This window comes from Paenibacillus sp. S29 (assembly GCF_049319765.1).
GTDB classification, from domain to species: domain Bacteria; phylum Bacillota; class Bacilli; order Paenibacillales; family Paenibacillaceae; genus Paenibacillus; species Paenibacillus polymyxa_B.
Window position 1 is genome coordinate 115,343 of sequence record NZ_JBMOUI010000012.1, and the last position, 57,671, is coordinate 173,013.

Here is a 57,671-nt window from a genome sequence, read left to right on the forward strand (position 1 = left end):
GAAAGTTGCCTTTTCGTCAATCACACCTTTAAGACGTGCGCGACCTTCAGCGGCCTTTTTATCAAATGCAGCAATAAATTGCTCGGCCTTCTCCTTTTCCCCAGTGATATCACCGAACAGCTTGACCGTATCATAGATATTAGTCGTCGTACCATACGGAATGTACAGGGTAGGTGCGATTTTAGAAAGAGCCTCATAATTCGTATCCTTCATAACCACGATCAGATCGGGTTTGAGTTCCAGCGTCTTTTCCAAATTGGTCGGATCACCCACCTCTTTGGTTCCTTTTTCCTTCAGCAAATCGGTCAGAAAAGGATTTTGAAATGCAGTCGGCTCCACACCCACCACGTTAGCACCCACGGACAGCAATTCCCCGCCGTAAAAATCCGTTACAATGCGCTGTGGCTTAGCAGGAATTTGAATATCCCCTTTAACCGTTTTAAAGCTTCTAATCTCTCCAGTAGTAGCCGACTCTTGCTTATCTTCGGAAGATGAAGCCGAATTACTTCCATTATTATTTCCGCCGCAAGCGCTGATGAATACAGACAATACAAGTAACATAGCTGTCATCATAAAATACGATTTTCTTTTCAACTGATTAGCCCCCTATATATTGTGGAGATGATCTCCAATACAGATGATAATGATTATCAATATCGTAAGAAATATATCAAGCGTTGTCCTTGCTGTCAACTAAAAAACGAACTTTGCATCATTTCACTTTAAAAAAAACAAAAGACCTGCCAAAAAATGATGGCCAGGTCTTGTTTCGTGGAGCCGTCTCAAAAACCTACACATTGGGGCTAGGCTGCTGAAGACTGCTTTCTAATGATCGCTGTTTTGTTTTATATTCTTCTCCCCAATCCTTCATCAGGTTAATAATCGGGATCAGCGTTTTTCCAAATTCAGTTAGAGAGTATTCGACCTTAGGAGGAACCTGTTGGTAGACTTCACGGTGAACGACTCCGTCCTCTTCCAGCTCGCGCAATTGGAGTGTCAGCATACGCTGAGTAATTCCCGGACAGATCCGCCGAAAATCACTAAATCGCTTAGTCCCATACATGAGATGATATAGAATAATCCCTTTCCATTTGCCCCCAATCACGTCCAGCGTGAACTCAACTGGACAGGCCTGATCATTTCCAGCGGTACATTCCCCAAAGCCGCCTTTCCGAGTGCGCATAGGCTTTTCTCCTCCTTGGTATCATTTTATATACTACAGCACATTAATGTGCGTACTTCAAAAACGATCATGTATATTCTAATATTAAGCATGTCACTTGGTAAGCGTCAATTTTAATCACATCCATAAGGAGTGGAATAACGATGGAAACCTTAACTACTACTAAAGATCAAATCTTATCTGCATACGAGTTCAGACATGCAACGAAGGAATTTGATAGTCATAAGAAAATTAGCGATTCCGATTTTGATTTTATTCTTGAAACCGGTCGTTTATCTCCAAGCTCATTTGGCTTTGAACCTTGGAAATTTGTTGTCGTTCAGAGTAAAGCTATGCGTGAGAAGCTGCTGCCTTACTCTTGGGGGGCGCAAAAACAACTGCCAACAGCCAGCCATTTTGTACTCATCCTCTCTAGACTTCCTGAAGATATGGTAGCCTCCTCCGATTATATCAAGAGTATGATGGAGAACGTACAACAATTACCCGCTGAAGTGATTCAAGGCAGAGAAAAAGTGTATGATGCCTTTCTAAAATCTGATTTTGGGCTGGAGGAAAATAAAAGAGCCTTGTTCGAGTGGGGCTGCCGCCAAACCTACATCGCACTGGGCAACATGATGACTGCCGCAGCTCAAATCGGCATTGATTCCTGTCCTATCGAAGGTTTTAATAAACAGGAAATCGAACGCATCCTCTCCGAAGAAGGCATTATGGATGCCGAGCATTTCGGTATTTCCTGTATGGTGGCATTTGGATACCGTCTGAACGAGCCGCGCGGCAAAACCCGGCGATCTGTAGATCAGGTTATTGAATGGGTGTAAAACGCGGAATATCCTTCTTTAAAGCAAAGGGCGCTCCAAGCCATTTCCATGGCTAGGGGCGCCCTCTTTACATAAAACTCAGTTCCTAAAAGTGTTGTCACTTCATAACGCCTACTGATAATTTACTTCTTCTGCAAAGTAAATATCCTTCAAACGATCCTTTACGCGTTGAATTTCATCTGCTGTTAAAGGAGCCGTTGGACATAGCTTGAAGTTCCTTCCGCTGACATAGCTTACGTCCGTGTGACCATCCAAGTTGTAGGCCATCTTCGGAACCGGTTTTCGGGTATAATCGGTAAAGTCAATAATGGACCATGCCGCATCTCCATCCTCTTTGGATAAAATAATCCGCTGTGAGGCATTTTCGGTCCACAAATAGCGTAGATTCGCTGGTGAATTATTGGAATCCATAGCCGTCTTAATACCTGAGCCTCTAAACATGAGCGTAAACTCCGTATGATCATTACTCAATCCAGCTACCGATTCATAAATCTGTTTCAGCCCGTCCACGCCTACAATCTCAACCTTGCGATCAACAGGGAAGTGGTTCACAAAATTCTCCCATATTGGAGCCATGTTATGGGTGTTGGCAAGTGCGTTGATGTCCAAAATAATGGACAAGTAGTTTACCGTATTTATACGTTGATAAGGGTTATCCAAATATTGCTGTACTATATACAGTTGTGGTGCTGCATCCGTCTCAGTCACATATGGGTCAAGCGGATGAAGAGTCCAGCGTGAGGAATCTTTCGTATAGCGTGATCCAATCGGATCAATCGTAACCGAGTTCATGAATACGGTACCGCTATTATCTGCAAGTCCCTGTGCGGGAACAATCGGATTGTCCTTATGGGACCAGTAAGGCATCAATGGAGAGCCCTCACCATACATACCGTTGACATTATATTGTGTAGCCGACCATCCCATCGCGGATGTAATCCGATAGTGATCTTTAAGCCATTGAGTCTGTTCGGGATTCACCGTAAAGCTGGTCAATGATTTCGGCAGATACTTCCGATATTGGTCTGTATCCATGCTTTCAAACACGGATGGTAATCCCATCGAACCAGATTGGTGTAGCTCATTGAATGCATTGTAACGATACATATACAACCACTCATCCATCTTTGCTTCCCAAATAGGAAACTTCAACTGGTTCGGATACCCATCCAACATTCCGACTTCGTCGTCATATTGATCAACGTATGCCAAAACCTGTCTAAGCTGCGGGCGATTTGCTTCTACAAAAACAAATCCGTTTTCCATCGCCCACGTCACTTTGATATTAGGACCAAAGTGGTCCATCAGCAATTGACGCGCTTGCTTGATTTGATCTACCGTCGTCGCGCTTCCCTGCAGCATGATGGAGACAGCAAAGTATTGCTTTTTGCGTTCCCCGGGTTCTACTGTTAATTCCGCATCGGATGTGAAGAGAACCCCTTGAGATGGCGACTCAACCGTGATTTTTAATGGAATGACCGAATTTACTACCGGAATCAAATGCAGGTTAGCAATTTTTCCATCCTCATCAAATATCCCTCTGGAATCCTCTACCCGAAGTATCAAGTCTGAGGGCAGCAATCCAGGAGCTATAACCTCTCCATTAGCATTATGAAATACGTAGGACATATTCCAAGCAGCAGGATCTAAAGTAGCAGCCTCTGAAATGGTATACGTAGCCAAGTATACGGACCTGATTACGTTCGGTGGCTCTGCCGGCGGAGTCTTCCCTTTCACGATCAGCTTGGCCTGAGCTGTAAGGACCTGATAAGGTTTGGCAACGGTGACCTTCATTTCTACAGGAATGAAGCTGTCCGCAACCGGAATATTTTCGGGATGCGCAATTTTCCCTTGTTCATCAAAAATACCTAACCCATCACTAAATGTGTACGTAACACTTGTGACGCTGGCAGCAGGAATGCTTACGGGTCGCCCTTTATTGTAGAGCTGAAAAGATAGCTGATATGAAGGGTATGTTTCCGGTTGATTTACCAGCTCCTGCGCCTTGATTACGACCTCATCTACCAGAAAATCCGAAGAATGATCCGGTGGATCTACCGGAATTACTGGTGGTTTGGGTTTAGGTCCCGGCGGTGTCACCGACGGTTCCGGCTTCGGTTCTGGTGGTGTCACCGACGGTTCCGGCTTCGGTTCTGGTGGTGTCACCGGAGATACTGGTGAATCAGGGCTTGGGCGATGCCTTTTAGGCTCCTCGACTTCCGAATTCACAGGTTGTTGACTAATTTCCGGTGTCACATCGACCTCGATCTTCTTCGATTCTTGTTGGCTGGTCGTCTGAGGCATCGTTGCAGTTCCATCTCCTAATGACCCTAGCAAACGCTTGGCACGTTCTCTCAGACCGTCACGGCCTAACCATGTTCGATAAGCAACCAGCGTGGCATCCTGCCGTCTCACAGACTCTTTAGGATGGAAATAGTGATTCGTATCTCCCTCGATCAGTTCCAGCCGTTCCATCAGCCATACGCTCGTTTGTGCATAATCTGATATATCAGATTGATCCACAAAACTGGATATACCAGCCGATCGGGTATTTTCAGTAACACCAAAATAGCGGGCATACCAAACGGCCATATCCTGACGAGTCATATTGTGCTTGGCACCGAATAATTGATCACTAATTCCTTTCGTAATGCTCTCTTCCTGTAAGGCCTGTACATAAGGTAGAGCCCATGGTGACACATCACGAAAAGAAGTTATGCCTCTGTTATTCGATGTTCGCTTTAAGGTTTTAGCGAAAATGCTTGCCCATTCCTGTCGCGAGATAAAATGTAAAGGTCGAAAGCTCCCATCCTGATAACCCGTAACATAACCTTGAGCAGCCATGGCCTCAATCGCATCAGCTGCATAGGAATGTCCGATATCGTTAAAGGCTCTGTCCGCAAAAACAGGCGCACTATGTATACAGAACAACCAGACAGCCAGTAAACCAGCCATGTAATGCCTAATTTGTTTTAACTTTTTTTCATAATTCATTATTCGGAATCATTACACCTCCTTTACTAGATAGCACTGAGCCACTTTCGCCTGTACTTTCATATCAACTTTGAAAATTAATCTCTCTTGTTTTCAATCGGTTTTTCATTACTGTTAACACCAAACTGTATATACTTGAATTATCGGAATAATCTCCCTAGGATTGAATAAAGCCAGTAAAAAAAGTGGTTTTGGCAATCTACTATCCTGTCTATTCACCATCTTTTTTTAAGCCGTAATTCCCTATCACTAAACAATGGTTTTCATTGGTAATTAAATATTTATCATCTTTTTGAGTTACTATGTTGATCCCGTATACAAATAAAAAAAGAGATAACATCTGTATCCGCATTCGCTTGGAGAATACAAAATGTTATCTCGTTCTCGTGTACATATATACTTATAAAATCCTGTCTGCTGTTTTAATTCTCTTTAAACTCTGAACCCTTATAAACATAAAAGTAGCCGTTTAAAGTTCCGTTTTGCGGATAAGCAGCAGGATCTCTGTCTTTTATTTGGCCTACCAACTCTCGATTTATAAGCGTAGGGGGGCCTTCCTCAACTAGTGCTTCAGCAGACATTTCAGTGATTGGTTTTACTGTGCTGGACCAGAATGTAACTAAGTAGACATCGTCAGCATTAAAATGATAGCGTCCTTCACTTGGAGTTCCCTCATAAAACAGCTCTGCCAAAGAAGCTGCCTCAGACCCTCTCATAAAAATTCGAATCTCATCGGTTCCGTTCCATGTATGAGGAACTCCACCTTTTGGATTAACGTATTCTACAGTTTCTGGCTCCTTGTCGCTAATAAAATCAACAACTGCATATTTATAAACCTCATCTGTTACACTCTTGGTTGCAATTTCAGTTGTTTTCTCTGTTCTATAGCCACTGAACTTTCCATACACATTCGGGGTTTTGCCAATAGCAGCTAAGGCCTTTTCCTGATCCATGAATCCGGCTCTTCCAGCTACTGGTGTCAGCCTGTACGTCTTGATTTCAGTCCCCTTGTACTGATCCCAAGTGTATTCGTAATAATATTTCGCATAAGATACTCCACTGTTCCAGCCTACGGATAACAGCATGAGAATACCTATCATGAATACTAACGGCCATTTTTTCAACTTCATACCCTCAACCTCTTTTCTCCAAGTACACTCAAATCATCATTAGCATTATAGCTTTTCAATAAATCTATCGACAGTTAAATATTAGAAGAAAGTGTGGATAAATTATGTCCTTGATAATTTACTATTTGCTTGTGTTTTACTGATCGGTTGCAGCTTTGAGACGTTTTTCCATTTCTGTAGACACCATAATGTTTAATAGCCCCATAAGATTATTGGTCTCATCTCTTGCTTTTTGATAGGCCGCAGCGAAGGCTTTTTCATTCGCGGCAGGGTTTTTAATGTCACTTAGTTTCTTCCACTCGGGCTTAACGCGTTGATCGTACATATCGTACAAGCTGATGTCTGTAGGTGTCTGGGCAACAGGCATCATAGACTCAAATTTCGAGGCAACCTTAAAAAATCCCAGCGTATTTTGGACCGATGGACTAGAATAATCATGCGTCTTCATCGCTTCTTCTAAAATATGAAGTCCCTCCCGTGACAAATAGAGCATTTTGACGAGTCCTCTTTCTGTATTAGAGGTTTCCTCCCACTTCTTGTAGGACTCACCTGGAGCAACTCCCTCTGTAAAAAAATTATAAGCTTCATGAATAAATTCATCTGTATTCAGGTGGATGGGTTCTTCTGTGTATAAATTCACGACAGAATCACTGTAATTTGCAATGTTTACATGTTTCCCGGTTGGATCGGAAACCCGCCGAATCGGATGATCCTGTACTCGTACCAGTCCATAACGATCGGCAAAGGTAAGAAGCTGCTCCTGCGTCGTATTTAACCCTAATTGTCCTGCTGGCTGATCGGGTTTCGTTGCTTCTTTAGCCGCGTCGGAATACGTCTTCCCATTACTTTTTGTAGCTTGGTCTGTAGTATTGCTCACAACACCATCCACACCAGCCTGTGCCGCATTGTCCGCCTTGGCATTCTGGGTAGTCGTAGTGGTTGCCGTTGCTGCTCCAGTCGTAGATTCACCTTCAATTTGCTTCTTGGAGTCACCGCATGCGGTCAGTATAGCAGTTAAACTTATTACAGCAGTCAAAAAAATAATATATGCTTTTGCCTTCATCAGTATCTTCCTCATTTCCTTATGTATCATTCTTTATACCTTCGTGGTTTGATAGTAGACTTCAATAATATGGAATTAATCTTATCAAAAATAAAAATGAGAGAATACTGGACCATACTCCTGATTATCTTCGATGATTCTATAGTAATTCGTTGTTTTCTGAACTAAAGTCATGGCTCTCAACCTATATAATGGGCAAATTGCCCGTCGACTTTCGGAATACTTGATCCTCGGTACTACTCCTGCCTGTTCAAGTTTCATTATAGTTGGTTCCTAATTATCTAAAACCGATCGTGCTGTTTTAAATCAGTAGGTTGTGTAAATCGAATATTACAAACGAAAGCACCTGTAATTCATATAGAAATGGATGAATTACAGATGCTTTTCTATTAGTTAGTAATGAGACTCCCTATTTTATTGTTTTTATGAATATTTTCCGTTCCGGCATCCAATGCAGTTTTGTAATATGAGCATTTATGTTCAATAACTTCCATTGTTTTTTTTAGTTCTTTCATTTGTGCTTCTACAGTAGCTTTTCGTTCCATAAACATGTCATATCTTTGTTGTAGTGTGGAATCCCCACCAGAACACCAATCAATGAAATTTTTAATTTCTTTGATCGGCATCCCGGTGGATTTTAGACATTCAATTATTTTTAAAGCGTCGATATCGGATTCTTTAAATAATCTTGTTCCGCTAGATGTCCGTTCTACAAAAGGCATAAGTCCCTCTTTGTCGTAGTAACGCAAAGCGTATGCTGTAAGATTCAATTCATTTGCAACTTCGCTGATAGAATACGTCTTCATCATGTATCTCCTATTCTTAATGACATAGACTTCGAGTTAACTCTATGATATAAGGGGGATTCTATCAAGTTATTTGTAGAATGTCAAAGTCCCCTTATAGGAAAAGTAGAATCAGATGCTATCTAACGAAATATAATTAGCAAGAAAACAACATTACTGAATAGAGGCTTATAAACCTGCGCTTGACTTAGAGTTAACTATAAGGATTAACATTGATTTGCAAGAGAAAAAGTATAAATGGAAATGAATGAAGGGGAACTTCAACCGACTTCAGCTAGTTTTCAATTTATACCGATATAACTGCATTCTCTTGAAAAATAAAAATAATTGGAGGCTATTTATGATAACTGCTAAAGCACGAGCTGTCGATGGCCCAGACAAACCGTTTCGATCGGCTGAAATTAAACGACGGGATCTTGATTCACACGATGTTCTGATTGAAATTAAATATGCCGGCATATGCCATTCTGACATCCACACTGCTCACGGCGAATGGGGCCCAGTGAACTACCCTCTCGTACCTGGACATGAAATTGCAGGGATTGTCACGGAGGTAGGATCTGAGGTTACAAAGTACAGCGTTGGTGACCGGGTAGGGGTTGGCTGTATGGTTGATTCCTGTGGCGAATGTGAGAACTGTCGTAAAGGAGAGGAACAATACTGCCTTAAAGGAAATGTCCCTACCTATGCTGGTGTTGACAAATACGGCGAGCCTACACAAGGCGGATATTCTACCCACATTGTCGTAACTGAGGATTTTGTAGTGAAAATTCCAGATAACATTGAGCTTGACGTGGCTGCTCCATTACTTTGTGCAGGTATTACGACTTATTCACCGTTGAACCGCTGGGGTGCTGGTCCAGATAAAAAAGTGGCCGTTGTGGGCATGGGAGGCCTTGGCCATATGGCTATCAAGATTGCACATGCTATGGGTGCTGAGGTAACCGTTCTATCCCAAACATTAAAGAAAAAAGATGATGGCTTGCAATTTGGTGCGGATCACTATTATGCTACAAGCGAACCAGAAACATTTGAAAAACTTGCTGGGCACTTTGATTTGATTATTAACACGGTAAGTGCTGCCATCGATATGGATGCTTATTTTGCACTACTCAATCTAGACGGAACTTTGGTGAATGTCGGTGCCCCTGGGGAGCCGTTGTCACTAAATGTGATGTCCCTTATCGGACATCGCCGTTCATTTGCTGGTTCAATGATAGGAGGCATCCGTGAGACACAGGAAATGTTGGATTTTTGTGCAAAACACAATATTGTTCCTAAAATTGAAGTAATTTCGGCCGACCAGATTGACGAAGCCTACAAACGAGTGTTAGCTTCTGATGTGAAGTATAGATTCGTGATTGACATTAGCACAATGTAAGCTATGTAAATCATAAGTTGTACAAGTGATTTTAATTGTGAAGGTGTCCCCAAAGTATTACTTGGGACACCTTCACTTTATTCTGTGTACCATCCTATTGTCCATTTCCTCTTTTTGTATTTATTTGTAATCCAAAGATTCCATCCTTAGAATATAATACATTAGGAATAAATAGGAAGGTGGAACTTATCTATGTTTAAGAAAATGGATATTTACAAAATCCTCACTTTAATATTTGCATTAGTTGTTATGATCTCTTCCTCTTTATCACTCGCATACCCAAACACCTACGAGGATTTGTACAAAGTCTCACAATTTTTTCTAGGGTTTATATTTTTATTTTCGGGAATTACAGAGTTTAAGGCTAACCGTAAGAGTATAGCAATAATCAACTTCTCCATTTTCGTTCTCACTTTTTTTGTATTTGTATTTACACTTGTAGTGCGAACAGGATAACCACACGGTTCTATACCTCAGTAACAACCCTTCCGTAGCCCCTCCTCGTCATATAAAAGAAAAGCCAAGCGAACTCAGGATCATCTGAATTGCGCTCGGCAAATGTTACGTATTTAGCAATCTTTTAGTTTTCCTCTAATTCTTCAATTCTCTGCCGCTTTCCTATGCCAAAGACGAAATATCCAACAATGACGATCGCCATGAATGTTGCCCCGACAATCAACGACAAGCGTGTGTCTGGATTAAACCACATTCCAACGATCACCAGCAACAAAAAGACAATAGTGATGTAATTACTGATCGGAAAAAAACGAGATTTAAAGGTGTGATCCTTCATTTCGTCCTTCCACTTTTTCCTGAATTTAAATTGACTGATGGCTAATGCAAACCACGGTACCATGCCTGGAAGAACACTGGCGCTGTAAATATACAGAAACAGTTTGGAATCAGGCATTAAATAGTTAAATAACACCCCTACCAGCAGCAAGGAAATGGTCGTTATTATACTATTTCTAGGGACGCCGCTTGGAGAAACTTTCCCAAAGAACTTAGGAGCTTGTCCGTTCTTAGCCAATGTATATAACATTCTGCCCGCACTGTAAATACCACTGTTACAACCAGACATCGCAGCTGTAAGTACAACAAAGTTAATGATACCCGCAGCAGCCACAATTCCTACCTTGGCAAAAGTCAGAACAAATGGGCTGCCGATCTCGCCTATTTGGTTCCAAGGATAAATCGTAACAATGACAAAGATTGCACCCACGTAGAAAATCAAAATACGCCAGATGATGTTTTTAATGGCTTTTCGCAGTGTCATCTTCGGATTTTCAGCTTCACCTGCCGTAATACCTACCATCTCTATCCCTTGGTAAGCCGCTGTTACAATGCAGAGTGCAAATAGGAACCCTTTCAAACCACCTGCAAAGAAGCCTCCCTGGCTGTACAGATTGGATAGCCCTATCGGTTGTCCACCATTACCGAGTCCAAAGAAGATCATCCCCGTACCAACTACTAGCATGAAGATAATGGCGACAATTTTAATCATCGCAAACCAAAACTCAAATTCCCCATAAAATTTCACAGCCGCCAAATTGGCCAATGCAATAATAATTACACCTGCCAAAGCCGGCAACCATTGCGGGATATCTGGGAACCAGTAGCCCACATATACCCCAATCGCAGTGACTTCTGCCATCCCTACGGTAACCCATAAAAACCAATAGCTCCAGGCGGTCAAGAAACCGGCTAAAGGGCTGATATATTTATGAGCAAATGTAGCGAATGAGCCTGTCACCGGTTCAAGAATCAGCATTTCCCCCATGATCCGCATGACAAAAAACATAATAATCCCAGCTAAGAGATATGCCAACAGCACTGAGGGACCTGCCCATTTTATCGTACTTGCCGACCCCATAAACAAACCGACGCCAATCGTACCTCCAAGCGCAATCAACTCAACGTGCCGTGGCTTTAGCCCTCTCGTTAATTGTTTCGATTCCAAAAGAACGCTCCCCTTCGTATATGTTCATCATCAAACGCTAATGATCCGGAAAACTGTCCCCAAACATTATTAATTTTTCAGACTGACGTGGTCGTGAGTGAACGACTACAAAGTAGTTCCACGATTCGTAAATATACAAGGAAACCACGTCCTATTTACCGTCCAAACCTTACTGTTTCTAAGACCGAGTCCGTAGCATTAGATGCATTGTATGACAAAAAACGCCTAAATACAACTGCTAATTAGCAGACATTTTTAGGCATGAAATGGAAAGGAAGGCTATTCATATTTTCTGAACAATGGTCAATTTAATGCAATGCATTAGAGTGCTAAACATACATATTTCTTCAATGATAAATATCACGATATTAAGCCTATTTGAAATCTGTATTCATACAGCGGAAAACATGAATCCCGAATGAAAGAGCAACATTTCAAACATTGCCTTGTGATATAACTAGGCATGAATTCCAAACAAGGAGATGAAGATCAGAGTTTTGAACCCACTTATTCAATGATGAATGAATATGTATTTATTTGAGATTTTTTATAAATTTTTTTTGATCCTTGGTAAACTTATAGCCACGTCGTTCGTAGAACCTGTGAGCCTGTATCCGACTTGGATGAGATAACAGTTTGATCCCGGAAAATCCATGGGACTTCCCCCACTGTTCAAGACGCTCAATCAACATGCTACCTACACCTTGGTTTCTATACTTTTCTTTAACAACAAATCCTAGTACATTTACCAAAGATTCAGAAAAGAGTAATTCATGTGGGCTTCCATGAATATATCCTAACACCTCGTTATTTTCTTCATAAACAAAGATCACATCTTTTGATTTTTTTATAATCATTTCAATCTTCTCTTTTACTTTTTCTTCAGGAAATAGATATAGATTGGGGTTAAAATCTTGGTTCAACAAATAAATATCATGATAATCAGAGACTCTAATTTCCCTAACATTTTTTTCTTTCACTTTTAAAATGCCTCCTTTTTTCATCATACGATGCTTTATGTTGAATCATTAATCCTCGCAATCATACCCGTTAAAACACTTCAGCATCTCGATGAACGCTTCAAGTTTAGAATCCTCCCATGTTGAAATACGTTGATAAAACTCTTTTTCTTTTTCTTTTAAAGCTTCCAAGGCTTTTTCACGACCATTGGCTGTCAGGGATATCAACACTCCCCGACGATCCTCAGGATGAGTTTCACTTTTTACATAATTCAAGTGTTTAAGCTGAGTAACAAGACGGCTGACAGAGCTTCGATCCATAGCGGTGGATTCCGCCAAAAATGTAGCGCTTGCCGGACCGTATGACAGGAGACAACGTACAATCAGAAAAGCTGCAGGTTGTAATGATGGATCGAAAAGTGCCGCAGTTTTTACATTGAGTGCATGCGACGCGCTTATAAGTGCATTAAGTTGTTCACCAAGATTCAGTTCTAATTGCTCTCTTGTAGAATCTGGATGTTGAGTTTTATTTTCCATATGTCTCCACCTTATTTGAATGAGTTCGAATATATATTTGACATATATCAATCAAAATACATATACTTGATATATATCAATCATATTTTCAACTTTGGTAAGTGTCAAGCAGAAGATCTACAGTATAAAGCATCCACAACCGTAAAGCGTAGACATGAATATGGATGTAATTGGATCAAGAATTTGGAGGATGATCTATATGTCGACATACCCGATTATTGTAATCACTGGTGCTACTAACGGTCTTGGACAATGGGTAGCAATTGAATTAGCCAAACGTGGGGCACATCTAGTCTTAACAGCCAGAAATGAAAAACGTGCTGAAACGACTAAAAATATTTTAAAAGATCTGGCGCCCAATACAAAGGTGGACTTTTTTTTCGGAGACCTGTCTCTTATGAAAGATGTCAAACGTATGGGGGATGAAATTAAAGCTAATTATCCAAAGATTGATGTATTAGTGAACAATGCTGGATTACATGGATTTGAACAGCGAATAACCTCAGAGGGTTTGGCAGAAATGATAGCCGTAAACTATCTTGCACCGTGGCTGTTAACACATACACTACTCAATTCACTCATGGAATCCACAAATGCTAGGATCGTCAATGTGGCTTCTGAAGCATCACGCAACCATGGTGAATTAAAATTACCGGAGGATTTAACAGATACATCTGCATTTAACGCAAGAGGTTCATCTAAAATATACGGAAAGACCAAGCTTCTTAATATCATGTTTACAGAAGAACTTGGACGCCAACTGGATGGAACTGGAATCGTAGTTAATGCACTTAATCCAGGCTTTAACGTTACCGGCCTTGGTCGCGAGTTAGGATTTTCTTCGATACTTGCAAAGATATTGAACGCTTTGCATATCGGAGACCCACGGAGAGGAGCGGACATCATTATTCGTTTAGCAACAGAATCCCAATATCAAGAAGTGACAGGCGGATATTTTAATGTCGGTACTGGTAAGCCGATTGTGCCGACATATCCTGGTGGGGATATCAAGATGCAACGCCTACTTTGGAGTACTACAACCGAATTGTTACGACAAAAAGGCGTTATGGAATGAAATAGAATCTAAAATCGAACAATCTAGCCTCCAACGAATGGTTCATTTTGTAAACTAAATCTCTCTTTTAACCGATAAATACATATGTTGGTTTTGTACTTAAATATCTCCTCTCATCTTTACATATTCAAGTACAAACGCGTATTTTTCCTAAAAGGGGGCTTTCTATGAACTATCTAGACGAGCATATACTTAGCCTCAAAGCTAAAATGGTGGATCAGAAGACAGCTAATAACGATAATGTGAAATCCATCCCAGCTCAAACTCAGAAATCGGAACAGGACGGTTCCAGGTTTGAAGAAACAAAGCTACTTCATATTGAAAATGATTATCTCACGTTGGAGCCCATTACAATACTACACGGAGAGATTGGTTTCTACATCCCCAAGTCCTTTACTCCTATGCCAATGGAGCAAGCTATAATCAAATATCCTTCAGAGCATCGACCAAAGGTCATTTATACCTCATCTGAGGAGACCATCAATATCACTTTTAATCCTACAAATACCGCTCTGGAAGCGGAAGAACTGCCCGATTTTGTAGAGCAAATGGCGGATATTCTACGGTCTGTACAACCGATTCGCAACTGGTTAGGTACCGAAATGGTCACCAACTGTTCCGGACTTTCAGTTGGACAGATTCGTTTTGTCGCGGCGGGGATCGACGGTAATCTATACAACGAAATGCTGCTCTTTATCCACAAAGGACGAGTTGTCATAGGTTCCTTTAGCTGTCTGGAGGCAGATCTCGAAGTCTGGTTACCTGTAGCGGAATACTGGGTTCAATCCCTTTCTGTCCTCCCCACCTCTGCCTATTCTACAAATGAGAAAGGAATGACTACACCATGAGTCTGGGATACGATCAAATTCAAATTCACCCTTATGAACAAATGGATCTAGAAGAGCTCACCTTAACGAAAAAAGTTAACGAGCATACTCGACTTTATTTTACAGGTGTTATCCCCGAAGACTTGCAAGACAGTTACGTGGAAACGACAGAAAAAAATACCATCATTGAAGTCAGCCAACAAGATGATTCTGGCGCAAACAAGCCGCTATTTAGTGGGATTGCCCTCTCGGTCGAGGTAAAAGTCGTGCGAGGTGTGTACTATCTGGAGGTGGAAGCCATTTCCCATACGTACCGGATGGACATGAAGCAGCGTACTCGTTCTTTTCAGTATACGAAAATGACGATTCCTCAAATGCTGGAGCACATAGGTAAGGACTATGAAGGGCTGGATGTGATCGACGGGGCTACTGGTGGAGAAGCCATCGGGCGGCTTGCCATTCAGTATCAGGAGACAGACTGGGCTTTTTTAAGACGCATAGCCTCCCGTTATCATACGAGTCTGATGCCTGTAGCCCGTTTTGACAGTCCCAAATTTTATTTTGGTATTGAGGACAGCCCTGCACAGGCGATACTGGATCATACCCGTTATACCGTACGTAAGCAATTGCTTCCTTTTCGTTATTTTCAGGAGAATGAACAGACCAAACTCAGTGAACATGATTTTATTTTTTATGAGGTAGAAACGGATGAGGTACTCGACTTGGGCGCTCAGTTGAATTTTCATGGGCATAACCTGTATGTGATGGAAGCCTACACCGCCATGAGTCAAGGACTGCTGCGGCATCAGTATGTGTTAGGTTCTTACCAGGGATTTCGGCAAAAAAGCTACTACCAGGATAAGCTGGCAGGAGCTTCATTAAGCGGTATTGTGCTGGACGTACGTCAGGATCAAGTGCGCATTCATCTGGATTGTGATGAACAACAGGACACTAACCAAGCACACTGGTTCAACTATTCTACCGTGTACAGTGGCGGTGGTCATACCGGTTGGTACGTCATGCCAGAAAAAGGCGATTCAGTTTCCCTCTATTTCCCCGGTAGTCGGGAAGAAGACGGCGTAGCAGGTAGTGCCGTGAGACGGGCAGATCGCAAGAGTACGCATAACCATTTTTCCAATCCGCAAATGAAAATATGGCGTACCCCGCATGGCAAGGAAATTCGGCTAGGACCGGATGAACTGGTCGTTACAGGTAAGGACGGCGCCATTTATATCAAACTGGACGATAAAGAAGGTATTCATATTGCGAGCAGCAAACAGGTGAATATTACGGCGGGAGGCAATCTCAGCCTATCTGCGGGGAAGACAATGAGCCTGTCCGCAGGTAGTCAGCTCCGTATGGATTGTAATGGCAGTCATATCGAATTAAGTGGGTCGGCAGACATGAAAGGCAGCGAAGTGAAGTCAAATTAAGGATGATTTGAAATGGAAAAGCAAACAGATGTGTTAGATCAGCAACAAGCGGCTCTTCATCAAGCTTGGTCTTTCATCCGCAAAGAATGGGCATTGAAATGTAAATCAACACAAACACAAAGATTACAGCATATAGTAGAACATTTTCGCGCCTTTTGTGAGCTGGTTCGGCAAAAACAACTCACAGGTCGTAAAGGTCATATTGGTTACATCACCTACTCTATGCTGCGCACCACATGGCTTGAACAGAAGCCCGTTTATCTTGTTGAAGCTACGGATGCCTTATGGATGCTTGATGCTGAGCCCGTTCAGTTGGAGTACGATGCAAGTTGGATTTTTCTCTATTGGACTCAATTACGTGAACAGCTTGGGGCTGAAACCTTGAAGCAGCAAGTCTCCCTTTCCGAACTTGAATTGGAACAGATCATGCTGAAAGCAGCGGGATATCTTCATACGATGATCGTTAGTCTGGTTCGTCAGGCTATGAAGCAAGCAGTCGACCTACCAGAGTTTGAGACGTTGGATCGTGAAGAAGCTTTTGAGATTCGCGTCGGAGAGTATATGGATCATAGTGTCTCCGTGTATCGGGAAGATCGGAGACCCATGGATGCAAACATAATAAAGTCTTGGCTGGAGGAAAAAGAAGAATCGGCCTACAGCTACCAAACACTGTCTCAAGTTCAACTATCGGATGGAGATTACAGCTCCTTGGATTTTCGCTATACAGTCTTTCGCCAGATCGGGATGCAACAAAGTCGATTGCATCACTGTATCCTCGTAGGCACGGTATGGCAAGAAGCTCAGCTAGATGGAACCGACTTTTCGCACAGCCTGCTTCACGGAGCCGATTTCAGTGGCTGTTCCCTGCAAGAGGCTGTACTGGACGAAGTTATAAGCAATAGCGAATATGGATCGGATGCTTGGCTGGATTGGGAACCGTTAGGATTGGATGGAGTGGATTTTACAAGAGCTAAATTACAGGGAGCTAGTTTTCAACATGCACAGCTTCAAGGAGCTGGTTTCCAAGATGCCGCGCTGCAAAGAGCTTTATTTAACGGCGCGGATCTAACAGGTGCCTGCTTTGTAGGAGCCGATGTTACTGACGCTTCGTTTATAGGTGCATGTTTAGTAAAAGCTAATTTTACAGGAGCAAAACTACACCGGGTAATCTTTACAGATGACCAACTAAGCCAAGCCATTGGCCTTGCTGCTATAGAAGCGCCACTGGCTACACAGATAACAGATGCAGTGAGTAAAGGGGAGTGGATGTCATGAGGTATTACCGACTCATGGTGGACGAGCGCGTAAAGCATCGGGTGGAGACTGCGCCCCTAGCTCCCTTGCAGGTGGAAGATATCCTTTCGGGTCATACCATTCAGACAGAGGACACTCCCCTATTTTTAGCAGTACATACAGATCCACGAACCGTATATCCGGATTTTCTGGAGTTCCCTTTGCCGCTGGTTTCAGACTCCATGAAAGCCCTGTTGGAAAAATATATGCCGGAGCTGGAATGGAAGGCCGCTATACTTACCGATTTTCAGCAAGCCAGGCAGGATGTGTACTGGGTACTGCGTCCACCTGTGGTGGACTGTCTTTCCTCACAAACCGAGTGGTATCCCGACCATACCTTGAAGCAGCTGGTACTTAAGTACGGGAAAATCGAACCGTCTATATTTCGGATTGCCGGCTTGTTGGAAGCACATGTCTATATCAATCTCGCGGTAGCGGAAAGTCTGCTGCGTCGTCCATTTACAGGTGTTCGTGTGCAAAAAGTGGAGATGGCCACAAAGGAGGAATAATCCGTATGGAAGAAGCAAGTGTACAGCCTGGAACAGGTGCGAAAAAAAGCTATGTCGTGGCAGGTGCGATTTTAAGCTGTAGTTACGGTACACAGCCTACGCGTTTGAAGCGCCCTTTTAGCCATGGGGTGTATGTTAAAAATAAGGCACAGATGAATATTGGAGATTATGTACCTGGAGTGAACATAAAATCTTTTGGGAATTGCTCCAGTCCGCTGAATCCGGCTGTGCAAGCCAGTGAGATGGTTGATATTTATGGAGTGAAAAAGGCTCCGTGTATTCCTGTCCTTACGATGCCTTGGTTGAACGGAAAAAGCGACATGCGCATCGAAGGCCAGCCTGCTCTTACGCAGAACTGTACGCATCAATGTCTTTATTGCGGGCACATACAGATCGAAAATGACGGTCAGGAGCTGGATTAATCAGGTGCAACCTACCCCTATAAAAACAAAATGCGCTGGTGAGAGAATGGCTATCTTCTCCACCAACGCATGATATAGTTTATCTTCAAATCGTTCGCTCTGCATCAAGTACCACAAAAGGTTCGGTAAGGACAGGTGGATTCCTCAGGCAATGTAGAGTAAATTTCCTGTTCGGTAGAGTAGGCATAAGGGTTCGAAAGAACTTCAAGAAGCTGCTCCATCACACGGTAGTCTTCTCGTTCCACCGCAGCTTCTAGTGCTTCTTCTACCCGGTGGTTGCGCGGAATGATTGCAGGATTACTGCTGCGCATCAGCTGACGCGAGGAGGCTTGTGATTCCTGCTGTCTGCCCAGCCTCGCCTGCCACTGCTCGTGCCACTGGGTGAATTCCGCAGTGCTGAACAGAACCGTATCCTCCAGCTTGTTCAAAGTTAGGGCACGGAAGGTATTGGTGTAGTCGGCACGATGCTTCTGCATGATACTCAGAAGCTCCTCAATAAGAGATTCATCCTCCTGCTCTTCGTTAAAGATCCCTAGCTTTGCCCGCATTCCTGCAAGCCAATGATGGTGAAACATTTTTACAAAATCTGAAATTGCATCCTCAGCCAGTGTGACAGCCTGCTCCCTGTTGTCATGCAGCAGTGGCAAGAGCGTCTCAGCAAATCTCGCGAGATTCCACGCAGCAATATGCGGCTGATTGGCATAAGCATAGCGTCCCTGCCTGTCGATGGAACTGAACACCGTCTCAGGATCATAGGTATCCATGAAGGCGCAAGGACCATAATCAATGGTTTCTCCGCTAAGGGTCATATTGTCGGTGTTCATCACCCCGTGAATAAAACCAACCAGCTGCCATTTGGCAATCAGCTCGGCTTGACGCTTAATCACTTCCTGAAGCAGTGAAAGGTAACGGTTTTCGTCATTGGCAACTTCCGGGTAGTGTCTTTCCAAGGTATAATCAGCCAGAGCACGGAGATCTTGGGACGTGCCCCATGCTGAGACGTATTGAAAGGTGCCGACGCGAAGATGACTGCCAGCCACACGGGTCAGAATGGCTCCGGGCTGCTCGGTTTCCCGGATGATCGACTCACCCGTGGATACCACCGCCAAGCTGCGGGTGGTAGCAATATCCAGCGCATGCATCGCCTCACTGATGATGTATTCGCGAAGCATCGGACCAAGTGCCGCACGGCCGTCACCACCACGGGAGTATGGCGTTCTGCCTGAGCCCTTGAGCTGAATATCAACCCGTTTACCCAAGGGAGTGATCTGTTCGCCAAGCAGCAGAGCACGACCGTCTCCTAACATGTTAAAATGCCCGAATTGATGCCCTGCGTAAGCTTGAGCAAGAGGTGCAGCTCCTTCTGGAACCTGGTTACCGGCCAGCTCCGCTACGCCATCATTCCTTTGCAGCGCTGTACCGTTCAACCCCAGTGATGCTGCCAACGGATGATTAAGTATAATCAGCTTGGGTGAGCGGACAGGAGTTAGGTTAAGCTTTGTAAACAATGATTCCGGCAAACGAGAATAACTGTTGTCGAAGTTCCACCCTATTTGATCTGCTATTTCTTTTTTCTCCGTCATAGTGTCTCCTTTTCTGCTGCGGTATCTTAGGTTTTCCCATTTTAGTTTTTACTTCTGCCCATTTATTATCCAATTATGAAACATGGAACATGCTTTTTTATTATAATCGATTATCAAACATTAATTGTATTTGAATACCGAACGGGTCTTCAATAATACCGTAGGCTTGGCTAAACACATTATTTGATAAAGGCACAATAATTTTCACTCGATCATCCGTAATTAAGCTATTATAAAAACGTTTAATTTCTTCTAAATCAGCACTTTGAATACATAATGAAGTGTTATTACCCACTGTATATTTTTCACTGATGTTCATTGTATCTTCTGCTATCATTACTTTTGATTTTCCGATGGATAAGACAGAATGAGAAATATAATTTTTATTTTCATCCGTAAGCTGTATGGAGCTGTCACGTTGGGCCATGTCTTGATACGTAACAAGAAACAATTCCTCTGCGTTGAAATGTTTTTTGTAAAAATGTATAGCTTCTTTTGCCTTTCCGTTCATGGATAAGAAAATAGCTACTTCTAATGTTGTACTCATGGTATCAATCTCCTTTTATTTGTGTAGATATCTTATGAATTTGATCTATTCCCTTGAACTTATTATCATATAGAAAGGTATCAAAACATGACACCTTTATAAGGAGATTTAGATGAAGAAATCAGAAAGATTAAATGACATGATCAGATACTTAAACAGTCGAGAGTTTTTTAATTTAAATGACCTAATGGATAAATACCATATCTCAAAAAGTACAGCTCTACGTGATATTAGTTCATTGGAACAATTAGGTATGCCTATTTTTTCGGAACATGGCAGACATGGACGATATGGTATCCTAAAAAATAGATTGTTATCCCCCATTATTTTTACGATGGATGAAGTGTATGCTCTGTACTTTGCAATGTTGACGTTAGAAGCTTATCAATCCACCCCCTTTCACTTAAGTGTTAATCAACTGAATGAAAAGTTTGAACACTGTCTTTCTAAAATACAAATAAACCAGATTCATAAAATGAAAAAGGTTCTACAATTTGAAATATATCAGCATAATCATGTTAGTCGCTATTTAGATAAAATTCTAACAAGCATTCTTAATGAGAGTACGTGTAAAGTTAAATATGTAAAAAATAATCAGAACAAAAGTTACTATGTTCAATTTTTCAAAATTTCTGCTAAGTTTGGCCAATGGTATGCTACTGGAATAGAGTTACATACGAATAAATATAGAGTTTTCAGATGTGATCGAATCACCTTTGTAGAAGAAGAGGAGAACAATTCTCGCTTTTCTATAGATGAACTCCTTAACCGTTCATTAGAAATGTATCAAACTGAGAAGAGCATTGACTTTGAAGTAGAGATTGTAGAACAAGCCAAGGATATTTTTTATAAAGAACATTATCCTTCTATGAAAATAGAAAATGGTGATAAGACAGTCATTAAGGGATTTTATAATCCTGGAGAAGAGGAGTTTATCGCTCAGTATTTGATGAGATATGGTCATTATGTACGATCAGTGAAGCCAGAATCTTTAAAACGGATTATTAAAGATAGAGTTGAGCACCTCTTACACCACTATCAAAAATTATAAGATCATCGAAGGTTTGTTCAAAATTTTCTCTACATTTTAGCAAGGAAAAGAAGGCTCACGCTCCTTTTCCTTGCTAACGATGACATTTGAATTATGGCTTCCGTTTGGCGATAACAGCATAGGATACCGTTCTTGTGAATCCAGTTGGATTCCATGCAGTAAATACCCATCTGTCTTCGGCTGCGGAATAATTATTGAGAAGAAACCCTTGTTCATTTCCAGAGAAAGTCCATGCACCGCTAATCAGATTGTAGGCGTTACCGTTAATCGTAGTGCTTCTAAAGCTATTAGGAGAAATAGTGATCGGAGCGAAAGTGAAGCGTGCGAATCCATCTCCAAGTTGAGTTACACGAATGGCTTTTTTAAGATTCATAACCACGTGACTTCTTTTCTTTAGCTTTCTTCCCAACTTTGCTTCCGCATTTTTAATTTTCATTAAGGTTGCCTTTCTCAAAGAAATCATCTCCTTAATTGTTCTACTTATAGTTAATGATGGGGTAGATACTTTTGAATGGACAAAATCCCCGGTAAATTAGCTTGATTTTCTGGAGGTGCTGAAACAAAAAGCCCTTCCTTAAAATAAAGGAGGGCTTGATACCGCTACTTCTCATTATTTTCCGTTCCTATACCGATTTTGTTAAGCCGATATGGGTGATCATGGTGTCATACGGATCTAATTCCATGGTTTGTTTGCCATATTCCGTTTCAATCGTCGTTCTTTGAAGTTGATCGCTATTGTTAATAACAACCAATATTTTACTTTCTGGATAATAAGCACACTCTGTATATAGGTTATCTGTAATGTACTTCGTTTCATGTAACTCATTGCCTGCAAACCGAATTATGTTCAGCAGCAACCTTGTGTTTTCCCAGCTGAATTCGAAAGAAGGAAGGTAGATCCCCTTTCCTTTACCAAAGGCATGAGTAGACAATGCTATCATACCACTCGTTTCCTCCACTACCGCAGCTGACCCATCAGTAAGATAAATGCTATTCTTTGGCGTTATACTGGCTCCTTCAGGCACCAAACCATGCTCATCCCTAACCTCATAAGTCCATTTTCCATGACCTACTCTGGAGCCTGTATCCTCATCCAGTCCAAGAACATGTGCCATTCTGAAAAAGCTGTCGTGGCCTTCGACCGCAGAGGGCTGGTTGATGCCAATAAAGGTACCACCCTCATAAACCCATTTCGTCAGTAAGTCCATACACTTGTTGTCATTCCAGTGCTCCCCACCACTCCATGCTGAACCAGCAGAGCCGGCATTGATCACTACATCACAATCCTGTAGAATTCCCTGACGGATATCTTCAAAATCAATGAATTGCACTTCAATCGGCAATCCGGATAAAGCTTCATTGACATGAATCAAATCATGCATATACGTTTCATGGAAATGGCCGGACAATGTCCACGATCTCAATTTTCCCCAGCTATGCAGAATAGCTACCTTCGTCTTCATGTGATAGGGTTTGCCTTCATGATGTAGTTCTTTAATTTCTCTGAACTCATTGGCAATCTTTTCGATATAATCACAAAAATCCGGGTAAGGCTCTACAAGGTGCAAATATCCGCCCAGTCCAATCCGGTCAATAGGCTCCCGCAGCAAGGCGCGCCGGATATTAATCCAATACTTTTTGGCATCCAGCGTGGGATTTCCCCCTTCCATAAAGGTAGGAAGCCCGCCTAAACCAACTGGAAATAAGTATGGATGCAGCCGAATCTCATGCGTATTCACTTTTACACCTGAACAGAGCCTCGCCTCGTATCCTGAGAATACACATTTAATCAACCCGTCAAATCCAAACTCTTGAAAACGGTCATTGTAAGGCTCCATGCCAACCCAACTGTCATCATAAAAAACATAGGCAAGCTTGTCGTGTCTATGCACAATGTCAATTAATTTCTTGCCAAATTCGATTACAAAATCATTGATAAATGCCATCCAATCCAGCTTGCGCTGCTCAGCCGGGATATGACTGACGCGGTATTTCCCGCCATTCACAAAATCCTCGGCAGTCATCGAATACCCGTATTTCTTGGCAAACAGATCAAGCGCTCTTGAACTTACCGTAAAATCATATGAACCCCAGTCAGAGAACAGATGGCGATTGCGCTCATTACTGCCCCAGATCCAGGCGAAATTATAAAATAAGGAGGTAAACCGAACAACCGTGGTTTCCTTATGATGGAGACACCAATCTTCCATCCAATCCAGCAGATATTTTTGCGTTTCTGTATAGATGGGATCAATCTGCATCAAGTGCTCTTTGTCCCAATGATTCGTTGTGTGATTGTACATGGAAATCTCTTCCCAGATCCGGTAGGCCATAAAGCTTACCGTGTATTTATGCCAAGGAACAATTCCGGTAATGACCACATTTCCGGATTCCCTTTCATAATTCCACTGTTCTCTTGGAACTTCCTCCCCAGTCGTTCTATCAAAAACCTGCCAATAGTTAAACGCCTCTTTGGAATCATTAACTTTGAATTGTTCATCAAAAAAATCCTCCATCAAATAGATGGATACATAATCTTGTACAGCTACCTTCGGATTTGTAATTAAAAAACACTGCTGCAGCTTATCCAGATGGTGGGACGCCCACTCGTTATGATCTCTGATGATACAGATTGTCGAATATATGCCGTACCCAGCGTTAATAATCTCATCCGACAATTGCGTGCCGTCACTATCACGGATGACATCGGCACCCCACCGTTCAGCTAATTTTAGGGTCAGCGCCTCATAACCGGATTCTCCCGGTAGTGTGAAGGCCCCCGTGGCTTGTTTGGACAACTTGGTTCCCTCCTAATTCAACATATCAGACAGAAAAGCCAATGCCAGGCCTTGACCCCAGCCCTGAATCCAGTCTTTTGGAATATTCCGATACCCATCCCGATCTTTCATAACCGCTGTGCCGCCCGACACACCTAGTACCCGTCCGTCCTCGCTAATATGGTTCAAGATGCCGTCCAATGCCTTTTGCACGTATTTGGTATGCAGCGGATTGCCGTTATTGATCATGGCCGCCGCGATTCCGCAAGATGCAGACACTTCTTCGTAGGACTCCTCGTCATCCAGTACCGTCCGCCACAGGCCGTTCTCCGTTTGAACCCCCTTCAGTGCCGCCAGTTGATCCCGAAGCGAACACTCCACGTCCATGCACTGCGGATATAAATACCAGTCTTTCAAATAAATTTTAACTTGCGACATGGTATATGCTCCCCAAGCATTCGCTCTCCCCCAGAAAAATCCGGACATATGGTCTTGCTTGACATTATTGTAGCCATGGTACCAGAAACCGCTACTAGGGTCTTGCAGGTATTTGATATGCCAGTAATATTGGTTTAAGGCGTCCTGGATCATTTCCTCATCCTTTAATTTGGTTCCTACACGGAGCAGAAAAAATGCCGCCATAAACAACGTATCCGCCCATGCCTGTTCTGGAAAATCATTAGCAACGGATACCGTATGCTGCAAAACATGGTCTCCGAACCTGAGAGCATGGTTCCGAATATAATCCACCTTGCTCATCACAATATCCCAATATTTCTGGTCCCCTGTTTCTTCATACAATGTGATCAGCATATGGCCCATGGCACATGTGTTTACCGTCCAGTGCGGCAAACCCAGCTCGATATATTCATCCGCCCACTGCTTAAGCATATTCAAATAGTCTTTATTACCTGTTTTTGTATAAGCCGTGGATACACCATAATAAGCCACACCGCAAGGCCAGTCCCACGTCAAATCCATCGCCATTGTTTTTCTGACGACTTTGTCGATAACTTTTAATATCTCTTCCTTGTCACAATTCAATTGAAGCATCTTTATTCCCCTCTCCTAGCGCACACGCCCCCAAAGGCGCTTGAGAGCTGTTTGTCGCCGTTTTGAAAACGCTTTACTTACTCCATTGTACGCAGTAAAATAGTCTCCATCTAAGCATATTCGCAACAAAACTGCGCAATTCTAATCATTTATGTGAGGATTTTGCAAAAATCCAATAAGCGACTTCCAATAAACAATATATAGATCGAAATGGTCTAGTTCGTCTATATATTGCACCTTGGAGCGATTGGAATCGAATTTTACAAAATCCTGATGTATATCTGCTGGTTAAAATCAAAGTCATGGGGGTATTGAATATGCCCAGAAAAAAGAAGCCCGTTATAGAATATCGGCACTACAGCTTGCCTATAAATTTCCCTGTCTTGCTATTAAGCGGTGAGCGTTGGAAGATTTCAGATATTAAAAGTGAGCATCTCCATTTCCATAACCATTTGGAGATTGGTATATGCTATTCAGATAGCGGCATCATGGAGATCAAAGGAGAATCTGTACCCTTCAAAGCGGGCGATGTGACCTTCATTCCCAGGTATCTTCCTCATACCACGTATAGTTCGCCAAATACAGCCAGTCTTTGGTCTTATATCTTTTTTTCGCCAGAGGACCTCTTTCAACATTCATTTAAAAGTGCTTACAGCAACTTCGAGCCGAATTTGTGGGTGGTGAAGGGAATGAACTGTATATTGAATAAGGAGCAACATCCCAAGGTTTATACACTTGCGACTTCAATCGTAGAGGAATTAAAACAACAGAATCCTTACTATCAGGAAAGTGCCTACGGCTTATTGCTATCCCTTTACATAGAACTCCTTAGAATTCATTCCAGGAATGAACTGTTGGCAGATCAAGAAACAGAGCATAGCCTGAAAAGCGATTTTGTCATTTCTCCAGTTCTGGAGTACATCACTAAAAACTATATGAATCCCATTACCATGGATTTTTTGGCCGATCTGTGCCATTTAAGTACAACTCATTTCCGAAGAAAATTCCATGAAATTATGGGGACGTCGCCTCTCGATTTCCTAAACAGCACCCGAATCGAAGAGGCTTGCAAGCAGTTAAAAAGCACGGAGGATTCTATTCTTTCGATCTCCGAACAAGTCGGTTTTCATTCCATTTCCAGCTTCAACCGTTGCTTCTCCAGGCTTATGGGAAAGCCGCCAAAAGAATGGCGTAAAGGGGCACAATCCGAAGCGCAATCTGCGAAAGCGTCTATACTGGAGTTTACGGGGTGGGTTTAGCATAACAGCAGAAATAAACTCGATAAAACGAATTCAATATTCTGGATATCAAACTAGCCATTTTCTGCTTTATATGATTAATCACATTTTGCAATGTATCTAGAAAAGCATAAAATTCAAATCTTTTAACAACTCCATTCCAGCAAGCCCCGTTGTATAGCCATCTTTGACCTTGAAAATTAATTTATGTAATAGCCAAGTGCCTAAAAATAAACGTAATGATGAAATCGGTGAATCTCACAATATGACAACAGATGTTATATTATACTTTGGTTGAAGTTAAGCAAAGGAGATGCTTATAATGAATCAAGAACCAAATCAGCAATTAGGTGAGATTATTGAACAGTTCATACATTCATTTATAGCAGAAAATAATAACATTCGATCTCAAAAAGTAATCAACATTGCAGATGAGGATACGATAGCTCATTTAAAGGAAATTGGTTTTCCCAAAAAAGGAAGACCAGTAAAAGAGGTAGTCGATGAAATGAGGAAAAACGTCTATCCTCACCAAACCTTCATGCAACACCCTCGCTTTTTCGCATTGGTTCCTGGTCCAATGTCTCTTTACTCGTGGTTAGGAGATATCATGACCAGCGCCTATAATACCCATGCCGGAAGCTGGATGCTGAGTTCGAGCGCAAGCCTTTTAGAGGGGGAAGTGATCCGGTGGATGTGTGACCAGGCAGGATATCCCGATACTGCTGGGGGCTTATTTCTGTCGGGCGGATCTCTATCGAATTTGACCGCTTTAGCAGCTGCACGCAATGCAAAGTTATCCGAGCAGGAATATGCCATTGGAACTGCTTATGTTTCAGATCAAACTCATTCATCGGTCGCCAAAGGGTTACGCATCCTCGGATTCCGCAGTAATCAAATCAGGAAGGTTCCAAGTGATACAAATTTTCGTATGGATGTTTCAGCCTTAGAAAAAAAATTAATGGATGATCAAGCGGCTGGGATGAAGCCTTTTGCAATCATTGCCACGGCAGGCACAACCAATACGGGAAGCATTGACCCATTAAACGAAATTGCTGACCTATGTGAAAAACATAATATTTGGTTACACGTGGATGGAGCTTACGGTGCGTCGATTTTGGCTTCTTCGAAATATAAGTCTCTTTTGAGCGGGATATCGCGTTCAGATAGTATCACCTGGGATGCACACAAATGGCTAATGCAGACCTATTCCTGTAGTGTGGTTTTAGCCAAAGAAAAGCAGCACCTCGAAAATTGCTTCAGCACCCATCCAGAGTATTTGAAAGATGCCGAGACTGATGAAGAACATATGAATTATTGGGATCTGGGTCCTGAGTTAACCCGGCCTGCTCGAAGTTTGAAACTATGGGTGACACTGCAAGCTTTAGGAACGAATGCTGTCAGTGAAGTTATAGAGCATGGAGTTCAACTCGCAGAATGGGCTGAAGATGAAATCAAAAAACATAATCATTGGGAGATTGTATGCCCCGCACAGTTAGCGATTGTTAATTTTCGATATGCGCCAACTGGATTATCTGAGCAAGAATTAGATTCACTCAATAAAAGGATCTCCCAAGAAATGGTGGCGAATGGATATGCCGCTGTGCTTACGACACAACTCAATGGAAAAACTGTTCTCAGAATCTGTGCAATTCACCCAGACACTACGGAACATGAGATAAGAAATACAATTCAGCTTTTATCGAATATAGCAAGATCATTAAATGAGAAAAAAGTTTTTTTATGATGTTCAATTGTGAAAATGAAGTGCTACACTTTCTGTAAATAAGTGAAAATGCTCAGCATCACACAAATAAGAGGGGCACGCCGCCCCTCTTTACTGTTTTCCTGTACATCTTCCAAACTATTTGCCATTGTGCAATACAGTAACAATGAACAGCACTCAACCCTAAAACGACGTGCCCCCATCAATGGAAGTTGTTTATTTTCATAACGTACTACGCCGTAGTTCATAAAAATACTGCACACTGGGATGCTTTAACTTCATCTTCTCGGTCATGTTTAAAATTCGCTTTTTTCCTACTCGTCTGTCCACTAAAGCTAGAATATTCAATAAGATATCATTACTCTCTAAGCTGTCCTCTATAGAAGTAGTTAAAAACTTATTAGCTACAACATTAAAATTAGACTTGCTTAATGAGGCCTGTGCTGACAAAAGCTCCTTTGCATGCTCTGATATTTTTCTACCTCTTGCAATTACTTGTAGACGATTCTCCGGAACATTCCCATTAGTATCTTTTCTGACCGCTTCAATTTCTTCATTGCTGATAGGAACTTGGATATCTGGATCATTCTTGATTTCCAACTCCGTCTGATACCATTTGATTGGACTAGTGATATCATTCATATTGAGTATGTTCTTCTTATCTACAGTTATATAACAAATTCCAGATTTATCAGGCAAATAACGGTAACTGGTCGCTCGGTATTCGACCCTTCCGTCTAACGCAGGAGAGAGGAAGCTCTCCAGTTGTTGCTTCAATTTACTCCAGGACATATATCCTCCTATGTTTTCAATGCCTACTAACAGCCCGTCCCCCAACTTGGCAATTTAATTTCCACGTTCTTCTACCTCATCATGCTCCTTGCTTCCAAACTCATCAAGCAATGTACGCACTTCACTTGTTGATTTGGCGTTCATTAAGCTGTTTCTGAGTTCACTTGCCCCTCGGAATCCACGGACATATATTTTGAAGAAGCGGGCGAGAGGGCTGAACGAACGTGGCTCCTGCGCCGAATAATGATCATGGAGATCTAGATGAAGCCGCAGCAGTTCAAGCAATTCCTCACTGCTGTGTTCCTTCGGCTCCTTCTCAAACGCAAATGGATTCTGGAAAATACCACGCCCAATCATAATGCCATCCACTCCATATTGCTTAGCGAGCTTCAAGCCGGTCTGACGGTCCGGAATATCTCCGTTAATGGTCAGCAGTGTATCTGGTGCCACCTCATCACGAAGTTTCTTAATCTCCGGAATCAGTTCCCAGTGAGCGTCTACTTTGCTCATTTCCTCTCTTGTCCGCAGATGAATGGACAAATTCACAATGTCTTGTTTCAAAATATGGGTCAACCAGTCGCGCCATTCGTCTACGGTAGTGAAACCGAGCCTTGTTTTTACACTCACGGGCAGTCCCCCGGCTTTGGTGGCCTGAATGATATCCGCTGCGATTTCGGGACGGCAGATCAGGCCGCTTCCCTTCCCATTCTCGGCCACATTCGCTACGGGACAACCCATATTAATATCGATGCCTTTGAAGCCTTCTTTCGCCACACCGATGCTCATTTCACGGAAATATTCCGGCTTATCTCCCCAGATATGGGCCACCATGGGCTGTTCATCCTCTGTAAAAGTCAAACGCCCGCGTACACTTTTGTTCCCCTCCGGGTGACAATAACTCTCTGTATTCGCAAACTCCGTAAAAAACACATCCGGTCTGGCTGCTTCACTTACGACATGGCGAAACACAACATCCGTCACATCTTCCATCGGTGCCAGTATAAAAAAAGGTCGTGGCAAATCACGCCAAAAATTATTCGTCATATCAAAAACTCCTCTATAAATACCAGGACAAATCTTTGGTCCCAAAATGGTAAAGCTAACCTGTTCATGTCCTTGCTTCTTCTTCACATATAACATGTTTAAGCAACATAGTTCAAACGGCAGTATATGTTAAGCATAGACATCTAAATGAGTATATCATACCCAAGAGAGGAGCAGACTCCCCAAAAGACTCGCAAAAAAAGGAAGAGCGCCGCCCCTCCTTGCCATCTTCTATAACGTACTGCACCGCAGTTCATAGAAATACTGCACGGCATAACTTCCCCCCAGCTTACGCCGTTCCCAAGCGAATGGCTTAAAAAAAGAGCCGAGGAATACTATCCTTGACCCTTTTCGTCAATTTCTACACATAAATACCCAAGATTTTCAGCTGTTCATTGATTTTCGCTTCAAGTTCATCGATTTCTTGTTTATCTTGCTCTAATAGCTTATTTACTTCATCAAGGTCAATAACTTGTTCTTCTTCAAACGTATCCACGTAGCGAGGAATATTTAAGTTAAACTCATTTGCTTTGATTTCTTCAAGTGGTGCCACGTGAGCATATTTATCAACATCTACACGATTTCGGTACGTTTCGATAATCTTATTGATGTTTTTATCAGTAAGTTTGTTTTGATTTTTACCTTTTTCAAACGCCAATACACCTCAACTATTAGTCTTTTCTGACCAATAGTGAACAGCACTCCACATGCACCGTATGCGGAAACATATCTACGGGTTGCACTTCCACTGTACTATACCCGCCATCCTCCAATATCCTTAAATCCCGCGCCAGTGTGCTTGGATTACAGGATACATACACCACGCGCTCTGGTTTCATCTCCAGAATGGTGTCGAGCAGGCGTGGATCACAGCCCTTACGGGGCGGATCGACGACGATAACGTCGGCGGTGATGCCTTGCTCTTTCCATGCAGGAATGACGTCCTCAGACGCGCCTACCTCAAATTTCACATTGCGCATTTCGTTCAACAGCGCATTACTCCGTGCATCGTCGATGGCTTCTTTGACGATCTCGACCCCATACACTTGGTCCGCATGCTGAGCGAGGAACAAAGAAATTGTGCCGATGCCGCAATACGCATCAATAACCGTTTCTTTGCCCGTGAGCCCGGCGTATTCGACGGTTTTGCTATACAGCACTTCCGTTTGTACGGGATTCACCTGATAAAAGGATCGTGCGGAAATCGCAAACTGGACGTTTCCAATGTAGTCGTAGATCACGTCACGACCCCACAGTACACGAGTCTCGTCGCCAAAAATAACGTTCGTTCGCTTCGTATTCACGTTCTGGCATATGCTTGCCACGTGTGGGATATGCTCACGGATACTGCCGATCCACGCATCTGCATGCGGAATATCTCGCCCATTCGTCACGAGCACCAGCATCATTTCACCCGTGCGAAAAGCAGTCTTTACAACGACATGGCGCAGCAGCCCGCGTCCGGTTTCTTCATTATATGCACTGATGCCCAGCATTCGGCCAATCTCTTTCACACGTGCGACAACTTCGTCATTACGCTCATCCTGAATGAGACAGGTGTTCATATCCACAATTCGATGGCTGCCACGTGCATAAAAACCGCCGACAAGCCCACCCTCGGTGACACCAATCGGCACCTGGGCTTTGTTGCGGTATCGCCAAGGCTCACTCATACCGAGTGTAGGATGCACGAGTACGCCATGTACACGCGACATGCTGTCGGCATTTCCATCCGCATTCATGGCCGAATCAGAAGTCGTGACTGTATCGGCCTCACCATCTGTATCCGCAGAAGCAGCCAAAACCTGTGCAGTATGCTCACTGGGCTCTGTAGCCACACTCAGCTTCCCGATACGCTCCAACACGTCCACGACATGCTGGCGTTTCCAGCTGAGCTGCGCTTCGTAGCTCATATGCTGGATCTGGCAGCCACCGCATTGATCGTAGATGGCGCACGGAGCTGCAATCCGGTCAGGGCTAGCCTGCGCGATATCCAGCAGCTTGGCATAGCCATACTGCTTTTTCGTTTTTAACACCTTTACTCGAACCTTTTCACCCGGTAACGCACCTGGAACGAACAGCGTAAAACCCTCGACACGTCCTACACCCTCGCCATCGTGGTTCATGCCGATGATGTCTATCACGGCCTCATCATTCTTTTGCACAGGCAGATCGGTACGCTCTGCACTAGACCGGTTACGATTGGAAGCATCCTGACTTCGTCCACCATTGGAAGAACGACGAGTATCTCGTCCATTTTCCCTTTTCTTCTGAACCACTTCATTCATATTTCCATTTTTATGTTTGATTTCGGCTTGAAGCAGCCCATTTCCAGCTCTAACTTGAGACTGTTCCGGTTCTCTCTCTCTTGTCGCCTTCATAGTCTTTTTGTGCTGATTTCCTTGAACAGGAGTTGCTGTTGCTGCATTCCGGCGGCTTTTTCCACGTCCGCTACGGTTATTCGTCATGATTGTCACTTCTTTCTGATCTTCTTTTTATGCAATATTTTCTTTCGGACGTCTAATTTGAACGGTTATCTAAACATACAAATATCAACTCGAAAATGCCGTTACTCCCCACGGAGAACGGCAAGAACCAATATGTTCACAAAAACAACTACCTACTCTGCATTCCATATACTATATTGCGTTGCCTCCCGGAAGCAGAAGTATTTCCTCACCGGAAAACATTCAAATGATGCGGTAAATTCCGAAAAGTCGCTGGCAAAGTGCCCCCCAGTTCGCCATCCAGATTAAGCTGGACATAGCCGGGTGAGGTCACTTCCATGTAATCTGTTTTGAAATAAACAATCTTCTTGTCCTGCAAATGCTCACCACGCAGCGCAAGGGTTACCAATCGGATCATTTCCGCCAGATTGCATTTCCGTACAGCGATGACGTCGAGCAGTCCATCATCTATTGTCGCCCCAGGAGCAAGCTTTTCAAACCCGCCCACCGAATTCGTATTCGCAATCAGGAAGAGCATAAACTCGTCGTGAATCACTTCCTGACCCGATGCCTTGATGATCAGCTCCTGTGGAGCAAGGCTGACCATCTTCTCCATACCTTTAAAATAATATGCCAACTGGCCAATCATCGTTTTTAGCTTGCTCGGAACTTCATACGTAAGCTCGGTTAAAGTCCCCCCGCCTGCAATGTTGATAAAGTAGCGGTCGTTCGCTTTTCCGATATCCAGCGGCTTCGGATTTTGACGAATCACGAGGTCGCAATAATCCTCCCAGTGCTTGGGGATGCCCAGTGCCCTGGCGAAATCATTCGTCGTCCCCAGAGGAAACACACCTAGGGGCGGGCGGTTTTCTCTTTCAGCCATCCCGTTAATGACCTCATACAATGTACCGTCGCCACCAGCGGCGATAATCATGTCATACCCACGCTCAATGGCCTCTATTGCGGCACGCGTTGCGTCCCCTTCACCCGTAGTTGCATGGCAAGAGGCTTCAATACCCCCTTCATCTAGGCGCTGCAAAACATCCGCAAGACGACGCTTCATTTCCTCACGCCCAGAGGTCGGATTATAGATTAATCTAGCTCTTTTCATTCCGTTACGCCACCCGTATATTTAATGATATTTATATTCACATAGCAGTTCATCACATTCAGTCTGTACAAAATATCATCATACTGGAAAAAGACCTCTTTTACAATAAAAGAAGCCAGACTTTGCCCAAATAAGGAAATTTAAGGCTAAGATGACGCTATAGCCGAACCAGACTACCTATGACTTGACCTTGCTTGCTTCTGCACACTTTGCAATAATTCACGAATTTGTCTATCCATCCAGCTTGTGAGCAAAGGATGCGGTAATAAAGGGTCTCCTGAATAACGGTATTCGAGTCCCTGCAAGCGTTTAGGAATCATACGACTTGTAAAATATCCCGAACTCAAAAATAGCGGTGCCACAATAACATCATGACCCCGCTCCTGATTCCAATACGCTGCCTTGTCGTACACACTCTCGGGGTTTAGCAAAGCGTGGTCCGTGATGATACCGCTCACGCTTTGCACCGTACGGGCCAACGAAGAAATCCCCTGCTCCCAGCGCTGAAAAAAGCCGTTGTGCACACTGCCGTGACCTACGAGTAAAATAACCTCTCTCGCAGGGTCGGCTGATAGCGGGCGAACCTTGTCCCATACCATGCGGGCAACATCTTCTCCGTCATCCAACGGACTGCCAAAATGCACTTGCGCCTTCAGTCGAAACGGCTCCAAATCTGTTTCTTTGTCCGGCGCATCTTTGACACCCAGCGCATAGCTAATCTCATCTACATGCGTACTGCCTGATGACACAAACAAAGGTATAACCAATATATCTGTTACACCCAAGGCTTCCAGACGGTCAATACCATTTTGAATCAATCTTCCTTTAACCGTTTCCAAAAATGAAACCTCTATCGGCATTTCTTCCGACAAATGAAGCTTCGCAACTGCCTGATCCACCTGTTCCACCCAATATGGCTCCCTAGAGCCATGGCTGATTACCAGTATCCCAGGGCTCCGCATTAGCGTCCCAGACGTTCCAGAGTCATTTTGTACCCGTCATTACCATAGTTCAAACAACGTTTAACACGTGAAATGGTAGCTGTACTGGCCCCCGTCTCTGCTTCAATCTGATTATATGTGCTGCCTTTGCCTAGCATACGGGCAACCTCTAGACGTTGGGAGAGGGATTGAATTTCATTAATCGTGCACAGATCATCAAAAAATACATAGCACTCTTCCAAATTTTTAAGAGTTAAAATAGCTTCGAACAATTGATCAATACTTTTATCATTAAGCTTTTTAAGCTGCATGGATTATCATCTCCCAAGGTTACGATCTCTCCTCATTGTACCCGAGGAATAGTCGGTTTTTCAAGCATTAACGGTTTCACGCATTACAGAACAACATTATGACCATAGAAACGTACCGTACGAATGCCCAATTCCGCTTTTATACCTGATTTCGGGACACGCGCCTAAACCCACTGTGCGTTTGTAACATACAGTAGAGTATCAACCTGCAAAGGAATGTGATCTCATGCCTGGACACTACTATCATCGGAGGCCGCTACAGCGTTCCCTTTCCGATCCGTATAGTTCATCTCCTTATCCCGGACTCGATCCATACAACGAGGTTCCGCAAGCCGGTTCTTCCGGGCTGGTTCCTTACGAGGCGCCAGCGAGTATTACGGATTCTGCCGTGGTCACACCAGACCCGGTTCCAGCCAAAGGAGGACTGCTTGGGGGTCTTGGCACCCTCGGTAATCTCAACGAAATCAAAGGCTTCATTGACCGTATGGGTGGCATTGATGGAATTGTTGCTACGGTCGGCAAGGTGCAAAAGGTTATGTCTAGTGTGCAGCAATTTGCTCCAATGGCGAAGCTGATTATGGGCTCGCTCCCAGCATTTGGCAAATCCGGGAGCAAAAATTCTGCCACAGATATCACCGAGGAATTGGATGAATACACACCACCACGCCCACGCCGGAAAAAGACGCAGCGCAAAAGCACCACTACCCCGCGCAGACGTCCGCGCAAGCGCAAAAGAAAGTAGACTATACTATTTGAACCAGCCACGGCGCATAAACCAGACCACCATTGCAACACTCAACAAAAACATGAAGAACAGTACACCAAAATATCCATATTTCCAGGTCAACTCGGGCATATTCGAAAAATTCATACCATAAATTCCTGCAATCAGCGTCAAGGGCATAAAGACGGTCGTAATTACGGTCAGCGTCTTCATAATTGAATTCATGCGATTGGAATTGAGCGATATATAACTGTCCCTCAGGTCGGCTGTCATCTCGCGGTCGGCCTCCAGCATGTCTGTCAGCTTCAATAAATGATCATATATATCGGTAAAATAAGCCATATGATCTCCTTGGCCCTGCACATGCTGCGAATTCAAAACTCGGTACATCAGATCACGCATGGGTACGATGGTACGGCGTAGCTTGAGCAGCCTGCCACGCAGGTCAAACACCTGCTTCATTAATTCCTCTACGGATTCGCGACCGCCCAAGCCCTCCAGCTCGGCCAATTCATCCTCAATCATAAAAAGGCTCGGAAAATAGTTATCTACCAGCTTGTCCATCACCGTGTAGGCTGCAGACAGCGGCCCTCGCGACCATATTTTACGTTCATTCGCATGCTGGACAATCCGCTCCCAGGCTTGATCCAGCTCCTCTAACTCATGATGGTGATATGTAACCAAAAAACGACTGCTAATAAACATATCCACTTCTTCCGCAGCTAACGTATCTACATCAAGCGCATGCACGACCAGAAACTGCACATCCTCGTAATAATCCAATTTGGGACGTTGCAGAACATGCATACAATCCTCCACAGCCAATGGGTGAAAATGAAAATAACTCGTCAGCAGTTCTGTCTCGCGATCTGTAGGCTCGCTAAAATCTACCCACATCCATATGTAATCCTCCATGACGATCTGATCCAATGGTTTTCCCACTGTTACCTGATGATCATGACCTATAGTCAATGTACGTATCATCGTACGTCCCCCTCGCTTACACTTCGCGTCTGTTATGTTATTTATATTTTATATAAGCCAATTAACATTATACCAATCTCAAGTCCTGTATTCCTTTTAATAAAGAAAAGGATATCTCCGGGCCAACATGCCTCCCAAGATATCCTTATAAAATAATCAATTCATTATAAATTAAATCTTTTTTACAAATCCTGTGCTTGTCGCTTCATATCCTAATCGGCGATAAAAATGATGAGCATCCTGTCGCTCACTTCGATTACCACTGTTCAAAGCAATGGCAACCAACCCGTTCTCTTTAGCCCAAGCTTCCGCTTCCTCATTTAACGCCTTGCCGATGCCTTTATTACGATGTTTTGAATCCATCACAAAAACGACGATACGCGCGTAATTTTCATTTCTTTCATAAAAGATATCAGCATGTAGTCCAACCATCCCAACGACTTCCCCTCCATCTTCAGCCACCAGAGTATGGTAGTTAGGGTCAGAAGCGATACGATCATATCTCATCTTCATATCTTCTACAGTCGTAGGATAACCAAGCTCCTCCATTAGATAAGCCAAAGCCGGAATATCCTCATGATGAGCAGTCCTTATCTTCAAAAGCAAGCCCTCCACTTATGAAAATAAACATCAAAAATGAAAAATCACTCGCGCCCTCTTCCCCTGCACCCACTCATTCAAAAGTGAGGCCGGCTCTTTGCACGAAAAGGGACTACTCAGCGAGCAGTAGCGTAGCGGTCCATTTGAATCTGTAGAAGCGGCAGCGTTCGCCTTTGCCTCTGAATTTTCACCTTATAAGGTCCTATACAATCCAAAAATTGAGGGGCAACAGCGATCGAAAGATCAAATGGAACGCGGAGCGGTCTCACACTACGTCCTCACCTGCACTCACGGCAAACCTTGCCCACTTACAATACTTTTTCTAAGAAACTAATAGTCCGCTCGTTTTTCGGATTACCAAATACCTCTTGTGGCGTTCCTTCTTCTACGATGTAGCCACCGTCCATAAACACAACACGGTCGCTTACTTCGCGTGCAAAACCCATCTCATGCGTTACGATCATCATCGTCATGCCTTCACGCGCCAGATCTTTCATTACGCCCAGCACTTCGCCTACCATTTCAGGATCGAGCGCCGAGGTAGGCTCGTCGAACAGCATAATGTCTGGGTTCATTGCCAGCGCACGTGCAATCGCCACACGCTGCTTCTGACCGCCGGAAAGCTGTCCTGGCAGTGCATCTGCCTTATCGGCCAAACCTACACGATCCAGCAGCTTCATAGCCGTTTCCCGGGCCTCTGCCTTGGACTGTTTCCCCAGTTCAGTCGGCGCGAACATAATGTTCTTGAGCACGGTCATATGTGGAAACAGATTAAAGTGTTGAAATACCATACCTATATTTTCACGGACTTTGTTAATGTCCACGTTTTTGTCACTTAAGTTGTAGTCATCGACAATGACCTCACCTGCGGTAATTTCTTCAAGCATGTTCATACAACGCAAAAACGTACTTTTCCCCGAACCAGAGGGGCCAATGACACACACAACCTCGCCTTCACGTACTTGCATGTCGATGCCCTTTAGTACTTGATTACTACCATAGCTTTTTTTTAGGTTTTTAACGATAATTTTACCCACGGCGAACTCTCCCTTCAAGACGGTTGGAAATTTTGGTCAGGACTGTAATGACGATAAGATACATCACCGCTACTACCAGCCAAATATCAAAGGATTGGAATGTCCGCGCAATAATGATCTTACCCGATTGGGTCAACTCGACCAGACCGATAACAGACAAAATGGACGTATCCTTCAACGTAATAACCAACTGATTGATAAACGACGGGATCATGATTTTCACAGCTTGTGGCAAAATGATTTTAAGCATAGCCGTCCGATAGGGTAGACCAAGCGAACGAGCTGCTTCCATTTGTCCAGGATCAATGGACTGAATACCACCACGGATAATCTCAGTTACATACGCACCCGCATTCAGGGATAATGTCAGTACAGCCGCGACAAAAAGCGGCATTTTGAAATCCAGTGCCTGTGGAATACCAAAGTAAATAAAGAAAGCAAGCACGATCAGCGGAATACCGCGGAATATATCGACGAATACAGTTGCAATACCACGGAACACCTTGTTATGGCTTACTTTCATAAAGCCAAACACCAACCCTAGGATAAAGGCTACGAGTAAAGATACAAGTGTGTACAGCAACGTATTTCCCATGCCCTTAATCAGCGAAGGCAGCGAAGCGGAAATCAGTCCCCAGCGGCTGGTCTCTACAGGCGCCACACCTTTGCCCGATTCGCCAAGGTATTTAGCCAAAATTTTATCGTATTCCCCGCTATTGCGCAGATTAACAAGCCCTGCATTAAATTTCTCCAGCAACTCCTGGTTCTTGCCTTGGTTAACAGCAAACCCGTAAGAAGCACCTTTTTCCTTATCTGTTACCAGCTTAAGGCCGTTATTCTGGTTTACACCATATGCCAGTACCGGATAGTCATCAAAGCAGGCAACCGAATTACCTGTTTTGACTTCATCATACATTTGAGAAGAATCATCGAAAGGTACTGTAGTAAAGCCGTATTTGGCCTTAATGGATTCTGCGAATGTGTAACCTTCCGTTCCTGTTTTGACCGCAACACGCTGTCCTTTCAAGTCCTCATAGCGTTTAACCGTATCATTATCCTTGCGGACCGCCATGACGACGCCTGAATCAAAATAAGGCTCGGAAAAATCAAATTTCCGCTTGCGTTCATCGGTAATACTCATCCCGGCAATGACACCATCCACTTGATTCGTTTCAAGGGCCTGCACTGCCGCGTTAAAGCCAAGAGGCTTAATCGTATATTCAAAATTCTGATCCTTGGCAATGGCTGCCAGCAAATCCATGTCGATTCCAACAAATTTACCATCTACATCTTCAAACTCAAAAGGCGCGAACGTTGTATCCGTGCCGATATCATACTTTGTTTTATTTTCTGCATGTGCCACTACACCGAAATTACCGGACAGGGCAACCACAAAAAACAAACAAATCATGAGTGCTATTAGTTTTCTAGATTTTTGCATAATTTCCTCCAGTCAGTTGAACGGTTCAAAGTTTTCTGTTTATTCTACAGGAGTTATTAAAAATTGACTACTTTGATGTCAGGTATTTTTGAAAAACGTTTCATGGAACTATCTGGATGTGTAAACTTTGAAGAAGCCTTTTTGCCCTAGAATGCCAATAAGCCCCTGCCGCAAAAAGCGGACGGAAGCTTATTGTGTATTCTATAGTGTGTACCTATTTTTCAAGAAATAATAATGAACTAGAAAAGAATTTTGAAAATCAATCCAGATAACAGCGCAGCAATCGGTATCGTTATAACCCAAGTAATAATAATTCGACCGGCCAGCGACCAACGCACAGCGGAAAAACGCTTCGCAGAACCCACACCCAAAATAGCCGAAGTAATGGCATGAGTGGTACTTACGGGCAAATGAAGCAATGTAGCTGTGAAAATAACAGAGGCTCCCGAAATGTCGGCTGCGAATCCGTTAATTGGCTCGATTTTAAAAATCTTGGTTCCCATCGTCTTGATGATTTTCCAGCCCCCGATAGACGTACCCAGCGCCATGGCTGTTGCGGCTGAAATTTTCACCCACATGGGTACTTCCAAATGGTCCTGATACCCCGCCGAAACGAGTGCGAATGTAATAATCCCCATCGCCTTTTGAGCATCATTCGTACCATGCGTGAACGACTGAAGCGCTGCCGTAATGACCTGCATTGTACGAAACCCTTTGTTTACCGTATGCGGACTACGACGAGCGAAGATGTATTTTAAAATTATCATCACGATGTAACCGACAACAAAAGCAATCAACGGGGAGAAAATAAGTCCTTCGACAATCCCGATGAAGCCGCTCCAGTTTAATTTATCCGATCCCGCACCTACATACACCGCTCCAGCCAATGCACCAATTAGTGCATGAGAAGAGGATGAAGGAATACCGAACCACCAGGTTAAGAGGTTCCAGATAATCGCAGCGATCAGCGTCGCAATGACGATATCAATTCCATTCGTAAGCTTGGTTGGATCAGCGACACTTCCACCAATGGTCTTCGCAACGCCTGTAAACAATATTGCCCCGAGAAAGTTCATGACCGCAGCCATAATAATCGCACGTCGCGGGGTCAATGCACGGGTCGATACCGAAGTTGCAATCGCGTTCGCCGTATCATGAAAACCATTAATAAAATCAAATGCCAGAGCAAGAAAAATAACAATACCCAATACCAGTAAACTTGTATCCATGTAAAAGGACTCCCTTACGAGTTACGCATAATGATGGATTCCAGCATATTTGCAACATCCTCGCATGAATCCGTTGTCGTTTCAAGGCGTTCGTACAATTCTTTGCGTTTAATCAGTTCAATAGGGTCAGTTACAGTTGCAAACAGGTTTTTGATGCAAATACGCAATAATTCATCCCCCTGATTTTCCAAATCATTCAGGCGAATAGTGTATTCACGAATGGCCAGCAATTTTTTCTGTGAAAGCAAATGTACAGCTTTCTGAATTTCGTAAGCTGATTGACGCAGAATATCAGCGAACTGCACAATATACTCGTCCGGCTCCGTAATGTTGTACATATAAAAACGAGAAGCCGTCGCTTCAAGACCGTCCAACACATCATCCATGGTTGTTGTCAGTTCCATGATGTCGTCGCGTTCCAACGGCGTAATGAAGGTCTTGTTCAGCTCAGTAATAATCGTGTGTGTGTAATCATCACACTTATTTTCATACTTCTTCATTTCATTTGTAAACAAAGTCACATCCTGAAGATTTGAAGTATGTTGGGCAAAATAATCGGCTGCTTGCACGATCGTATCTGCCATATTTTCCAACGTCTCGAAGAATATATCCTTTTTCTTCAATCTCATAACGATTACCCCTTTACGAAAATATCCGCAACCTGTTTCGACTGCAATAGACAACCTTTGCTATCTTATCACACTCATCAATGTTTTTGTAATGTTTGTAAAAGCAAATTTCATGACATACGTATACAGTGCCCGACATGGAAGGTCATTATCCGACAATTTCTTCCTAAAAAGGTGTATTTCGTTTTCTAATTTGCTGCTATGGTTACATGTTCCTTTAGTGAAGTATCTGCAGGTACCACATGTATATAGGATGTACCTGGCGTTAACGGGATTTCAACCCCATTTTTCATAAAACGAATCGCATCGCCTGGTGTATGCTGCCACTCAGCCTGTATTAACTGTCCTTGTTGAAACACCATGGCCTCTCCACTGCCGTCCAGCTCAACACCTAATCTGCCCACATCATCCAACGTTCGATGTCTAGCGCTCATTACAATAACATTGGCTGCTGAGAGCTGTTGGTTATTATTTTGATCCACATGTGACTTTTCGTTCACAAAACGCTTATATTGTTGATTCGCTGGATCATAGGTATAAGATACTCGATAGCTTTTAAGCAAAAACCGAATTTGCAAAGATGCTGCTGTCTCGTCCACCATAACTGGGGTTTCACCGGATTTAAGGTAAGAATATACTGGAACGTCCGTATGCTTGGCATACCCTTTACTATCGCTTCCTTTGCGCAGTCTGTTCACGTCTGTGTATAAATTATGTGGAGGACGACGATCTTTGCTTCGCCAGAAGTAAGCCCCTCCATTTGAAATCTCATCCAGATGTTCCTTCCGTTGCTGCTGTAAAATCGCATAGGCATCTGTGCTTCCCCCTGCGTGTATCGGCAACGCACCATAGGTTTCGCCCAGCTCAATCAAATACGGTCGAATGCTACGGACCGGTCCGATCTTTACATCTCCACCATGACTTTGGAAAAAAGCGACCAGACGGGTAATCCCGCCTTCTGCAAGAACTTCATATACCATGTCTGCCTGGCTAAGTCCTGCCTGAGGACGTGCAGCCGGAGCATTGTTAATCATGACAGCGAGCGGCCGCTCCAAAACAGGCTGCTCCACCGGAAGACCGGTAAGCGGAGCTGTAAATGCCGGAATAGACTGCTCCTTCGGCGGTTCAAGTGCCTCCTTCTCTGTTTCTTGCTTGGTCGGTTGGGGAACGGATTCAGATTCACCCGTATTGGACATAGCAGTACAAGACATCAGCGTCATGCATAACAGAGCTGAGGCCATCACACGCAACCAATGATTTCGTTGGGAAATGGGCCCGGACAAGTTCATCCCTCCACTTAGTTATTTTTCTCATTATAAGCTTTATTTCCTGTTTTTGTCTTGATTGAAGCGTAACCACTCTATAGAATACTTATCTAAAGACATTAAAATTTAAAAAATATTCAGACTTTGTGATTTTTATCACAAATAACTGTAACTGAACCTACTACAATAAAGGTGTAGCAAAGATGATCATCCCCAACAAAATGAAATACAACCAACATTATAGATTAAGAAAGAGGAGTGGTTTGAATGTTTAACAGCTGGTTACGTGAAAACAAAGTCGCAATGTGGTTGCTGACTGTAGTACGGGTTTATCTAGGTTATGAATGGATGACCCACGGACTTGAAAAGCTGACAGGTGGATTCGATGCAGGCGGATTTATCTCGGGGGCCATTGCTAAAACAGGTGGAGACCATCCCGCTGTACAAGGCTGGTGGGGATCGTTCCTGGAAGCCTTTGCCCTGCCGAATGTAGGTTTGTTCAACGTCCTGATCCCATTGGGTGAGTTCTTGGTCGGGGTTGGCCTGCTTCTCGGTACATTGACTACACTGGCTGCTTTGATGGCTATGGTTATGAACTTCTCGTTCCTGTTCTCGGGTACAGTAAGCACCAATGCAATCTACCTGCTGTTTGAAATCTTCCTTGTAGTTGCTGGTGCAAATGCCGGAAGAATTGGCTTTGACCGTTGGGTACTGCCCTTCCTGCGTGGACTGTTTCGTAAAAATAAAGATACCTTTCCAGTGGACCCTAGTCGAAAAATAGCTTAAACATCCCCAAAATAACCGTTATCCTCCGGGATAATGGTTATTTTTTGCGCTGTTATGCTCACGATACACGTGCCTTCTAATTAATCGAAGACGCAAAATACACAAAAGAACTTCCATTCCCACACACCATGTGGATTCGGAAGTTCTTTTTTTACATTTACGTATCACTTTCTTGACCAAAAGCCCAACAATTGAGACTTAACGAGCCAAGGACATACGATTGAAAAAGCTTACGCGCGGAGCGCTCATGATCCGCAGCCCCCATCGCATAAAACAAAGGTGAAAAATGCTCTATTCCATAAGAAGGTACCGCCTGTTTGGCATATGGAGCCTTCTTGTCATATTGGAATAGGTGACGCAAATTCCAGTCTTGAAGCTGCTGTGCAATCCAGTCATCATATTGAACGGCCCAATCGGCTGGCTCACTCGTCTGCTTGAGTGTCCGCAAGTTGTGGACCAATCCACCGCTACCGATAATCAAAATCCCTTGTTCTCGCAACGGCGCCAGCATCCGCCCAATCTCGTATTGCTCCTGGGGAGCGCGCCGAGAATCAATGGATAAGGGTACGACCGGTATGTCTGCATCAGGATATATATGCCGCAAAACCACCCATGCTCCATGATCCAGTCCTCGGTTCCGAACCGGCTGGTGGAACAGGTTATGCTGACTGAACAGATGCTCTATCTCCTCATACAGCTTTGGATCGCCTGGTGCAGGGTAATCGATTGAGTACATTTCTTCGGGAAAGCCATAGAAATCGTGCAACGCTGCATGCTGATCATCCGCGCCAATACATTGATCGGGGCTATCCCAATGCGCGGAAAAAATGACAATTCCTTTGGGTCGGGGCAGGCTCGCGCCCAGCTTTGCAAGAAAGCTGGTATATGCGTTATTTTCTACAGCCAGTGTCGGTGAACCATGCGCAACAAAAATTGAGGGTAATGTCATCGCTGCCAACCTCCACACGCCAGTATAGTGTTACTCTTCCATTTTACTCCGGCGGAGGCGCAATTTCCAATACAATCCGTTACACACTGAAATCAGATCATCCAGTGCTGCCAATCCCGTTGAATATTTTCCTGTTCATCCAGCCATTCAAGTGTTCGATCAATCAGCCGTTGCCGCTCTTTACCTGACGAGAAAGTGTGATCTCCCTGGAAAATAATCTCTTTATCACAGCGTCCCTCTGGACGCATCCAGAATATCTTTTGAAACAGAAATGCATAATCCACAGGAATAATATCATCCGAGGTGCCATGAACAACGAGCACATCTCCGTTAAATTTAACGGCCTCCTGGAACGGCTGAAATTGAGCTAACGACTCAAAATAAGCAGGCGTAAACTTATAGCCCAAATAGTCGGCATGACCGGTTTTAACAGACTCATCGTACACGCTTCGCTCCGTAATTTTGACGATGTCGTTGAACGGATAGCCCACTGCGGACCAAAGAACCAGATTTTGTACTCTCTTGTCCCGTACGGCTGTGAGAAGGGCTACTGCGCCCCCCAGACTGTGACCGATCAGCGTCACCTTGGTCGGGTCAATGTCCGCGCAATTGACGGCGTAATCCAACACGGTACGTGTCTGATTAATCATTGATTCTAACCCCTGCTTGCCGTATTCACCTGTGCTTTCCCCACAACCGGCAAAATCAAAGCGCAGGACAAAGTATCCCCCTTCGGCCAGTTCACGCGCAGTCTTGACGAATAATCGATCTACTCCGATACGATTGCCTACAAAACCGTGACATATAACAACGAGAGGAACCCTTCTCTGACGATCTCCCTCATTTGTACGGTTTGGATAATGAATTGTTGCTGCCAGTTCTTCATGTTCAAAGCGAATTCCAATTTGCCGTTCCATCCTGATTCCCCCAGTTTCAAGTTTCACTACACATTTATGAATTCAAACTCATATCGTAACGTGGAATATCCATCCAGGATATTCATTCACTTTAATTCCGATAAGTTTAATAAGATTTTATAGTAAAGTCAGTCTATCATCGCCCTGCTTCCTTGTCAACCTGTCAGTTCCATCGTTAAAAAAGTAAACAAATAGCGCTCCCCGATGCGATTCCGGAGAACGCTATACTACACTTATTAGAGTGAATCCACTACATTAAAGTAGACATTCGTTATTCGTAGCTGTTCCTAAACATTTGGTGGGTCTCCGTTCGTCCCTCCCACTCCAGCTTACAAGAGGCGCCGTTATGTTCATCCTCATGCCACAGGCTGCGGTAGTTCTGTGCACCTAGTTCACCCGCAAATTCTGTATCCTCAGCCACTTCGATATCGTCCAGTATACGGTACGTTGGAGATGATCCTTGAATGCTCCGGTGACTCACATTTGTAGACGAGGCCACCCCGCTATTCCCGTTCGAAGCGTTTGCCAGTCGTTTTTGGACTGAATAATCTGCCTGGTTCTCCAGTTTCATGATGCCACACCCTCTTAACGTTTATATTCAGGTTGCTCTATGTGCTCACCCTGTATCCAGTTTGAGGAGAATGCAGCGGTAATATACATTTTATAGATAAAGTCTTTTGCCATCCGACGCTTCCTCACGTATACTGTCTTTGTTACGAAATGGCGGTTCCATCAGCCCGGGATACGCTCATAAAGCAGGAGGAAGAAATGAATAAAGCAAAAAATTATACGCTTATTGCATGGATTGCCTTGTCTATGTTTTTCTTAACACAGGCAATTATCGGATGGTTTGTCACCTTTACAGGTGGGGATATCAAACCCTTTGAAAAAATCAGCCTATCCACCCTTATCATCATCGCCGCAGGAGCCATTCTACTCGTTGAAGCTCTGATGAATTTTATGGACCGTCCCGAAGAAGGCGAGGAGACACAACAGCCAGACCATGCCCCTGTAAAGCCCCAGATGAATCTTAAATCCATCTTGATGTATGTTGTGTTAGTTGTCGTGATTCTTGTCGCCGGACTTGCGCTGCGCAGTGTACTGCCAGTATTCAGAATCTCACCTTGGGCGAATTTAATTCTCGCCGCCATTGGATTTATTGGACTCAAACCAATTTTTCTGCGTAAAAAACGTTCATAGCCCACAATTCTCATTATATGGAGCTGCCTCATTTTGGATCGCAGCAGCTCCTTTTCATTTCGATCAGGTAACCGACTTACAGCTGGGGGGTGCATCAAAAAGCCGTATTCCTGGCCTGCAAGAAGCTGCATGGGGGAATACGGCTTGATATACTTTAGAACTTATTTGGAAAATAGTTGTTCTGCATTATCCAGAGCAATTTTATGTCCCATCGCGGAATAGTCCAGCCAAGGCTGTCCGTCCAACATGTAGACATGCCCTTGCTTCACCGCCTTGAGACCTTGCCATACTGTATTTCCTTCCAGCTGCTTGTATACCTTTTGGGCATCCGCGCCTTTACTGATGATAACAAGGATCGCATCAGCATCATAATCCGGTAAAACCTCTTGGGAAACAACCTGATAAGCCTTGTTGATCTTTTCTACACCTTTGGCTGGCTTCAAGCCCAAGTCCTGATACAACAGCGGTCCTACCGGACGCTTCATCCCCATAACACGAACCTCTTTCGCCGTCACACGTACAGCCATAACCGTTCCGTCCCCAATTTTTGAATGAATCAGCTTTTTGACTCGTTCCTTCTGTGTATCATAATCTTTTAGAAATGCGTCTGCCTGTGCTTCATGTTTGACCATAACGGCTATTTTTTTTAATTGATCCTTCCATGTGCCTTCATCCAGATCAAAAACTTCGGTTGGCGCAATTTTTTCAAATTTGGCCACATCGGTTCCCGAATATTTTTTGTCCAAGAAAATATGATCAGGTTGAAGCTCCAGTACCGCTTCCATATCCGGGTCTGTGACAACACCTAGCTTACGGGTATTTTGAAGACGATCTTTTACATGGGGCAGAAAATCCTTCACATCTCCGCCAATGACCGAACCAGCCGGAGTAATGCCCAATGCCAGCAGGTTGTTCGTCAAATGAATAGACATCGAAGCAATACGCGAATCCGCACTAATGGTTGTCTGCGCACTGCCAGCCGCTTTCGTATCGGTAGCCTGCTTGTCGGCTGCTTGTCCACAAGCGGACAGCATGATCATGCATACAACAAGAGTTGTGACTACCCATGAACGTTTAAAACCTGGACCCTCAAATTTGTGCTTTCTCATGTTTACTCTCTCCTATGCTACAGAAACTCTACATTATAATGATCAATATAGAAGGCGTCTACTTAGTTTTTAATTTCAGCGGGTTGTATCATTTGCACCATATGATTTCATATGTACCTATTCCTTTGTCATTTTGTTCGGGACAGCAGGAATAAAAAATACGGAGCTCCTACCACAGCAACCACCACACCTGCGGGAATCGCATTCGGCTGAAACACCGAACGCCCAATCGTGTCTGCGGTGACCAGAATGACGACCCCGACCAAACAAGCTACTGGCAGCAAATGCTGGTACATCGGCCCAACCAGACGGCGAGCCAGATGAGGTGCAATCAGCCCAATAAAACCGATGCCTCCGGCCATGGATACGCTGGCACTGGATAGAGCCACGGCTGCGCCCAGCAGTAATAGGCGCTGGCGCTTCACACTTGTGCCGATTCCAGCTGCGGTCTCGTCGCCCAACGACAGGTTGTTCAGACTACGCATCTGCGACAGAACGTAGGGTAAAACAATGACTATCCAAGGCAGCAAAGCCGCTGCATGTATCCAGTCCCGGCCCCAAACGCTGCCAGCCAACCAACGTGCAGTAAATGCGTACGTATCCTCATCCAACCGCAACGACCAATACAGCGTTATGGCGCTAAGACCCGAGGCTACACCGATGCCGGACAAAATCAGACGCACGGGCACGATTCCTCTGCTGCGGCTATAGGACAACAAAACAATCAGCACGGCCGCAATGACACCTCCTGCAAAGGTAAACAAGGGGATCAGAACGGCGGCAGATCCGTCCAGATCGCGAAAAAAGCTAACGAACATTACCAGCCCCAACGCTGCCCCTGCGTGAAGTCCCAGAACTCCGGGATCAGCGAGTGCGTTCCGTGACAAGCCTTGCATGACCGCCCCGGCTGCACCTAGTCCCGCTCCAGCCAGCATCGTTACAGCAATACGAGGCAGACGATACTCGAACAGAACGATATGATCACGTCCACTGCCACCGCCAAACAACGTATCCAGCACGCGTAGCGGTGGAATACGAATCGTTCCGGTATTCAAACCCAAAACAAGGACGGCAAAGCTGATCCCCGCCAATACCAAACAAACGAGCCAAGCCTTTGTCGTCCTTGTATCCCCGATCCCTAAAGAGCGTCTCACTATAAATCCCTCCTTTCCTTACGGGCGAGAAAGAGGAAAAAGGGTACTCCGATAAAAGACACCATAATTCCGATAGCTAGCTCCTCTGGTGGATTTGCCATTCTCGCTCCCAAATCTGCCAGCACCAGTAGCACGGCTCCCAATAACGCAGACAGCGGCACGATCTGGCGATAATCCACACCGATTAGCTTGCGAGCGATATGTGGGATAACCAAACCTACAAAGCCGATGGCTCCGGCAGCCGATACAGAGAGTCCAGCCAGTACTACTACAGTCAGCAGACCCAAAAGCCGGATACGCCTGAGATTCAAGCCAAGGTTTAACGCAACCTCATCGCCCATCGAAATCAGCGAAATGGAACGTGCCAGCCCCATAGACCAGGCGATCACCATAAGTAAAATCGGTGCAAGAATCTCAAGCTGCGACCATTTGATTCCGGCTACACCACCCGCATACCAGAAGGCTAAATCCTGACTTAGATCAAAATAAATCGCAATCCCCGAAGTCATGGAACCTAACAAGGCAGCCGTCACAGCTCCAGACACCGTCAATCTCATAGGTGTCAATCCTCCCGGTGCAGATGCTCCCAGACCAAATACTAGTAAGGTACTCATCAGCGCCCCCAGGAACGACAATACAATTAACGTCCCATAAGGTAGATTGGGGAAAAAGGCAAAACTCACAGCAACTACAAACATCGCTCCTGCGTTAATGCCCAGCACACCTGTATCTCCCAGCGGGTTGCGTGTAATACCCTGAATCAGAGTGCCTGCCACCGCCAGCGCAGCTCCAATAACAGCTGCACCCAGTACACGCGGTAATCTCAGCTCGTGAATGATCTGATGTGTTATTAGCGAACGATCATAGTGAAATACTGCCGACCACACGGTGCTTACGTTCAAGTCCTTGGCTCCGAGAGAAATGGCGGCGAATATGGCCAAAGCCAACAATACAGCCGAAGCTGTGAACAACAACGCCTGCCGAATCCTACCCGCTCGAAGCACTGGAGGTGCTGTTATGACTACTTTAGGAACTGCCCTCTCTGTCAGATCTGTATATTTGTCCATGCTGTCTTTAGACTGCATTTGGTGAGGTCACTCCCTCCGTACCTGAAAATCATCACATCTTTCATAACGATAATGATAATTATTATCAACTTGATACATAATAGCATGTTTCTATGACATTGCAAGCCAAAAACTGTTCCCCTTAGGAGGAACAGTTTTTGAATATATCTATATGATTTTACTACACAGGTGACTCCAAACGGTCCTCTCTTTAGTACGTAGGCCAGCCTGCCGAATCCCATTTCAAATCACTAATCAGAAGCTTTGGATTTCCACCATCAGTGGCATCATAGGCATGACGTGCAATCACACTGTTGTTATAGACAGATTGTCCACCCGGTCCCTTCCAACGGTCATTCCCCGCATCCAGTATCGTTCCACCGCCATCCATCAAGCTTTTTCCGCTCTTGTCCACATACGGTCCGGTAATACTAGTAGAGCGACCGTAAATAATCTTATAATTACTGTCTACGCCTTTGCAGCAGTTATCAATGGAAGCAAATAGATAATAATAGCCGTCGCGGTATGTAACATGTGGCGCTTCCAAACCACCAGCCGTACGCTTGGCGATAGAATAGATCTGGCCCGTAGGCTTCATCGTATTTTTGTCCAGTCGAGTCACTTTCAAGCCTGAATTCCATGAACCAAAGGAAAGCCACGGGTTACCTGAAGCGTCAATGACGAGATTCGGGTCAATGGCATTGTAATCGTTAGCATCCGTCGTACGCAGCACTAGTCCATCATCTCTCCAGCTGCCCGCGCCAATACTCGTTGCGGAGGCTAGTCCGATAGCCGAGGTCCGGGCACCAAAAGTAGAAATGGAATAGTACAGCCATACCCGTCCATTATACTTTTGAGCATCCGGTGCCCATACATCGTTAGGCTTTTGCTTAGGTACATACGATTTCCACCATGATGGCGGCGACAGGAATATTTGCGGCAATCTGTAAAAATTGCGACCGTCGTCCGATCTTTGAACCTGTATCCCCTGTCCTGTGGAGAAAATATACCATGCGTTGCCTTCCTTCGTAATGGACGGATCATGCACTGCCACATCGCCAGTTAACGCCCAATGCTCTGCGGATGCAGATGGCATCACTGACAGCATTAAAGCAGCCGAGGTTACAGCAGCAAACGCCGTTCGGGTCAATTTACTCTGTACTGATTTTTTCCATGCTTCCAACATTCTTACGCACCTCCGAATGAGTATCTTATAATAAAAATCAGGTGACACATCTATTACGTTAGTGTTTATACTTATGAAGTTACACATATATTAACCTATCACATTCACTTTTGTAAACGCTTTATTTCAAATAAAAAGAAATTTATAAACTATGCATTATACATAAAAAGGAGCCCGTAGGCTCCTTTTCAAATTAACATATTAAATAGATTTTCGTTTTTGTTCAGTTCCGTATATTTAAGCCCCTTGCGGTTCATTCGTTCAATTAAAGGAAGATAGTCTTCCTTCTGGAACAGCTCAATGCCGACCAGAGCTGGTCCATTTTCCTTATCATTCTTTTTCGTATATTCAAACCTAGTAATATCGTCGTCCGGTCCAAGCACATCCTGTAGAAACTCACGCAGTGCCCCTGCTCTTTGTGGGAAATTCACCATAAAATAATGCTTCAGTCCTTCGTAAATTAGGGACCGTTCCTTAATCTCCTGCATACGATCTATATCGTTGTTACCACCGCTGACGATACAGACAACCGTTTTGCCTTGAATTTGCTCGCGATACAGATCAAGTGCTGCCACAGGCAGTGAACCCGCAGGCTCCACAACAATCGCATTTTCATTATACAACTCCAGAATCGCGGTACATGCTTTGCCTTCCGGTACCTTCACAATATCGTCCAAGGTGTGTTTACAAATATCGTATGTCAGCTGACCTACACGCTTCACCGCAGCTCCGTCAACAAACTTGTCTATTTGATCCAGTGTAACGACCTTGCGCAAACGCATCGCTTCCGTCATCGACGCCGCGCCGAGGGGCTCCACGCCAATTACCTTGGTGGACGGACTCATGGTTTTAACATACGTACCTACGCCTGCCGCCAAACCGCCGCCGCCAATCGTTACGAACACATAGTCCATAGGTGTATCTAGGCTCTCCATCACTTCCATCGCAATCGTACCATTGCCCGCAATAATTTTCGGCTGATCGAACGGATGGATGAAGGTCATTGCCTGCTCGCTGCACACCTTCATGGCCTCATCATAAGCATCGTCAAACGTGTCTCCGGTCAGAATGACCTCTACACTGTTACCGCCAAAGCGACGAACCTGCTTCACCTTCTGATTAGGCGTTGTACTCGGCATAAATATTTTACCGTGGATACCAAGTGCATTACATGAAAAAGCCACACCTTGCGCATGATTCCCCGCACTCGCACACACGATGCCTTTTTCCATTTGCTCAGGGGTCAAGCTGCGGATCATGTTGTAAGCTCCACGGATTTTAAAGGACCGCACGACTTGGAGATCCTCTCTTTTCAGATACACATTACAGTTATATTTGGCCGATAGGACGGCATCCCTCTGTAAAGGTGTACGTACAATCACCTCACGCAGCATATGATGCGCTCGTACAATATCCTCCATGCCAACGGCTGACGCCATGGCCGGGTCAGTTTTCTGGGTTTCTGTTGGTTCCATAGGTTCTCCACGCTCCGCCTGAATATTTCTGTATTTGAAATCTTTCAAATAATCATACCACGTTTACCCATAGCTTGTGCAGATGATAGTCATGAAAATGAGAATGAAAATCAATCAAATAAAAAAAAGGCAGACCGGGACACTGCCCGATCAGCCTTTTCTGACGTTGCACATTTCTTGTACTCCGTTGCTCTATTTAATACCTTTCCGATTATCCTTTTACTCCGCCTGCCGTCATCCCTTCAATAAAGTAACGCTGGAAGAACAGGAACACGACGAGAATCGGTAAAATAGCCAAAACGGAACCCGCGATCAGCACATCATAATTGTTGCCATATGGCGTCAGCAGACTGGACAGTCCAATTGGCAGTGTCAGCATGTCGTTGGTACGCAATACAATCATCGGCCAGAGGAAGTTATTCCAACTGTTCATCGCCTGCAAAATAGCCATTGCCGCAAATGCAGGCGCCATCAGAGGCATCATAATCCGTACGAAAATGCCATATTCTGAACAGCCGTCAACCCGCGCAGCATCCATGAAGTCCTTGGGAACACCACTCAAATATTGACGGAAGAAAAAGATCGGGATCGGCGCAACGACAAATGGTAGAATTACACCCCATACCGTATTGATCAGCTTCATGCCGATCATTAGCTTGTAGAGCGGCAGCATGATAATTTCTACCGGGATCATCATCACAACCAGCACCAGTGTGAAAATCACATTTTTCAATCTAAAACGGTACATCTCCAGACCATAGCCTACCATCGCGGACAATATCAGACATAACACCGTAAACAAGACGGTAATGACAATACTGTTCCAGTACCATTGAAAATAATCCGTCGTCCCCTGAAAGATGAACGCATAGTTTTTCAGGGACATGATGTCCCACTCCAGCTTAAGATTCAATCCGTAGCGCAATAGCTCCGTCGATGGCTTGAACGAGGCAAGCGTCACAGCAAATAGCGGAAACAGGGCAAACCCGGCAAACAGAATGAATAGGACAACGAGCAATGCGGATAACGAGCCTTTTTGTTTCTGAGCCATCGCTTAATCCTCCTTCCGGAACATGCCGAAAAATTTGAGCTGGATCAGGTTCAGCACTAGTGTAAATACGAGCAATACAATGCCCACTGCAGCTCCGAAGCCCATACTGTTCTGCTCCAGACCTTGGCGATAGAGATAGCCAACAATTGTTAAACCAATATCGTTCGGGGAGTTATTTCCGTTCCACAACATGTAGCTCTCCGTGAACATGGACAACCCCGCATAAATGCTAATCGTAAATACGTAGATCGTTACTGGTTTCAGCATAGGAATCGTAATCCGCCAAAATGAATCGAAACGACTGGCTCCATCAATCTGCGCAGCCTCATACAACTCAGGAGGAATGTTCTGGAGTCCCGACATGTAGTACAACATATTTACGCCCAACCATCTCCACAAGGCCAGCACAATCAACGCTAAAAAGCCGGTGTTCGCATTCATTAGCCATTTGTAAGGCTCCAGACCGAATACCCCCAACAGGGAGTTCATCAGCGAACCATCCAATTCCCCGAACATGAGGCGGAAGATCGTTCCTGCTACCACCACCGAGGTTAGTGCAGGTATAAACATCACGGAGCGAAACAACCCTCTGCCCGGCATTTTAGGCGAATTCAGCAATACTGCCAATACCAGCGGCAGAGGAATCAGCACGACTAGTGTAAGCAGCGTATACAGGACGCTGTTCAATATCGCCTTTCCAAACGTAGGATTGATTAAGTCCTTATAATTTTCCAGTCCAACATAAGTTGTTATCCCTGGCAGGACTTCCTGAAAGCTCATAATGACCGTCGAGATGACTGGATAGGCAAAAAATAGCGCAAAGGACAGTAAAAATGGAAGGACAAACACATACGGTGCCGTACGGCTGGAATGAATAAAGCGACTCCATCGGCTTCTGGTCGGACGCTGAGGTTGTGGCGGCTGACCTGTCGGTACATTAGCGTTCGTATGAACGGGCGTTGCCATGAATCTCACTCCCTTTCCTGTTGGGGTCTATCTCAGTTCATCTGCCAGCTCATGTAGCACCGTGGCTGGATCTTCGCCATTCTGTAGTGTCCGATAAAGTATTTTATTGCGCACAGCACTGGCAATATCAGGTGTTTTCGGTCCGATATGCACCGCATTGATTTCATCTTTGACTTCGATGAGCGTGTCAAAAATATTCGTTCCGAAATACTCCGTAAATTTATTCTTGGCTTTGGCTTCCGGCATGGTCCACACTTCACTGCGGATGGGATCAAAACCAAGCTGCTTCCAGATCTCCACATTCCCTTGCTTGGATAGCTTGGCAAAGGCTAGAAAGCGCATCGCCAGATCTTGGTGCTCTGATTGGTTCGTGACTACTGTTCCGGTTCCGCCCATACCCGCTGAGCGAAAACCGCCTTTTTCCCACGCTGGTATGGGTCTGATGATGATTTCCCCTTTCAGGTCAGGCATGTAATCCGTAAAACGTCCCATATACCACATCGGCATCCATACCGAAGCGGCCCCACCTTTGTTCATAAACCCGTAGTATTCCTCCATGTGGTGCCCGCCGCCTGGTGCGGGAATAGCGATTTTGTCTTTTACCATCTGCTGAAGAAACTCGAGTGTTTTAATATTCGTTTCGTTATCCAGCGTTAACTCGCCCTTGTCATCCAGAAAATCCGAATTCTGCTGGGAGATCATCGGCCAATAGTTCCACAGGTCATTCGTTTCCAGGGTCGCCATCGGCTTGCCTGTTTTCGCCAGCACTTGCTTGCCTGCAGCAGCATAGTCTGCCCAGGTGACGATGGAATCCGGGTCTACCCCCGCCTGATCCAAAATTTCTTTATTGTAATACATCACTTCGGCCCCGACATGGAAATCAATACCGTAATACTTCCCGTCTTTACCGTAAATCTGTACTCTGGAAGGCACAATGTTTTTGATCTCTGGGTCAATCACCGGATTGAGTGGGACCAGTTGCGGTATCCCTTTGAGGAAATTACCGATCTTGTTCACCTCGATATCCGCGATATCCGGCGCTCCCACCCCTGATTGCAGCGCAATCGACAGCTTGCTGTGGTGGTTGTCATAGGGGAATGTATTCGCTTTCAAATTAATCAGTTCATCAGGGTGCTGTTGGTTCCATTGGTCAGCCATTTGCAGAAAAAACTTCTCATGCAGTTCATTGAACGTCCATAATACAAGTTCTGTTCCCGGCCCATCCTTTTCATCGGTCTTGAAAGAACAGCCTTGCAGCAGTCCAGCCATCAAAACCACCGCCATAAGCATCAAAGCCATGCTTTTTCTTCGCAGCAGCATATCCTTCCCCCTTCGCATGATGAAATCCTAATTCATAAATGATTGCGCTTTCTTTTATTATTTAACATCAATACAAATTAGTTTACAACAACATTATTTATAAAATATTTATTTTCAATGCAGATTAGCGTCCCCCTTGCATTATAGGGGGAAAATGAATTGTATGAGGCTATGATGATTTTTGCATAAAAAAACGACCCAATTCCAATTGAAACTCGGAATTGGGTCGCGCTTTTTAAATTATTCTTGCGAATGTGCTGCTTCGTCCTTCACTTCTTCCCGAAATGATCTAATACTTTCTTTACGACGATTATTTTTTTCTTCGATCTGCTTACGCTCCTCGTTGCTGATTTCAGAGGAAAATTCGTTTAGATATCCTTCAGCTTCATGCAGGTTCTGCTGTGTGTTCTGAATACTTTGTTGCAAATGTTCAACATTGTCGGCTCGATTATCTGGTTTTGCCATTCGTTTGTCGCCTCCTAATAATGGGGTCGCTCAGTAGAGCGCTAATCCGTAGCTTGATCGCTATCGGATCATTTTATGCATTAAAATGCTCCCCAAACCACTTTCCTGCGGCTTCGGCTTCAGTCCGCGTCAATTGATGACCATTGCGTTCCCAATATGCTTCCACCTGCGCTCCGGCCCCTTCCAATAATGCTTGCAGCTCCTGAGATTCCGAAATCGGAACAATGGGATCATTCTCACCGGAAGATAAAAATACAGGGATACCATTCAAAGCGGGCAAATCCAGCCCACGCAACGGCACCATTGCATGGTGTAAAATAGCTCCACGTAACGCTTTTGCATCGTGAAAGAGCATGCTGGCGGCTATGTTTGCACCATTGGAATAGCCAAGAGCCACCACGTTATTACGATCAAAATCGTATTGCTCTGCAGCTGTATCCACAAATTCGCTCAATTCTTTGGTGCGAAATACGAGATCCTCAATGTCGAACACTCCTTCTGCCAAACGGCGAAAGAAACGCGGCATCCCATTTTCCAGCACATTTCCTCTCACGCCTAATACAGAAGCTCCCGGTGCTACCATCTCAGCCAAAGGTATCAGGTCTTGTTCGTTCCCGCCTGTACCATGCAACAGCAAAATAACTGGGGCTTGCGGATGAGTTCCTTTACGAAATACGTGTTTCATTTATATTTCCTCCTCAATTTTCTCTAAATTAAGATTCTTATTTTTATTATAAATTAATTATAGTCAACTTCGCTGCCTTTTACAAACCTAATGAGCCTGATCTAAACCTTTTTTCTAAAATGATGCCTTGTTCCATTGACATGTAGTATAGCTCTATTTTACTATGGTTTTAGATATTTAGAATATTATCTAAATATCTAAAGGAGGAAATGTATTTTGAACGATGCCTTCAAAGCTTTGGCTGATCCGACCCGGCGTACAATCTTACAGCTTTTAAAGGAGAAAAGTATGAGCGCAGGCGAAGTGGCTGAACATTTTCAAATTAGTAAGCCCAGCATCTCCCACCATCTCAATATCCTGAAGCAGGCTGGGCTGGTGCTGGATGAACGACAGGGGCAAAACATTATCTACACCCTGCATA

The 57,671-nt window shown here is 44.2% G+C and carries 56 protein-coding genes (2 of these 56 running past the window's edge); 15 read left to right on the forward strand and 41 right to left on the reverse strand.

Features of this window, described 5'->3' with window-relative positions:
- Together ACL9RM_RS19540 and ACL9RM_RS19545 are read right to left on the reverse strand one after the other, a co-directional pair.
- Positions 1-594: the 5' portion of an ABC transporter substrate-binding protein gene (locus tag ACL9RM_RS19540; protein WP_250267499.1), read on the reverse strand. 399 nt of this gene lie to the left of the window's left edge; only the first 594 of its 993 coding nucleotides appear in the window; the start codon lies at positions 592-594; its stop codon lies off the left edge, out of view.
- Between the two features lie 196 nt (positions 595-790).
- On the reverse strand, positions 791-1,183 hold the full coding sequence (locus tag ACL9RM_RS19545) for a winged helix-turn-helix transcriptional regulator (protein ID WP_250267498.1): 393 nt from the start codon (positions 1,181-1,183) through the stop codon (positions 791-793).
- A 143-nt stretch (positions 1,184-1,326) separates the two neighbouring features.
- Here ACL9RM_RS19545 and ACL9RM_RS19550 point away from each other — a divergent pair, with 143 nt between their 5' ends.
- Positions 1,327-2,001 (forward strand): NAD(P)H-dependent oxidoreductase, encoded by a 675-nt coding sequence (locus tag ACL9RM_RS19550; RefSeq protein WP_061831600.1) that lies wholly within the window; start codon positions 1,327-1,329, stop codon positions 1,999-2,001.
- Between the two features lie 111 nt (positions 2,002-2,112).
- On the opposite strand, the gene ACL9RM_RS19555 is transcribed toward ACL9RM_RS19550, so the two are convergent.
- The 4 genes from ACL9RM_RS19555 to ACL9RM_RS19570 form a co-directional block, all read right to left on the reverse strand.
- Positions 2,113-4,995 carry an S-layer homology domain-containing protein gene (locus tag ACL9RM_RS19555; protein ID WP_250267497.1) on the reverse strand — a complete coding sequence of 961 codons (2,883 nt, stop codon included), beginning with the start codon at positions 4,993-4,995 and terminating at the stop codon, positions 2,113-2,115.
- 422 nt (positions 4,996-5,417) lie between these two features.
- On the reverse strand, positions 5,418-6,125 hold the full coding sequence (locus tag ACL9RM_RS19560; protein ID WP_069291164.1) for a hypothetical protein: 708 nt from the start codon (positions 6,123-6,125) through the stop codon (positions 5,418-5,420).
- A gap of 136 nt (positions 6,126-6,261) precedes the next feature.
- A complete protein-coding gene (locus ACL9RM_RS19565) occupies positions 6,262-7,188 on the reverse strand; it encodes a hypothetical protein (protein ID WP_250267496.1) in 927 nt (308 codons plus the stop codon).
- 389 nt (positions 7,189-7,577) lie between these two features.
- Positions 7,578-7,994 (reverse strand): MerR family transcriptional regulator, encoded by a 417-nt coding sequence (locus ACL9RM_RS19570; RefSeq protein WP_250269007.1) that lies wholly within the window; start codon positions 7,992-7,994, stop codon positions 7,578-7,580.
- Positions 7,995-8,334: 340 nt separating this feature from the next.
- Between ACL9RM_RS19570 and ACL9RM_RS19575 the strand changes: the two genes are divergently transcribed.
- A complete protein-coding gene (locus tag ACL9RM_RS19575; RefSeq protein WP_250267495.1) occupies positions 8,335-9,375 on the forward strand; it encodes an NAD(P)-dependent alcohol dehydrogenase in 1,041 nt (346 codons plus the stop codon).
- Positions 9,376-9,955: 580 nt separating this feature from the next.
- Here the strand turns inward: ACL9RM_RS19575 and ACL9RM_RS19580 are convergent.
- The 3 genes from ACL9RM_RS19580 to ACL9RM_RS19590 form a co-directional block, all read right to left on the reverse strand.
- Positions 9,956-11,335, reverse strand: a complete 1,380-nt coding sequence (locus ACL9RM_RS19580) for an amino acid permease (RefSeq protein WP_061831603.1) — start codon at positions 11,333-11,335, stop codon at positions 9,956-9,958.
- Positions 11,336-11,868: 533 nt separating this feature from the next.
- Entirely contained in the window at positions 11,869-12,315 is a 447-nt protein-coding gene (locus ACL9RM_RS19585) for a GNAT family N-acetyltransferase (RefSeq protein WP_250269006.1), read from the reverse strand.
- Positions 12,316-12,363: 48 nt separating this feature from the next.
- On the reverse strand, positions 12,364-12,831 hold the full coding sequence (locus ACL9RM_RS19590; protein WP_250267494.1) for a MarR family winged helix-turn-helix transcriptional regulator: 468 nt from the start codon (positions 12,829-12,831) through the stop codon (positions 12,364-12,366).
- Positions 12,832-13,030: 199 nt separating this feature from the next.
- Here ACL9RM_RS19590 and ACL9RM_RS19595 point away from each other — a divergent pair, with 199 nt between their 5' ends.
- The 6 genes from ACL9RM_RS19595 (at position 13,031) to ACL9RM_RS19620 (ending at position 18,390) form a co-directional block, all read left to right on the forward strand.
- A complete protein-coding gene (locus ACL9RM_RS19595; protein WP_250267493.1) occupies positions 13,031-13,906 on the forward strand; it encodes an SDR family NAD(P)-dependent oxidoreductase in 876 nt (291 codons plus the stop codon).
- Positions 13,907-14,073: 167 nt separating this feature from the next.
- Complete coding sequence (locus ACL9RM_RS19600; protein WP_250267492.1) at positions 14,074-14,754, forward strand: hypothetical protein; 681 nt, start codon at positions 14,074-14,076, stop codon at positions 14,752-14,754.
- Complete coding sequence (locus ACL9RM_RS19605; protein WP_250267491.1) at positions 14,751-16,166, forward strand: phage baseplate assembly protein V; 1,416 nt, start codon at positions 14,751-14,753, stop codon at positions 16,164-16,166. The genes ACL9RM_RS19600 and ACL9RM_RS19605 overlap by 4 nt, the downstream gene beginning before the upstream one ends.
- 12 nt (positions 16,167-16,178) lie before the next feature.
- Positions 16,179-17,441, forward strand: a complete 1,263-nt coding sequence (locus tag ACL9RM_RS19610; RefSeq protein WP_250267490.1) for a pentapeptide repeat-containing protein — start codon at positions 16,179-16,181, stop codon at positions 17,439-17,441.
- Positions 17,438-17,968, forward strand: coding sequence for a hypothetical protein (locus ACL9RM_RS19615; protein ID WP_196765479.1), 531 nt, complete (start codon positions 17,438-17,440; stop codon positions 17,966-17,968). Before ACL9RM_RS19610 ends, ACL9RM_RS19615 begins: the two co-directional genes overlap by 4 nt.
- A 5-nt stretch (positions 17,969-17,973) precedes the next feature.
- Positions 17,974-18,390 carry a DUF4280 domain-containing protein gene (locus ACL9RM_RS19620; RefSeq protein WP_013308879.1) on the forward strand — a complete coding sequence of 139 codons (417 nt, stop codon included), beginning with the start codon at positions 17,974-17,976 and terminating at the stop codon, positions 18,388-18,390.
- Between the two features lie 104 nt (positions 18,391-18,494).
- Here ACL9RM_RS19620 and ACL9RM_RS19625 read toward each other — a convergent pair whose 3' ends face one another.
- Entirely contained in the window at positions 18,495-19,973 is a 1,479-nt protein-coding gene (locus tag ACL9RM_RS19625) for a protein adenylyltransferase SelO (protein ID WP_250267489.1), read from the reverse strand.
- Between the two features lie 100 nt (positions 19,974-20,073).
- A complete protein-coding gene (locus tag ACL9RM_RS19630; RefSeq protein WP_250267488.1) occupies positions 20,074-20,520 on the reverse strand; it encodes a VOC family protein in 447 nt (148 codons plus the stop codon).
- A gap of 112 nt (positions 20,521-20,632) precedes the next feature.
- Here ACL9RM_RS19630 and ACL9RM_RS19635 point away from each other — a divergent pair, with 112 nt between their 5' ends.
- On the forward strand, positions 20,633-21,571 hold the full coding sequence (locus tag ACL9RM_RS19635; RefSeq protein WP_250267487.1) for a helix-turn-helix transcriptional regulator: 939 nt from the start codon (positions 20,633-20,635) through the stop codon (positions 21,569-21,571).
- A 91-nt stretch (positions 21,572-21,662) separates the two neighbouring features.
- On the opposite strand, the gene ACL9RM_RS19640 is transcribed toward ACL9RM_RS19635, so the two are convergent.
- The 3 genes from ACL9RM_RS19640 to ACL9RM_RS19650 all read right to left on the reverse strand — a co-directional run bounded on the left by ACL9RM_RS19640 (position 21,663) and on the right by ACL9RM_RS19650 (position 25,401).
- Positions 21,663-21,944, reverse strand: coding sequence for a hypothetical protein (locus tag ACL9RM_RS19640; protein ID WP_256026585.1), 282 nt, complete (start codon positions 21,942-21,944; stop codon positions 21,663-21,665).
- A gap of 250 nt (positions 21,945-22,194) precedes the next feature.
- Positions 22,195-24,369 (reverse strand): 1,3-beta-galactosyl-N-acetylhexosamine phosphorylase, encoded by a 2,175-nt coding sequence (gene gnpA, locus ACL9RM_RS19645; protein ID WP_250267486.1) that lies wholly within the window; start codon positions 24,367-24,369, stop codon positions 22,195-22,197.
- Between the two features lie 12 nt (positions 24,370-24,381).
- Positions 24,382-25,401 (reverse strand): glycoside hydrolase family 88/105 protein, encoded by a 1,020-nt coding sequence (locus ACL9RM_RS19650; RefSeq protein ID WP_250267485.1) that lies wholly within the window; start codon positions 25,399-25,401, stop codon positions 24,382-24,384.
- Positions 25,402-25,718: 317 nt separating this feature from the next.
- Here ACL9RM_RS19650 and ACL9RM_RS19655 point away from each other — a divergent pair, with 317 nt between their 5' ends.
- Positions 25,719-26,660 carry an AraC family transcriptional regulator gene (locus ACL9RM_RS19655; RefSeq protein WP_023987100.1) on the forward strand — a complete coding sequence of 314 codons (942 nt, stop codon included), beginning with the start codon at positions 25,719-25,721 and terminating at the stop codon, positions 26,658-26,660.
- Between the two features lie 301 nt (positions 26,661-26,961).
- Complete coding sequence (locus tag ACL9RM_RS19660; RefSeq protein ID WP_250267484.1) at positions 26,962-28,386, forward strand: pyridoxal phosphate-dependent decarboxylase family protein; 1,425 nt, start codon at positions 26,962-26,964, stop codon at positions 28,384-28,386.
- A gap of 201 nt (positions 28,387-28,587) precedes the next feature.
- Here ACL9RM_RS19660 and ACL9RM_RS19665 read toward each other — a convergent pair whose 3' ends face one another.
- The 7 genes from ACL9RM_RS19665 to ACL9RM_RS19695 all read right to left on the reverse strand — a co-directional run bounded on the left by ACL9RM_RS19665 (position 28,588) and on the right by ACL9RM_RS19695 (position 35,011).
- Positions 28,588-29,157, reverse strand: coding sequence for an SF0329 family protein (locus tag ACL9RM_RS19665; RefSeq protein ID WP_250267483.1), 570 nt, complete (start codon positions 29,155-29,157; stop codon positions 28,588-28,590).
- 54 nt (positions 29,158-29,211) lie between these two features.
- On the reverse strand, positions 29,212-30,201 hold the full coding sequence (locus ACL9RM_RS19670) for a tRNA dihydrouridine synthase (protein WP_250267482.1): 990 nt from the start codon (positions 30,199-30,201) through the stop codon (positions 29,212-29,214).
- Between the two features lie 361 nt (positions 30,202-30,562).
- Positions 30,563-30,859: an N-6 DNA methylase gene (locus ACL9RM_RS19675; RefSeq protein ID WP_250267481.1), complete on the reverse strand. Its 297-nt coding sequence runs from the start codon at positions 30,857-30,859 to the stop codon at positions 30,563-30,565.
- A gap of 13 nt (positions 30,860-30,872) precedes the next feature.
- Positions 30,873-32,669, reverse strand: coding sequence for a 23S rRNA (uracil(1939)-C(5))-methyltransferase RlmD (rlmD, locus tag ACL9RM_RS19680; protein WP_250267480.1), 1,797 nt, complete (start codon positions 32,667-32,669; stop codon positions 30,873-30,875).
- Between the two features lie 208 nt (positions 32,670-32,877).
- Complete coding sequence (locus tag ACL9RM_RS19685) at positions 32,878-33,759, reverse strand: diacylglycerol kinase (RefSeq protein ID WP_013308843.1); 882 nt, start codon at positions 33,757-33,759, stop codon at positions 32,878-32,880.
- Between the two features lie 173 nt (positions 33,760-33,932).
- The gene (locus ACL9RM_RS19690; protein ID WP_081112480.1) at positions 33,933-34,721 is read right to left on the reverse strand and encodes a sirohydrochlorin chelatase; all 789 of its coding nucleotides are present in this window, start codon (positions 34,719-34,721) and stop codon (positions 33,933-33,935) included.
- The gene (locus tag ACL9RM_RS19695) at positions 34,721-35,011 is read right to left on the reverse strand and encodes a YerC/YecD family TrpR-related protein (RefSeq protein ID WP_007428885.1); all 291 of its coding nucleotides are present in this window, start codon (positions 35,009-35,011) and stop codon (positions 34,721-34,723) included. The genes ACL9RM_RS19690 and ACL9RM_RS19695 overlap by 1 nt, the downstream gene beginning before the upstream one ends.
- Before the next feature lie 226 nt (positions 35,012-35,237).
- Here ACL9RM_RS19695 and ACL9RM_RS19700 point away from each other — a divergent pair, with 226 nt between their 5' ends.
- A complete protein-coding gene (locus tag ACL9RM_RS19700; RefSeq protein WP_250267479.1) occupies positions 35,238-35,753 on the forward strand; it encodes a tyrosine protein kinase in 516 nt (171 codons plus the stop codon).
- Between the two features lie 6 nt (positions 35,754-35,759).
- Here the strand turns inward: ACL9RM_RS19700 and corA are convergent, their stop codons facing one another.
- The 7 genes from corA to ACL9RM_RS19735 form a co-directional block, all read right to left on the reverse strand.
- The gene (gene corA / locus ACL9RM_RS19705; RefSeq protein WP_061830842.1) at positions 35,760-36,719 is read right to left on the reverse strand and encodes a magnesium/cobalt transporter CorA; all 960 of its coding nucleotides are present in this window, start codon (positions 36,717-36,719) and stop codon (positions 35,760-35,762) included.
- Positions 36,720-36,890: 171 nt separating this feature from the next.
- A complete protein-coding gene (locus tag ACL9RM_RS19710; protein ID WP_081112481.1) occupies positions 36,891-37,319 on the reverse strand; it encodes a GNAT family N-acetyltransferase in 429 nt (142 codons plus the stop codon).
- Between the two features lie 308 nt (positions 37,320-37,627).
- Positions 37,628-38,356 (reverse strand): amino acid ABC transporter ATP-binding protein, encoded by a 729-nt coding sequence (locus ACL9RM_RS19715; RefSeq protein WP_061830844.1) that lies wholly within the window; start codon positions 38,354-38,356, stop codon positions 37,628-37,630.
- On the reverse strand, positions 38,349-39,797 hold the full coding sequence (locus tag ACL9RM_RS19720) for an amino acid ABC transporter substrate-binding protein/permease (protein ID WP_250267478.1): 1,449 nt from the start codon (positions 39,795-39,797) through the stop codon (positions 38,349-38,351). Before ACL9RM_RS19720 ends, ACL9RM_RS19715 begins: the two co-directional genes overlap by 8 nt.
- A gap of 239 nt (positions 39,798-40,036) precedes the next feature.
- A complete protein-coding gene (locus ACL9RM_RS19725) occupies positions 40,037-41,026 on the reverse strand; it encodes an inorganic phosphate transporter (RefSeq protein WP_039272398.1) in 990 nt (329 codons plus the stop codon).
- A 14-nt stretch (positions 41,027-41,040) separates the two neighbouring features.
- A complete protein-coding gene (locus tag ACL9RM_RS19730; protein ID WP_007428879.1) occupies positions 41,041-41,655 on the reverse strand; it encodes a DUF47 domain-containing protein in 615 nt (204 codons plus the stop codon).
- A gap of 188 nt (positions 41,656-41,843) precedes the next feature.
- Complete coding sequence (locus ACL9RM_RS19735; protein ID WP_250267477.1) at positions 41,844-42,938, reverse strand: DUF3048 domain-containing protein; 1,095 nt, start codon at positions 42,936-42,938, stop codon at positions 41,844-41,846.
- Between the two features lie 249 nt (positions 42,939-43,187).
- Here ACL9RM_RS19735 and ACL9RM_RS19740 point away from each other — a divergent pair, with 249 nt between their 5' ends.
- Positions 43,188-43,706: a DoxX family membrane protein gene (locus ACL9RM_RS19740; protein WP_235307300.1), complete on the forward strand. Its 519-nt coding sequence runs from the start codon at positions 43,188-43,190 to the stop codon at positions 43,704-43,706.
- A 157-nt stretch (positions 43,707-43,863) separates the two neighbouring features.
- Here the strand turns inward: ACL9RM_RS19740 and ACL9RM_RS19745 are convergent, their stop codons facing one another.
- The 3 genes from ACL9RM_RS19745 to ACL9RM_RS19755 all read right to left on the reverse strand — a co-directional run bounded on the left by ACL9RM_RS19745 (position 43,864) and on the right by ACL9RM_RS19755 (position 46,143).
- On the reverse strand, positions 43,864-44,655 hold the full coding sequence (locus tag ACL9RM_RS19745) for a dioxygenase (RefSeq protein ID WP_250243234.1): 792 nt from the start codon (positions 44,653-44,655) through the stop codon (positions 43,864-43,866).
- Between the two features lie 92 nt (positions 44,656-44,747).
- The gene (locus ACL9RM_RS19750) at positions 44,748-45,572 is read right to left on the reverse strand and encodes an alpha/beta hydrolase (RefSeq protein WP_068938549.1); all 825 of its coding nucleotides are present in this window, start codon (positions 45,570-45,572) and stop codon (positions 44,748-44,750) included.
- A gap of 271 nt (positions 45,573-45,843) precedes the next feature.
- Positions 45,844-46,143 carry a hypothetical protein gene (locus ACL9RM_RS19755; protein WP_165179481.1) on the reverse strand — a complete coding sequence of 100 codons (300 nt, stop codon included), beginning with the start codon at positions 46,141-46,143 and terminating at the stop codon, positions 45,844-45,846.
- A gap of 197 nt (positions 46,144-46,340) precedes the next feature.
- Between ACL9RM_RS19755 and ACL9RM_RS19760 the strand changes: the two genes are divergently transcribed.
- Positions 46,341-46,772: a hypothetical protein gene (locus ACL9RM_RS19760; RefSeq protein WP_165179482.1), complete on the forward strand. Its 432-nt coding sequence runs from the start codon at positions 46,341-46,343 to the stop codon at positions 46,770-46,772.
- Positions 46,773-46,933: 161 nt separating this feature from the next.
- Here the strand turns inward: ACL9RM_RS19760 and ACL9RM_RS19765 are convergent, their stop codons facing one another.
- The 10 genes from ACL9RM_RS19765 to ACL9RM_RS19810 form a co-directional block, all read right to left on the reverse strand.
- A complete protein-coding gene (locus ACL9RM_RS19765) occupies positions 46,934-47,881 on the reverse strand; it encodes an ABC transporter substrate-binding protein (protein ID WP_250267476.1) in 948 nt (315 codons plus the stop codon).
- A 128-nt stretch (positions 47,882-48,009) separates the two neighbouring features.
- Positions 48,010-49,035, reverse strand: a complete 1,026-nt coding sequence (locus tag ACL9RM_RS19770; RefSeq protein WP_250267475.1) for a FecCD family ABC transporter permease — start codon at positions 49,033-49,035, stop codon at positions 48,010-48,012.
- Positions 49,035-50,054 carry a FecCD family ABC transporter permease gene (locus ACL9RM_RS19775; RefSeq protein WP_414126448.1) on the reverse strand — a complete coding sequence of 340 codons (1,020 nt, stop codon included), beginning with the start codon at positions 50,052-50,054 and terminating at the stop codon, positions 49,035-49,037. Before ACL9RM_RS19775 ends, ACL9RM_RS19770 begins: the two co-directional genes overlap by 1 nt.
- Positions 50,055-50,313: 259 nt before the next feature.
- The gene (locus ACL9RM_RS19780) at positions 50,314-51,288 is read right to left on the reverse strand and encodes a glycoside hydrolase family 43 protein (RefSeq protein WP_250267473.1); all 975 of its coding nucleotides are present in this window, start codon (positions 51,286-51,288) and stop codon (positions 50,314-50,316) included.
- A gap of 188 nt (positions 51,289-51,476) precedes the next feature.
- A complete protein-coding gene (ilvA, locus tag ACL9RM_RS19785) occupies positions 51,477-52,763 on the reverse strand; it encodes a threonine ammonia-lyase IlvA (RefSeq protein WP_250267472.1) in 1,287 nt (428 codons plus the stop codon).
- Between the two features lie 211 nt (positions 52,764-52,974).
- Positions 52,975-53,814 carry a carbohydrate ABC transporter permease gene (locus ACL9RM_RS19790; RefSeq protein WP_029517136.1) on the reverse strand — a complete coding sequence of 280 codons (840 nt, stop codon included), beginning with the start codon at positions 53,812-53,814 and terminating at the stop codon, positions 52,975-52,977.
- Between the two features lie 3 nt (positions 53,815-53,817).
- Positions 53,818-54,780 carry a carbohydrate ABC transporter permease gene (locus ACL9RM_RS19795; RefSeq protein ID WP_023987071.1) on the reverse strand — a complete coding sequence of 321 codons (963 nt, stop codon included), beginning with the start codon at positions 54,778-54,780 and terminating at the stop codon, positions 53,818-53,820.
- A gap of 27 nt (positions 54,781-54,807) precedes the next feature.
- On the reverse strand, positions 54,808-56,100 hold the full coding sequence (locus ACL9RM_RS19800; protein ID WP_250267471.1) for an ABC transporter substrate-binding protein: 1,293 nt from the start codon (positions 56,098-56,100) through the stop codon (positions 54,808-54,810).
- A gap of 240 nt (positions 56,101-56,340) precedes the next feature.
- On the reverse strand, positions 56,341-56,565 hold the full coding sequence (tlp, locus tag ACL9RM_RS19805; protein ID WP_013308822.1) for a small acid-soluble spore protein Tlp: 225 nt from the start codon (positions 56,563-56,565) through the stop codon (positions 56,341-56,343).
- 73 nt (positions 56,566-56,638) lie between these two features.
- Positions 56,639-57,250 carry an alpha/beta hydrolase gene (locus ACL9RM_RS19810; RefSeq protein WP_061830865.1) on the reverse strand — a complete coding sequence of 204 codons (612 nt, stop codon included), beginning with the start codon at positions 57,248-57,250 and terminating at the stop codon, positions 56,639-56,641.
- A 216-nt stretch (positions 57,251-57,466) separates the two neighbouring features.
- Here ACL9RM_RS19810 and ACL9RM_RS19815 point away from each other — a divergent pair, with 216 nt between their 5' ends.
- Positions 57,467-57,671 carry the 5' portion of an autorepressor SdpR family transcription factor gene (locus ACL9RM_RS19815; RefSeq protein ID WP_061830867.1) on the forward strand. It continues 107 nt past the right edge of the window, so only the first 205 of its 312 coding nucleotides appear in the window; its start codon is at positions 57,467-57,469; its stop codon lies beyond the right edge, outside the window.

What these genes read in the sequence shown, in the direction of transcription:
- ACL9RM_RS19545 (WP_250267498.1), bottom strand. Translation starts at nt 1,183, where the DNA reads ATGCGCACTCGGAAAGGCGGCTTTGGGGAATGTACCGCTGGAAATGAT.
- ACL9RM_RS19550 (WP_061831600.1), top strand. Translation starts at nt 1,327, where the DNA reads ATGGAAACCTTAACTACTACTAAAGATCAAATCTTATCTGCATACGAG.
- ACL9RM_RS19555 (WP_250267497.1), bottom strand. Translation starts at nt 4,995, where the DNA reads ATGAATTATGAAAAAAAGTTAAAACAAATTAGGCATTACATGGCTGGT.
- ACL9RM_RS19560 (WP_069291164.1), bottom strand. Translation starts at nt 6,125, where the DNA reads ATGAAGTTGAAAAAATGGCCGTTAGTATTCATGATAGGTATTCTCATG.
- ACL9RM_RS19565 (WP_250267496.1), bottom strand. Translation starts at nt 7,188, where the DNA reads ATGAAGGCAAAAGCATATATTATTTTTTTGACTGCTGTAATAAGTTTA.
- ACL9RM_RS19570 (WP_250269007.1), bottom strand. Translation starts at nt 7,994, where the DNA reads ATGAAGACGTATTCTATCAGCGAAGTTGCAAATGAATTGAATCTTACA.
- ACL9RM_RS19575 (WP_250267495.1), top strand. Translation starts at nt 8,335, where the DNA reads ATGATAACTGCTAAAGCACGAGCTGTCGATGGCCCAGACAAACCGTTT.
- ACL9RM_RS19590 (WP_250267494.1), bottom strand. Translation starts at nt 12,831, where the DNA reads ATGGAAAATAAAACTCAACATCCAGATTCTACAAGAGAGCAATTAGAA.
- ACL9RM_RS19595 (WP_250267493.1), top strand. Translation starts at nt 13,031, where the DNA reads ATGTCGACATACCCGATTATTGTAATCACTGGTGCTACTAACGGTCTT.
- ACL9RM_RS19600 (WP_250267492.1), top strand. Translation starts at nt 14,074, where the DNA reads ATGAACTATCTAGACGAGCATATACTTAGCCTCAAAGCTAAAATGGTG.
- ACL9RM_RS19605 (WP_250267491.1), top strand. Translation starts at nt 14,751, where the DNA reads ATGAGTCTGGGATACGATCAAATTCAAATTCACCCTTATGAACAAATG.
- ACL9RM_RS19610 (WP_250267490.1), top strand. Translation starts at nt 16,179, where the DNA reads ATGGAAAAGCAAACAGATGTGTTAGATCAGCAACAAGCGGCTCTTCAT.
- ACL9RM_RS19615 (WP_196765479.1), top strand. Translation starts at nt 17,438, where the DNA reads ATGAGGTATTACCGACTCATGGTGGACGAGCGCGTAAAGCATCGGGTG.
- ACL9RM_RS19620 (WP_013308879.1), top strand. Translation starts at nt 17,974, where the DNA reads ATGGAAGAAGCAAGTGTACAGCCTGGAACAGGTGCGAAAAAAAGCTAT.
- ACL9RM_RS19625 (WP_250267489.1), bottom strand. Translation starts at nt 19,973, where the DNA reads ATGACGGAGAAAAAAGAAATAGCAGATCAAATAGGGTGGAACTTCGAC.
- ACL9RM_RS19630 (WP_250267488.1), bottom strand. Translation starts at nt 20,520, where the DNA reads ATGAGTACAACATTAGAAGTAGCTATTTTCTTATCCATGAACGGAAAG.
- ACL9RM_RS19635 (WP_250267487.1), top strand. Translation starts at nt 20,633, where the DNA reads ATGAAGAAATCAGAAAGATTAAATGACATGATCAGATACTTAAACAGT.
- ACL9RM_RS19640 (WP_256026585.1), bottom strand. Translation starts at nt 21,944, where the DNA reads ATGAATCTTAAAAAAGCCATTCGTGTAACTCAACTTGGAGATGGATTC.
- ACL9RM_RS19650 (WP_250267485.1), bottom strand. Translation starts at nt 25,401, where the DNA reads ATGCTTCAATTGAATTGTGACAAGGAAGAGATATTAAAAGTTATCGAC.
- ACL9RM_RS19655 (WP_023987100.1), top strand. Translation starts at nt 25,719, where the DNA reads ATGCCCAGAAAAAAGAAGCCCGTTATAGAATATCGGCACTACAGCTTG.
- ACL9RM_RS19660 (WP_250267484.1), top strand. Translation starts at nt 26,962, where the DNA reads ATGAATCAAGAACCAAATCAGCAATTAGGTGAGATTATTGAACAGTTC.
- ACL9RM_RS19665 (WP_250267483.1), bottom strand. Translation starts at nt 29,157, where the DNA reads ATGTCCTGGAGTAAATTGAAGCAACAACTGGAGAGCTTCCTCTCTCCT.
- ACL9RM_RS19670 (WP_250267482.1), bottom strand. Translation starts at nt 30,201, where the DNA reads ATGACGAATAATTTTTGGCGTGATTTGCCACGACCTTTTTTTATACTG.
- rlmD (WP_250267480.1), bottom strand. Translation starts at nt 32,669, where the DNA reads ATGACGAATAACCGTAGCGGACGTGGAAAAAGCCGCCGGAATGCAGCA.
- ACL9RM_RS19685 (WP_013308843.1), bottom strand. Translation starts at nt 33,759, where the DNA reads ATGAAAAGAGCTAGATTAATCTATAATCCGACCTCTGGGCGTGAGGAA.
- ACL9RM_RS19690 (WP_081112480.1), bottom strand. Translation starts at nt 34,721, where the DNA reads ATGCGGAGCCCTGGGATACTGGTAATCAGCCATGGCTCTAGGGAGCCA.
- ACL9RM_RS19695 (WP_007428885.1), bottom strand. Translation starts at nt 35,011, where the DNA reads ATGCAGCTTAAAAAGCTTAATGATAAAAGTATTGATCAATTGTTCGAA.
- ACL9RM_RS19700 (WP_250267479.1), top strand. Translation starts at nt 35,238, where the DNA reads ATGCCTGGACACTACTATCATCGGAGGCCGCTACAGCGTTCCCTTTCC.
- corA (WP_061830842.1), bottom strand. Translation starts at nt 36,719, where the DNA reads ATGATACGTACATTGACTATAGGTCATGATCATCAGGTAACAGTGGGA.
- ACL9RM_RS19720 (WP_250267478.1), bottom strand. Translation starts at nt 39,797, where the DNA reads ATGCAAAAATCTAGAAAACTAATAGCACTCATGATTTGTTTGTTTTTT.
- ACL9RM_RS19725 (WP_039272398.1), bottom strand. Translation starts at nt 41,026, where the DNA reads ATGGATACAAGTTTACTGGTATTGGGTATTGTTATTTTTCTTGCTCTG.
- ACL9RM_RS19730 (WP_007428879.1), bottom strand. Translation starts at nt 41,655, where the DNA reads ATGAGATTGAAGAAAAAGGATATATTCTTCGAGACGTTGGAAAATATG.
- ACL9RM_RS19740 (WP_235307300.1), top strand. Translation starts at nt 43,188, where the DNA reads ATGTTTAACAGCTGGTTACGTGAAAACAAAGTCGCAATGTGGTTGCTG.
- ACL9RM_RS19745 (WP_250243234.1), bottom strand. Translation starts at nt 44,655, where the DNA reads ATGACATTACCCTCAATTTTTGTTGCGCATGGTTCACCGACACTGGCT.
- ACL9RM_RS19750 (WP_068938549.1), bottom strand. Translation starts at nt 45,572, where the DNA reads ATGGAACGGCAAATTGGAATTCGCTTTGAACATGAAGAACTGGCAGCA.
- ACL9RM_RS19755 (WP_165179481.1), bottom strand. Translation starts at nt 46,143, where the DNA reads ATGAAACTGGAGAACCAGGCAGATTATTCAGTCCAAAAACGACTGGCA.
- ACL9RM_RS19760 (WP_165179482.1), top strand. Translation starts at nt 46,341, where the DNA reads ATGAATAAAGCAAAAAATTATACGCTTATTGCATGGATTGCCTTGTCT.
- ACL9RM_RS19765 (WP_250267476.1), bottom strand. Translation starts at nt 47,881, where the DNA reads ATGAGAAAGCACAAATTTGAGGGTCCAGGTTTTAAACGTTCATGGGTA.
- ACL9RM_RS19780 (WP_250267473.1), bottom strand. Translation starts at nt 51,288, where the DNA reads ATGTTGGAAGCATGGAAAAAATCAGTACAGAGTAAATTGACCCGAACG.
- ilvA (WP_250267472.1), bottom strand. Translation starts at nt 52,763, where the DNA reads ATGGAACCAACAGAAACCCAGAAAACTGACCCGGCCATGGCGTCAGCC.
- ACL9RM_RS19790 (WP_029517136.1), bottom strand. Translation starts at nt 53,814, where the DNA reads ATGGCTCAGAAACAAAAAGGCTCGTTATCCGCATTGCTCGTTGTCCTA.
- ACL9RM_RS19795 (WP_023987071.1), bottom strand. Translation starts at nt 54,780, where the DNA reads ATGGCAACGCCCGTTCATACGAACGCTAATGTACCGACAGGTCAGCCG.
- ACL9RM_RS19800 (WP_250267471.1), bottom strand. Translation starts at nt 56,100, where the DNA reads ATGCTGCTGCGAAGAAAAAGCATGGCTTTGATGCTTATGGCGGTGGTT.
- tlp (WP_013308822.1), bottom strand. Translation starts at nt 56,565, where the DNA reads ATGGCAAAACCAGATAATCGAGCCGACAATGTTGAACATTTGCAACAA.
- ACL9RM_RS19810 (WP_061830865.1), bottom strand. Translation starts at nt 57,250, where the DNA reads ATGAAACACGTATTTCGTAAAGGAACTCATCCGCAAGCCCCAGTTATT.